Below are 55,103 nucleotides of genomic sequence, written 5' to 3'. Positions count from 1 at the left end.
GCGACCTCGCTCGCGGGGGCGCCGGTGCGCTCGCTCTCGGCCCAGACCTGCTCGAGCCGGCTGGGGATGCGCCCGATCCGCGCGCGGACCTCCGCCTCGTCGCCCGCGCCCAGATATTCGAGCCCGACATTGATGATCCCGCCCGCGTTGATGACGTAATCGGGCGCATAGAGGATCCCCGCCTCGTGGAGCCGCCGCCCGTCTTCGCGCTCGGCGAGCTGGTTGTTCGCGCCGCCGGCGATCACCTTCGTCCGCAGCGCCGAGATTGACGCCGGCGTCAGCACCGCGCCCAGGGCGTTGGGACTGACGATGTCCGCCTGTGTCGCCAAGATCGTCTCGGCCGGGACGGCGACGCCGCCCAGCTCCGACGCGAGGGCCTCGGCGCGCGCCGCGTCGACGTCGGCGAGCGTCAGCCGCGCGCCGTCCTTCGCCAGCAGCCGCGCGAGCCCGCCGCCGACCGAGCCGACGCCCTGGATGGCGACGTGGACACCCTTCATATCGGTCGCCCCCAGCGCACGCTGCGCCGCAGCCTTTACGCCGAGATAGATCCCGAGCGCGGTGTACGGCCCCGGGTCGCCTCCGGCGGCTCCGCTCGCGACCGGCAGCCCGGAGACGTATTTCGTCTCCTCCGCGATCGTCTTCATCCGTGCCTCGGACATGCCGACGTCCTCCGCGGTGACGTAACGGCCGCCGAGCGACTCGACTGCGCGGCCGAACGCGCGCAGCTGCGCTTCGGTGATCGTCGCGCCCGCTTCCGGCGCGAGCACCACGCCCTTGCCGCCGCCCAGCTCAAGCCCGGCCATCGCGTTCTTGAAGCTCATCCCGCGCGACAGACGCAGCGCATCGGTCACGGCGCGCTGGCTGTCGGCATAGCGCCAGAAGCGGACGCCGCCCGCCGCCGGCCCCAACGTCGTCGAGTGGACCGCGATCACCGCACGCAGGCCGCTCGCGGGATCGGCGAACAGATGAACGCCCTCGTGCGCGTCGAAATCGGGAAGGTCCCAGACGGCCGCCATCGCCGCTCTCCTGCTAGTCAGATTATAACGAGCGCGCGCAATAATCTTCTAGGTCGCGCAACGCCAGCGGAAAGCGTGGAAAAACGGAAGGGATGGGGCGACCGACGGGACTTGAACCCGCAACTTCCGGCATCACAAGCCGGCGCTCTAACCAATTGAACTACGGTCGCCGTGAAGGACGCGCCCGTAGCGAGCAGGAGCGCCGCACGTCAAGCGTCAGAACCGTCCCTCGATCGCCAGCCGCCAGCCGGTCGCGTCCTGGATGAACCCCGCCGCCTGCAACTTCGCCGCGTTCGCCGGATCGCCCGGCGGCAGCGTCAACTCGGCACGGTAGCGCCCGTCCTGCCAGAGTCTGACATTCGCGCCCTCGCCCGGCGCACCGGTCATCGGCAGGAGCAGCGCCTCGCCGTCGCACCGCACCGGACCCGCCATCGCCGAGGGCGTCGGCAGCGCCGAGCCGGTCAGCGTCGCCCGAACTCGCCCTTCCGCCCGGTCGCACGCGCGGTCGACGAAGCGGACGGAGACGTCGGTCAGGTCGAGCGCCGAGATCGGCAGCGGCGCGAGCGCGCGCCCGACCGGGATCGAGGCGTTGGCGCCGTCGAGCCCCGCCGAATGCCGCGACAGCGTCACCGCGCCGGTGAGGCTTGGAGCGCCGGGCGCGGCGCGGCTGGTGAGCCCGATGCGCGCCCGGCCGAGCAGCAGCGGCAGCGGGGCGACGCCCGCCGACATATCCCCCAGCGCGACGTCGCCGAACCGCGCCTCCAGGATCGACCCTTCCCAGAACGTCCCGCCGACCGAACGCGCGGTCAGCCCCTGCTCGGCGAGCCCCGCCCAGCCGAGGACGAGGCGGAGCGGGAGGAAGACGATCAGCGCGACGACCAGCATCGCCAGGAACAGCGCCGTCCGTCCGGTCCGCAATCGCACCCTCATCGACCGCGCCTTCCGAGCGTCAGCTGCGCGGCGACGGTCTGATCGGCGTTCGGCGTGATGGCCGAGGATTCGACGAGGATCCCCGCCTGTTCAAGCGTCGCCAGCCAGGCGAACAGCGCCGGCGCGCGCGCGGTCGCGATCGAGACCTTCACCCGGTCCGGCCCGTCGGCGTCGAGCGTCGCGAGCACAAAGCCCGCCTCCTCGGCCTTGACACGCACCGCATCGGGCAGCGGCGCCTCGACCAGGACGATCCCGGCTCGCTGCGCCTGCTTCACCGCGTCGACCGCGACCAGCGTCCGCCCGAGCCGCTCGACGGCGTCGCGGTGGCGCGATCGTGCGTCGGACAGGCCGTCCCGGACCGGGATCACGATCGCCGCCCAGACGAGCGTCACCGCGGCAAGCGCGAGCATGGCAAGGATCATCCGCTGTTCGCGCAGCGAGCGCGCGGCGTACCAGGCCCGCAGCGAGGTCATGGCGCGCGGACCGTCAGCTCGCCCGACAGCCGGTTGCCGCTGGCCTGGAAGGGCGTCGCCTCGACGGCGAAGCCCGCCGCCTGGATCCGATCCCTGACGGCGTTCGCCTGCGCCTCCCCGTCGGCGGCGATGCCGATCCGCAGGCTGCCGTCGGGATCGAAGGTGACCGCGGTCAGTTCGGTCCCGCCGGTATCGCGGACCGCCGCGAACACCGTCGCCAGCGTCCGGCTGAACCCCTGCCCCGGCCCGCGCAGCCGCGCCAGCCGCTCGCCGAGCAGCCGGTCGGGATCACCCTCCCCGCTCCCGCGGGGCAGGCCGGTCCGCGCGATCGCGTCCGCGCGCGACGCGGCGGCGCTGGCGCCCAAGTCATATTTGGCGATCTTGACCAGATCGATCAGCAGCGTGACCGCGAGCACCGCGCCGCCGAGCACCGCGAGCCGCCGCACCAGCGCCCAGTCGACGCCGCGACGTCGCCGGCGCGCGAAGGCCCCTTGCCGGAGGTCCAGCGAGGGCGCGACCGCCGCCGCGACGATCGCCTCCTCCAGCGCGGAGCGGTCCAGCGTCTCCGGCGTCGCACCGCCGGTGACGAGCGCGGTCAGCCGCACCTCGTCGGCGAACCCGCTGGTCGCGCCGCGCACCGCCGCGCCGTTGCCGAAGTCGGCGCGAACGAATCCCTCGCCCGGGCGCGGCAACAGCATCGGCGCCGGGACGATCGCAGCGGGATCGACACCGGCCTCGGCCAGCAGCGCCAGCCAGCGCGCCATCGCGGCGTTGGCGACGACCCCGACCGGGCGATCCGGCACATCGGGCTCGCGCCCGACCGCGACGTGAAGCTCGCTCGCGGGCGCCGCGCTGGCCTCCGCCACCAGCAGCCGCGCCGCGGCGACCGCCTGCGCGGGCGAGCGATCGGGCAGTTCGGCCCAATGGAGCGTCACCGCATCGGCAGGAGCGATGGCGGTAACCCGCTCGTCCGGCGCGATCGCGGGCAGCCCCTCCCCGCGCGCCGCCACTCCCGCCTCGCCGACGCGCAGCCAGCGCCACGGCTCGGCCTCGTCGCGGGGCAGGAACAGGAGGGTGGTCATGACGCATCCCCCCATTGCCGGGAAACGAGCTGCGCGGGAAGCTGCGAGGCGTCGACGAGCGCATGTTCCTCCAGCGTCGCGCCCCCCAGCCTTACGTCGATGCGCAGCGCGAACCACGCGCTCGTCACGGCCAGCCCGCCGGGCGCTCCGTCGGTCTCCCCCGCCGGCGAGGTCTGGGCGAGGAACGCCTGGGGACTGTCGTATCCCAACTCCGGGCGGCGGAGGATCGCGGCGCGGATCGCGCTCAAGCCGGCGCCTTGGGGCATCAGCATCGCCACCAGCGGCGCCTGCTCGGGCGAGAGCGTGTTGACGTTGATCGAGACGGCCTTCGCGGCGGGGAGCGCGCAGACCCATGGCCGAAGCGCCGCATAGACCTCCGGCGTCACTCTGGTCACCGCGCGCAACTCGCTCGCATCGGCCATCAGCGTGCCGGCGGTGCGATAGCCCTGGTAATTGGCGTCCTCCGCCCCACCGGGCAGCGGCGACTGGTCGGTGTCGATCCAGTCGGCCGCGGCGGCGGCGATCGCCTGCGGATCGCCGGGGGCACCGACCAGCCGGATCAGCTGCGCGAACTGCGTGAGCGCGGGGGTATAGGCCGTCCAGTCGCTGTCGCCGGTCCGCACCACCAGGCTATTGAGGTTGAAGCAATTTCCGCCGTCGGTGATCCGCGCGGTCGCGAACCCGCCCGGGACGGGCAGCGCATAGGGCCTGTCGTACCAGCCGCCGACCAGCGCCACCCGGTCGGCGCTGCGCGACAGGAGCGAAGTGATCCGGGTGGTCGCCAGCGTCTCGGCGGCGAAGGCGAGCCCGCGCGCCTGATCGAGCGTGGCGGCGTTCCCCGCCAGTCGGGTCGACACCCGCAACCGCTCGAGCGCGGTTGCGGCGAGGACGGCGATGATCGCCACCAGCAAGAGGACGGTCAGCAGCGCCGCGCCGCGTTCACTGCGCACCGGCGGCCTCGGAGCGATAGCCCTCGCCGACGTAGAAGAGCAGGCGGAACCGGACCCCGTCGTCGCGCACGAGGGTGAACTCGACGGCCTGCGGCAACGGCACGTCCGCGCTCCCCTGCCAGGCGTCGGTCCACGTGCCCGCGACCCGATAGCGGAAGCCGATTGTGCGGACGTGATCGACGATCCCGGCGGGGTCGAGCGGGGCTGCGCCGTCGAGCATCGGCCAACCCTGCCGGACGACAGCACCGTTCTCCAGCCGCCACTGCGCCTTCTGGACGCTCGCTCTCGCCGCGCCGTCGAAATTGGCCCAGCCGCCGCGCACCAGCGTCATCGCCTGCGGCTCGCCGACGAAGGCCGGGCGCAACGTCCCTCGCTCGTCGCGCGCTGGCCGGTCCTGCGCCTGCGCGAGATCGGCCGCGAGCGCGGCGTTCAGACGGGCGATCGCGGAGACCTGATCGAGCTTGGCGTCGGTCGCCCCCTGCGCGCGGACGCTGAACGAGAGGATCGCCACGCCCGCCGCGGCGATCATCCCGAAGATCATCAGCGCGATCATCACTTCGATCAGCGTGAAGCCGCGTTCGGTCGAATGGGTCATGTTGGTGACGGCGTGGGCGCCGGCGTCGGTGCCGGGCGTGGCGGCGGGCGGACCATCGTCAGCTTGCCGAGGACACGCCCGTCCTGAGCGGCCACCGCGACATCGATCCGGAGCACCTGCCCGTCACCGATCGCGCGCACCTCCCGCGTCCAGCGCCAGCTCCGGCCGCCATTCTCCTCGACGCCCTCGACACGACCTGCGGCGGGCGGGCGCGCGTCGGTCATCGCCTCGACCGCGACGTTGCGCGCGACGACCTGCGCCAGCGTCGCCGAGTCGACGAAGCCGACCCCGCGCAGCGTCGCGCCCTCCAGCCGCACCAGCGCCAGCGCGGCGAGCGCGAAGACGGCGAGCGCGACCATGATCTCGATGAGGGTGAAGCCCGTCCGTTCGTGCCGAACGAAGTCGAGGCACCGTGGCGACGCGGACCTGTCCCTCGACGTCGCTCGGGACGAACGGACGCTATTCGACATGCGCGCGCCCATCCGCCTCGACGGTTGCAGTCGCGCTCGCCCGGTCGCGGGTCAGCGTCACCGTCAGCGGGCGATCGGCGAGTCCGGTCGGATCGAACACGATCCGCTGGCGGAGGCCGCCGATTGCGGCGCGTGTGCCGTCGCGCCAGCGCTCGAGGCGGAACGGCTTGTCGGAAAGCGGCGTCCAGACGCCGCCGGTGCGCCGGTCGAAGCCGTAGCCGCCCGCGGTGACCCACAGGCTGACCGGCGCACCTTCCACGACGGCAACGTCGCGCACGGCCTTGGCGCGGGTGGCGAACTTCGCCGCCTCGTCGAACACGCGGCCCTTGGGATCGGGCATCGCCAGCACCGCGGCTGCCGACGCGAGCGCGATGACGGTGATGACGACCATCAGCTCGACCAAGGTGAAGCCGTGTTCGGCGGAACGCCTCACAAAGGGGGTGAAGCCGTGTTCGGCGGAACGCCTCACAAAGGGGGTGAAGCCGTGTTCGGCGGAACGCCTCACAAAGGGGGTGAAGCCGTGTTCGGCGGAACGCCTCACCAGGGGCGTGAAGCCCTTACTGCCAGGAGCCGATGTCGGCATCGACCCCCTCGCCCCCGTCCTTGCCGTCGCGGCCGAGCGTCCAGATGTCCGCCTCGCCGTGGCGGCCCGGCGCGGCGTAGAGGTAGGGCCGGTTCCACGGATCGTCGGGCAGTTTCTTGATGTAGCCGCCACGCTGATATTGGGCGGCGTTGACGCCCGGCGGCGCGCTGACCAGCGCGTTCAGCCCCTGCGTGGTCGTCGGGTAGGTGCCGAACTGAAGCTTGTACATCTCCAGCCCGCTTTCGATCGTGGCGATATCGGCCTTCGCCTTCTGAATGCGCGCGGTGTCGCCGCTCGGCAGGACGTTGAGCGCGACGATCGTGGCGAGCAGGCCGATGATGACGATCACCACCATCAGCTCCACGAGCGTGAAGCCGTTCCGGCGCTTCTTCTGTACCTTACGCATAGAACCTCATTGCCCCGCCAGCGTGTTGAGCTGGAGGATGGGAAGCAGGATCGATAGCACGATCGTCGCCACGACGCCGCCCATGACGACGATGATCGCGGGTTCGAGCAGCGACAGCGCGGTCGCCGTGAATCGGTCGAACTCGCGCTCCAGGTAATCGGCGGCGCGTTCGAGCATCTCGTCGAGCCGCCCCGCCGTCTCGCCGCTCGCGGTCAGATACGTCAGCAGCGGCGGGAACACGCCCGCGCGGCGCATCGCGGCGGAAAGCGATCCGCCGCCGCGCACCGCATCGACGATCTCGTCGGAGGCGAGGCGGAGGCGGCGGTTGTGGATCGTACCCGCCGTCAGGCTCAGCCCTTCGAGCAAGGGCAGTCGGCTCGCGACCATCGTCGACAGCGTGCGCGCCATCCGGGCGGCGTGGAGATCGCGGAGCAAACGGCCGAGCAAGGGTACGCGGAGCAGCCACGAGTCGAACGACAGGCGGATCGGCGGCTGGCGCAGCGCAGCCCAGAAGCCGACGCCGATGAGCGCGACGCCCAGGATCAGCGCCCACCAATAGCCGACGAGGAAGGCCGACACCCCCATCACCAGCCGCGTCAGGAACGGCAGCTGCTGCCCGACCGTGTCGAACTGCTCGACGACCTGCGGCACGACGAAGGTCATCAGCGCCAGCACCACGCCTAACGCGACGACCGCAAGGATCGTGGGGTAAGCGAGCGCCGTCAGCAGCTTGCCGCGGATTTCCGCCTGACGTTCGAGGAGGACGGACAGCCGATCGAGGATCGTCGGCAGCGAGCCGGAGCTCTCGCCCGCCGCCACCATCGCGCGGAACAGCGGCGGGAAACTCTTCGGCTCGCGCGCCATCGCGTCGGCGAGACGGCGGCCCTCGACCACGCCCGCGTGGACCGCCGCAACGATCTCGCGGACGCTTTCCTGCTCGGTCTGGCGGGTGATGGTGCGAAGCGACTCCTCGAGCGGCGAGACGCTGTTGAGGGTGGCGAGCTGGCGGGTGAAGAGCGTCAGCTGCTTGCCCGACATCTTCGCGCGGCCGAGCTGGAGCGAGAACAGCGGTCTGGCGCGCTGCTCCGGCGCGGACCCCGCCTCGATCCGGACGACGTAGAGGCGACGACGGTCGAGCGCGCTGCGAGCGGCTTCGAGCGAGGCGGCGGCGACGTGCCCGCGCGTTTCCTGCCCGCGGGTGTCGATGGCGAGATAGTCGAAGTCAGGCATCGCTCGCTTCGAGCGGGACGATCTCGGCGGTATCCGCCCGCGACACCCGCACCGCCTCCTCGGCGGTGGTCACCCCCTGATCGACCAGCCGCCGCGCCGCCTGCGCGAGCCGATCGCCGCGCTGGAAGGCATAGTCGGCGATGGCGTCCTCGTCCGCGCCCTCGTTGATCATCCGGCGGACGCGGTCATCGACGCGGATCGCCTCGAACACGCCGACGCGGCCCTTGAAGCCGGTGCGCGAACACTCCTCGCAGCCCACCGCCTCGTACACCGTCGCGTCGGGCGACACGCCGAGCAACGTCGCCACCGTCCCCTCGGCGCGGACCGGGCGGCGGCAGGTCGGGCACAGCCGCCGGACCAGCCGCTGGGCGATCACCGCGCGCAGCGTCGAGGCGAGCAGGAACGGCTCGACCTTCATGTCGCGCATCCGGGTGATCGCGCCCGCGGCGTCGTTGGTGTGGACGGTCGAGAGAACGAGATGGCCGGTGAGCGACGCCTGGACCGCGATCTCGGCGGTCTCGCGGTCGCGGATCTCGCCCACCATCACGACATCGGGGTCCTGCCGCAGGATCGCACGCAAGCCGGCGGCGAAGGTCAACCCAACCTTGGGATTGACCTGCGTCTGCCCAATGCCGTCCACCGCATATTCCACCGGGTCCTCCACCGTGAGGACGTTACGGGTGCCGTCGTTCAAAAGACGCAGCGCGGCGTAGAGCGAGGTCGTCTTGCCGCTGCCGGTCGGGCCGGTGACGAGGACGATGCCGTTGGGCTCGGCGATCGCGCCCCTCAGCAGCGCGAACATCGCCGGGTCCATCCCCAGCGCGTCGAGGTCGATCCCGGCATTCTCCTTGTCGAGGATACGGAGCACCACCCGCTCGCCCGCGCGGCTCGGCAGGGTCGAGACGCGGACGTCGAGCAATTTGCCGCCGAGCGTCAGCCCCATCCGCCCGTCCTGCGGCACCCGCCGCTCGGCGATGTCGAGCCGCGCCATCACCTTGATGCGGCTGACCACGACCTGAGCGACATGCGGCGGCATCCTGAGCGTCTCGCGCAGCACGCCGTCGATCCGCATCCGCACGACGAGCCCGGTCTCATAGGGCTCGACGTGGATGTCGGAGACCCCGTTCCGCGCCGCGTCGGCGATGACGCCGTTGATGAGGCGGATGGCGGGCGCGTCGTCGGCGGTGTCGAGCAGGTCCTCGGCGGTGGGGATGCCGTCGGCGAGCAGGTCGAGCTCGCCCATCCCGACCGCGGCGAGCGCATTGGCCTGCCCGTCCATCGCATAGGCGTCGCCGAGCAGGCGGTCGAACGCGGGCGCGGCGACGACCTCGACGTCGAACGGGCGGCCGACGACACGCCGGACCTCGAGCAGCGCCTTGGGGTCCGCGCCCTCGCGGAGCGCGACGCGGAGTTCCGGGCCGCCTATGTCGAGGACGACGCCGAACCTGCGGGCGAAGGCGTAGGGGAGTGGCGCGGGGAGCGCCGCCGTCAGAACCCCCTCGTCATTCCCGCGCAGAGGCGGATCCATGCTGGCTGGCGTCTCGACTCCATGCGACGTCAGTGCCTCTCGAGCCCCGCCCTCGCGGGGATGACGGATGGGAAGCGGCGTCACCGCTTCTTGACCCTGACCGTCGACTGGGAGTTCCGCACGACCGGCACGTTCACCCTCGGGTCCTCGATGTTGCCCGGCACCGGCGCCGACGGGATCGGGGCGGCGGCGCCCAGATAATCGCGGACCAGCTCGTCGATCGACGGCTCGCGGGTCGGGTCCTGCAAACCCTGCTGAAGGCGGAGATAGCCGTAGCGCTGCTCGGTCACGCGCCTACTGTCCTCGGGCGTACGCAGGATCGTCGGGCGAATGAACACCATCAGGTTGGTCTTCGCGCGTGTCTTTGCCTTGGAGCGGAACAGCTGGCCGAGCGCGGGGATGTCGCCCAGCAGCGGGATTTTCTCGATCGTCCGCCGCTCGTTGTCGTCGAGCAGGCCGCCGATCACCGCGATCTGGCCGTCGTCGACGGTCAGCGTCGTCTCGACCTCGCGCTTGTTGAGGATCAGATCCGAATTGTCGTTCGACACCGGCCCCGCGATGGAGCTGACCTGCTGGTGGAGGAACAGCTTGATCGCGCCGCTCGAATTGACCTGCGGGCGCACCTCCAGCTCGATCCCGACATTCTCGCGCTGGACCGTCCGGAACGCATTGTCGAAATTCTGGCTGAGTGCCTGGCCCGTCGTGATCGGGATTTCCTGACCGACGAGGATGCGCGCGACCTGATTGTCGAGCGTGATGACGTGCGGGGCCTGGAGCAGGTTCGAATTGGTGTCGCTCTTCACCGCGTTGATGATGCCGCCGAAGATCGTCGACCCGCTCTGCCCGCCCGCGCCGAAGATGCCGCCGCCTGCACCCAGGATCGAGTTCGCGGCCTGCTGCGCGAGGCTGTCCGACAGCGTCGAATTGGTGCTGGTGGTGACGGTGGAGCCGTTGATCGTCGTCGTCGTCGCGTTGAGCTGACGCGCGGCGATCGCGCCGGCGATCGTCAGCAGATTGGGCGCGGAGTTGGTGAAGCTGGTCGCGCCGAACGCCCCGCCCGAAAGATCGCCGAGCAGGAACTGGAAGCCGAGCCGGTCGACCGTCGTATCGGAGACCTCGGCGACGATCGCCTCGACGAGCACCTGCGCGCGGCGGGTGTCGAGCTGGCGGACGACTTCCGACAATTGCCGCTGGATGTCGGCGGGGGCGGCGATGATGATCGCGTTCGCCCCGGCGAAGCGCGTGACGACCGCGGCGGTGCGTCCGCCCTGCGTGGTCAGCGCCGCCTGGGTCGGCGCGCCGCCGGGGGCCGCGGCCTGCTGCTGCTGCTGGCCGGCGGTCGACGCCGACACGCTCGGCTGCGGCGTCGATCCGCCGCTCGCGGACGACCCCGAGTTGGGGAAGCCGGAGGTCGACAGCGTCGACTGCGGCACCTGGTCCGGCGTTTGGCCGACGAGCTGCTGGAGCACGGGGAGCAGCTGCGCCGCGTCGGCGTTCTCGAGGAACACGACCTTGATCTCGGTCCCGCTCTTGGCCTTCTGGTCGAGGTCGAGCGCGATCGCGGCGAGGCGTGAGACGGTCGCGGCGTCGCCGCGGATCGCGATGGCGTTGGCCGAATCGATCGCCACCACGGTCGCGGTCGGACCGCCGCCGGCGCCGCCCTGCCCCGGCTGTCCGCCGCCGCCGCCGATCAGCGCCTGGAGCGCGGTCGCGATCTCCTTGGCGCTGGCGTTCTTCAGACTGATGACGCGCGCCGAGGCGGTGTCGCTGTCGATCCGGCGCAGCACCTCACGTATGCGGCGGATGTTGTCGGCGAAGTCGACCACCACCAGACTGTTGCCGCCGCGATTGGCGGTGACCGAGCCGGTCGCGCTGACCAAAGGCCGCACCGTGTCGACCGCGGAGGCGGCGTCGATCGAGCGGAGCCGCACGATCTCGGTCACCAGGCTGTTGCGGTTCGCGCCCGCAGAGCCGATCCGGCTCGGCGCCTGTGCGGCATTCTCGATCGGCTGGACGCGCAGCACGCCGTTGGTGCTGGGCACCGCCACCAGACCGTTGGCACGCAGCGTCGAGAGGAACACCTCGAAATATTCGGAGCGGCTGAGCGGCCGGTCGGTGACGACCGTCACCTTGCCCTGCACCCGGCTGTCGATAATGAAGGTGCGGCCGGTGACCTTGGCGGCGTCGGCGATAAAGGCGCGGATGTCGGCGTCGCGGACGTTGAGCGTGGTCTGGCCGGCGGCGGGAGCCGATGCGGCGAGCGCCAGCGCGAGGGCCAGGCGCTTCACGGACGCGCTCCCGGCGGGGCGAGCTGGACCGAAAGCGGCAGCGTTTCCTGCCCCCGTTCGACCGTCAGCGGCACCGAACCGCCGCGCGGGAAATCGCGGGCGATCCGCTGGAGGTCGCCCTGGCCCGTGACCGGCCGCCCGGAGAGCGAGATGACGACGTCGCCGTCGCGCAGCCCGGCGGCGCGAAACGCCTCGCCCGAGCCTTGCGGGCGAACGGCAAGCCCGCTGATCCGGCCGCCGTCGATCCGAGGGACGACGCCGATCTGGGTCGCGAACTGCTCGGCCGTGATGCCGCCCGGCCCGGTTGGGGTCGCTGCCGCCGCGCCGAGGATCGGCGCCGACGGCGTGCGGTCCGACTGGGAAACGAACAGGTCCTCGGGGATGCCGCCGCGCGTGATCGTGACATGATCGAAGGCGACCGCGGTCAGCGCGACGCCGGGCGCGATCTCCTCCCCGACCGAGACGCTCTTCTGCACCCCGTCGGCCCCCGCGAGGATCGCGGAGCCGCGCCCGGAGGCCTCGTCCACCCGGACGCCGAACAGCTTGACGTTGAGCGAGGTCACAGCGCGCGGGGCCTGATCGCCGCTGATTCGGAAGAAGGCATCGAAATCGCGCAGCACCGCCGCCGGATCGGCAGGGATCGCGGGCTCGGCCGCGCGCCAGTCGCCGAGCGGAGCGACCGGGGTCGCGATCGTCCACGTCAGCCGCGCGCATTGCACCGCCAGCAACGCCAGAAGCAGGAGTTCGGCGGTCGAATAGACGTTCACGACCGGCAGCCGCCGAAGGATCGCCCGCGTGCGGGCGTCGAGGTTCAATCGCATCCGGTCCTTGCCCGCACTCGTCTAGCGCGCCGTCCTACACCCGGATGCCGCGGCAGAGGAAGCGATTGTGCTGCTCCGTACGCCAACTGGCACGCAGCCGCATTCGGTGGCAGGTTCGCGGCATGACCGACACGCTCGCTCTGCTGGGCTCCGGCCTCGACGCCGCCCCGATCGCCGCACGCCTGTCCGCCCAGCCCGGCGTCCAGCGAGTGCCGAGCCCCAAGCTGACGTTGTTCCTCAAGCGCGGATTCCTGTCGCCCGAACTCTGCGCCGAACTGGTCGAGCAGATCGACGCGCAGCGGCGGCCGTCGACGGTGTCGGACTTCAACGGCGACGCCGGCTACCGGACCAGCGAGACCTGCGACCTCGACCGCGCGCTCCCTGCGGTGCTCGAGGTCGAGCGCCGGATCGCCGACGCCACCGGGCTGTCACCCGAGTTCGGCGAGCCGATCCAAGGGCAGCGCTATGCCGTCGGACAGGAGTTCAAGCAGCACACCGACTATTTCGAACCGAACGGCGTCGACTATCAGCGCTATTGCGGCGTCGCGGGCAATCGTACCTGGACCGCGATGATCTACCTCAACGAGCCGGAGGCCGGCGGGGCGACACGGTTCAAGGCGATCGACAAGATCGTCCAGCCGGAAACGGGCAAGCTCGTCTGCTGGAGCAATCGGCGCGCCGACGGCTCGCTCAATCCCGCGACGCTCCATGCCGGAATGCCGGTGAGGAAGGGCGTGAAATACGTCGTCACCAAGTGGTTCCGGGAGAAGCCATGGGGGTGATTGCCGCCGAGTCGCGCATGATTTACAACACGGTAACCATCACACGGCGGGGGTAATGCCGGTCGAACCCTGGTTCATCGTCGCGGTCGGCGCGAGTTTGCTCGGCTATGTGATCTACCTCGCCGGGCTCAAGGAACGGCTGGTCGAGCCCAACCGCGCGTCCTGGCTGATCTGGGGCAGCGCGACCGGGATCGAGGCGGTGACCTATGCCGCGGTCAACCCCGGCACGCCGCAGGCGATCGTCTTCCTGCTGTCCGCCGCCGCCAGTCTCGTGGTGGCGCTGGCGTTGTGGCGGCGTTCGCGCTGGAGCCGGCCCGATGCGACCGAGGCGCTGTGCATGGCGGCGAGCCTTGCCGCGATCGTGCTGTGGCTCGCCTTTCGCGAGGCGTTCTGGGCGCATATGCTGGTGGTCGCCGCGGTGCCCGTCAGCTTCTGGCCGACATGGCGCAGCGTCGTCGCCGACCGCGCGCGCGAACGCTCGCCGGCCTGGGGGCTGTGGAGCGTCGGCGATCTCGCGACGCTGCTGGTGGCGACGCGCACCGGATCGCAGGACGTCGGCGAATACGCCTATGTCGTGGTCGAGCTGCTGTGCCACGCCAGCGTCTGGTTTCTGATCGGGCTGCCGACGATCAACCCGCTGCGCTCGTTCGGCGTCCGTGACGGGCGACTTCGCGTGCTCGACGCTTATGCCCCCGCCAACCCGTTCGCGGTCGGCGAGACCCACCTTGGGCGGGCGGTGTTCGCGGTGGCGGGATTTGCGGAAGGCGAGGTGATCCTGCGCTTCGCAGGCCCGCGGATCGCCGCTGCGAAGCTGCCGCGCAAGGTGCTGGGCCGGGCTGACCGCTATCTCCAGGTCGCGCGCGACGCCTATCTCGGGCCGTCGGGCGGGGTCGACGACCTCATCAATCACAGTTGCGCGCCCAATGCGGGAGTGCGCTTCCTCACCGACGACGTGTTCCTGATCGCGCTCAGGGGCATCGCGCCGGGCGAGGAGATCGCCTGGGACTATTCGACGACGCTCGCCGACCCGAGCTGGGCGATGGGCTGTGCGTGCGGCGCCGCGGAGTGCCGAGGCACGGTGCGGGCGTTCGCGACGCTGCCCGCGGAGCGGCGCGACTGGTACCTCGCGAGGAACCTGGTCGCGCCATATCTGCGCGAAGGGCTCAGCCTGGCCGAACCGGTCGTGCGTGCAGTGGAGCGTTAGTCTCCGCCGCCGCGCCGCCTCAAAGCATGCCGAGCGCCTGCATATAGGTCTCGAGGATGCTCTCCTCCTCCTGATATTCTTCCTTCTTCTTCTTTCGGATGGCCATGATCTTCTTCATCGCCTTGGGATCGTAGCCCCGGCCCTTGGCTTCGGCGAAGACGTCCTTGATGTCGTCCATCAACCCCTTCTTCTCCTCCTCAAGCCGCTCGGCGCGCTCGATCAGGAGCCGGAGCTCGTCCGCTGCGACGTGCCCGCCGCCCATGCCTTCGCCACGTTCTTCAGCCATCGTCCATCCCCATCGAATGCGCCGCCCGCTCCCGCGCGCACGTCGCGCGGGAGGGGGCGAAGGTTAACCCTGTCGGGTGCGGCGGACGCCTCTATGGGACGCGCCGCCCGCGAGCAATCCTATTCGCCGGGCGGCGTCGCCACCACGCCGCGGTGCATGACGAACGCGACATGCTCCAGCCGGGTCACGTCCTGGAGCGGCGATCCGTCGACCGCGATGATGTCCGCGGTCTTGCCCGGCGCGAGCGTGCCGATGTCGTCGCGGCCCAACAGGTCGGCGGCGGCGACGGTCGCGGTGCGGATCGCCTGGGCCGGCGTCATGCCGAGGTCGACGAGGTACGGGAACTCGGTCGCATTGTCGCCGTGCTTGGAGACACCGGTGTCGGTCCCGAACGCGAACTTCACGCCGGCGCGATACGCGCGCCGGTGCGACTCGTGCATCGCGGCGGCGGCGGCCTCGGCCTTGGGAATCGTCGCCGGCGGCAGCGCGCCCGAACGCGCCTGCGCGAGCGCCGCGACGGGCGCGATCTCGGTCGGAACCAGATAGGCGCCGTGGACCTTGAACAGCCGGATCGCCTCGTCGTCGAGGTAGCTGCCGTGTTCGATCGAATCGACGCCCGCCTCCAGCGCCGCCTTGGTGCCGTCGGCGGCGTGGCTGTGCGCGGCGACCTTGCGGCCGAGCGCGTGGGCGGTGTCGACGATCGCCTTCATCTCTTCCGGCGTCATCGCCCGGCCGAGCCCGCCCGACACGTTGGAGAGCACGCCCCCGGTCGCGGCGAACTTGATGACCTTCGCGCCCAGTCCGACTTCGGCGCGGACCGCGCGGCGGCAGTCGTCGGGGCCGTCGCAGACGTTGAGCTGGGTCGTGACCGCATCGACCCACGGCTCGCCCACCCCGTTACGTCCGTCGCCGTGGCCACCCGTCACCGACAGCATCTCGCCGGCGTTCGTGATCGTCGGTCCTTCGACCTGCCCCGCGTCGATCGCGTCGCGCAGCGCCCGGATGCCGCGCGGGTCGCCGCCGAGATCGCGGACCGAGGTGAAGCCGGCGCGCAGCGTCGCCTTGGCGTTGGCGACCGCGGTCATCATGTCGTCCATCCGGTCGCGCTCGAGCGCCTCCAGCCGCGCGCGCATCGGATCGCCGCCGATGCCCCAAAGGTGGACGTGCATGTCGACGAGGCCGGGCAGGACGAACTTGTCCTTCAGGTCGATCAGCCGCGCCCCGGCCTCGGCCGGGACGAAGCCGTCGCGGATCTCGGCGATCTTGCCGTCGCGGACGATGATCGTGCTCTGGCCGCGGGGCGGCTTGTCGGGATCGGCGAGGAGCTGGCCCGCGTGGATGTAGGTAATGGCCGGCTTGGCGGGGGAGGTTTGAGCGACCGCCGGCATCGCGGCGGCGAGCAAGAGTGCGGCGAGTGTGGTCTTCATGGCGTGTCCCCTAGATACTTGGGAACACAGTATCTGCTCAGGAAGGGAGCGCCACTCCCTTCGTCGTCCCGGCCTCGAGCCGGGGTCCAGGATGCCGCGAGCGGATCGGCTCGAACCCTTCGCCAAGAAGCGCTTCGTTCGTTGGACCCCGGCGCAAGGCCCGGATGAGGAGGACGCTAAGCTGCGTTCTTCGCGACGCTCTCGTCCATGCGAGCGAGCTGCTCGGGGGTCGCCTCGGTCTGATGCCGCGCCTTCCACTCGGCGTAGGGCATCCCGTAAACCGCCTCGCGCCCCTCCGCCTTGTCGATCCCGCTCGCGTCCGCAACCCAGTCGCCCAGGCAGTTGCGGCAGAAACCCGCCAGCCCCATCAGGTCGACGTTCTGCGCGTCGCTGCGGTGGCGCAGGTGTCTCACCAGGCGGCGGAAGGCGGCGGCGGCGGTCGCGTCGTCGATCGCGTCGATCGGGTCCATTCGGGGCAAGCTCCACGGTTGATCCGCCGGAGATAGGCGTTAGGGGGGCCGCGAGCCAGCCGAAGGAACGCCGTCATGACCAGGGCCTTCAGCCCCCGCGCGCGCAAGGTGCGCGTGCTCGCGACGCTGGGTCCCGCCAGCCACTCGCCCGAAATGATCAAATTGCTGTTCGAGGCGGGGGCCGATGCGTTCCGCATCAACATGAGCCACGGCGACCAGGCCTCCAAGGTCCCCGTGATCGCCGCGATCCGGGCGATGGAGAAGCGGTTCGGGCGCGCGACGACGATCCTTGCCGACCTTCAGGGGCCCAAGCTGCGCGTGGGCCGATTCGCTGTGGGCAAGGTCATGCTGGAGAATGGCGCGCGGTTCATCCTCGACCGCGACGACACGCCCGGCGATGCCACCCGCGTCCGCCTGCCCCACCGCGAGATCTTCGAGGCGATCGAGCCCGGTGCCCGGCTGCTGCTCGACGACGGCAAGCTGGTCTTGCGGGTGAGCGATCATGACGCGGACCGGATCGAGACGCTCGTCGAGGTCGGCGGGGCGCTCAGCGACAACAAGGGGCTCAACGTTCCCGACGTGGTCGTCCCGGTCCCGGCGATGACCGACAAGGACCGCAGCGATCTCGCCTTTGCCTGCGAGCAGGAGGTCGATTGGATCGCGCTCTCCTTCGTCCAGCGGCCCGAGGACCTGTGGGACGCCCGCAAGCTGATCGAGGGGCGTGCGGCGCTGCTCGCCAAGATCGAGAAGCCCGCCGCGATCGAGCGGCTGGAGGAGATCGTCGAGGCGTGCGACGGCGTCATGGTCGCGCGCGGCGACCTGGGCGTCGAGTTGCCGCCGCAGTCGGTGCCGCCGCTTCAGAAGCGGATCGTCGAGGTGTCGCGGCGGATGGGCCGCCCGGTCGTGGTCGCGACCCAGATGCTCGAATCGATGATCAAGAGCCCCTCGCCCACTCGCGCCGAGGTCTCCGACGTCGCCACCGCGATCTACGACGGCGCGGATGCGATCATGCTGTCGGCGGAAAGCGCCGCGGGCGACTTCCCCGTCGAATCGGTCGCGATGATGAACGCGATCGGCGAGGCGGTGGAGCGCGATCCCGGCCACGGCGACCGTATCCACTTCACCATAACGCGCCCCGATCCCACCACCGCCGACGCGCTGTCGGAAGCGGCGAAGAACATCGCGCGGACGATCGGCGCGGCGGCGATCATCTGCTTCACGACCAGCGGCTCGACCGCGCGGAGGATCGCGCGCGAGCGGCCGTCGGTGCCGCTGCTCGTCCTGACGCCCAAGCTCGAGACCGCGCGCCGGCTCGGCCTGTTGTGGGGCGCACTCGCGGTCCATACGCGCGACGTCGCCTCGTTCGAGGAGATGGTGGCGAAATCGAAGCGGATGGCGCTGCGCCACGGGCTCGCCAAGGCCGGCGACAGCGTGATCATCACCGCGGGCGTCCCGTTCAAGACGCCGGGTTCGACCAACGTCCTCCACGTCGTCCGCATCACCGGCGACGAACTGAAGGGCTATGGCTCAGAGGCTTAGCAGGCCCAGCCGCAGGAGGTCCTGGCGGAGCGCGGCCGCGCCCGCGAAGTGGAGGCCGATCATCCCGACCGCGGCGGCCCCGGCGACGTTCTCCGTCCGGTCGTCGACGAACACCGTGCGCTCAGCTTCGAGATCGTAGCGGTCGAGGAGCAGCCGGTAGATCGCCGCATCGGGCTTCACGAGGCGCTCGTCCCCCGACACCACGATCCCGCGAAAGCGGTCGAACAGCGCGGCTTCCTGCGCGCGGAAGGACGCGAAGAACTCTCCGGAGAAATTGGTGAGCGCGTAGAGCGGGACGCCCGCTGCATCGAGTTCGGCGACAAGCTCGGGCATGCCGGGAATCGGCCCCGGGATCTGCTCGGAGAAGCGCGGCCCCCATTGCGCGATCAACGGCGCGTGCTCGGGAAAGCGCGCGATCAACTCGGCCGAGGTTTCGGCGAAGGGCCGGCCGCGATCGTGCTGGAAATGCCATTCGCGCGTGCAGACGTCACGCAGGAACGCATCGAGCGCCTCACCCTCGGGGATGAGACGCTCGTAGAGGACCCGCGGGTCCCAGTCGTAGAGGACGTGCCCGACGTCGAAGACGATCGACGTCGGCGGCACGGCCGACCTCAGCCCTGGCGGGCCTTGAAGCGGCGCTGGGTCTTGTTGATGACGTAGGTGCGGCCGCGACGGCGGATCACGCGATTGTCGCGGTGGCGGTCCTTGAGGGACTTCAGGCTGTTGCGGATCTTCATGGGATTCGTCTTTTCGCGGGAATGGCTGTGAAGGGCGGGCGCGTACCGAGGGAGGGCGCGCGCGTCAAGGTGATCGGCGGTGCGGATACGCCGCGGGTTCCAGGCGTTCCGCCCGCGCAACAATGATGAAGGCGTCTGGCATGACGAGGTCGGCGATGAGGGGCAGGATCGGCGCAGCGGCGCTGCTGGCGACAGGACTGGCGGGATGCGCGACGGGCCCGACGACCTTCCCGGTCGAGGTCTCGCGCTTCCACTACGATCCGGTCGCGTCGCGCGGGACGGTGACGGTCGAGCCGATGCCGGAAGCGCGGAACGGTCCCGAGTTTGCCGATTATGCCGCGGCGGTCACGACCGAGCTGACGCGGCTTGGCTACACCCCCGCCGCGCCGGGGATCAAACCCGACAATGTCGTCAACGTCGGTTTCACGCGGGCCACTCGCCCGCTGCCGCCACGCCGCTCGCCGGTGACGATCGGGATCGGCGGCGGCGGCTATTCGGGCGGATACAGCGGCGGCGCGGGGGTCGGCGGCGGCGTGAGCTTCCCGGTCGGCGGGCGCGGCGCGCGCGAAGGCATCGCGACCGAGCTGGTGGTGCGCATCCGGCGCGGACCGGACGCGACGTGGGAAGGCCGCGCGCGGACGATGACCGACCTGTCCCGTCCCGACGCGACCAGCGCGGCGGTGGCGCAGCGGCTGGCGACTGCGCTGTTCGCGGGCTTCCCCGGAGAGTCGGGACGCACTACCGTCGTCCCATGACCCTTTCGATCAACTCCGCCTTCGACGGCGGCAACATCCGCGTCGTCCGGATCGACGGCGACCGTGCCGAGCTGGAGATCGTCAAGGATCACCAGTCGGACTTCTACCAGTGGTTTTCCTTTCGCGTCGCGGGCGCGCGTGGACGCCGCGCCGAGTTCCGGATCGCCAACGCCGGCGGCTCGGCCTATCCGTTCGGCTGGCCCGGCTACAAGATCCGCGCTTCGACCGATCGCGTGAACTGGCGGATGATCGACACGACCTACGTGAACGGCATCCTCTCGTTCGCATGGGAAGGCGAGACCGATCTCGTCTGGTTCGCCTACTTCGCGCCCTATACGATGGAGATGCACGAGGCGCTGGTCGCGCGCACCGCGCTCCAGCCCGGCTTCTCCCACCGTGAGCTGGGAACCACGCTCGACGGGCAGGCGATCGACTATTTCCGCGTGGGCACGGGCACCAAGCCGGTGTGGCTCTACGCGCGCCAGCATCCGGGCGAATCGATGTGCGAATGGTGGATGGAGGGCGCGCTCGACTGGCTCGCGACGCCCTCCGCCGCGCCGCTACTCGCGGCGGCGACGCTCCACATCGTCCCCAACATGAATCCCGATGGCACGAGGCGCGGCCACCTGCGCACCAACGCGGCGGGGGTGAACCTCAATCGCGAATGGCATGCGCCGACGCCCGAGCGCTCGCCCGAGGTGCTGTGCGTCCGGAACGAGATGGACAAGACCGGCTGCGTCTTCGCGATGGACGTCCACGGGGACGAGGCGATCGCCGCCAATTTCATCGCGGGGTATGAAGGCATCCCCTCGTGGACCGACGCGCACGGCGCGAAGTTCACCGAGTTCGGCCGGCGGCTGGCGGCGCACACCCCCGATTTCCAGACCGAGCTCGGCTACGAGAAGTCGGCGCCGGGCAAGGCGAACCTGTCCATGTCGACCAACCAGCTCGCCGAGCGGTTCGGTGCGGTGTCGGTGACGCTGGAGATGCCCTTCAAGGACCATGCGCCCAATCCGGATCCCAAGTTCGGCTGGTCGCCCGAGCGATCGAAGCGGCTCGCGGTTGCGTGTCTGGAGACGCTGGCCGGGATGATCGGCGAGCTGTGATGCGGCTCCGAGAAGGCGTGTTCGACGGCGCGGTGCGCGACCTCCTGGCGCTCCACGCCGCCGGGATGCTGGCGAACTCGCCCGTCGACAAGACGCACTTCCTCGACCTGAGCGGGTTGCAGGGCGCGGGCGTACGCTTCTTCACGCTCTGGGACGGCGAGGCGCTGGTGGGCATGGGCGCGCTGCGCGATCACGGCGACGGACTCGGCGAGATCAAGTCGATGCGGACCGCGCCTGCGCATCTCGGACAGGGGCACGGGCGTGCGATGCTGGCGCACATCGTCGGCGAGGCGAAGGCGATGGGGCTGACCTGCCTCTCGCTCGAGACCGGCTCGGGAGACGCATTCGAGCCGGCGCTGGCGCTCTACCGCTCGCACGGCTTCGTCGCGACCGTGCCGTTCGCGGACTATGTCGCCACCGACTTCAACCAGTTCCTGACGCTCGACCTCGAAGGAGCCTGAATGCCCACCCTCGTGCTGATCCGTCACGGCCAGTCCGCCTGGAACCTAGAGAACCGCTTCACCGGCTGGTGGGACGTCGACGTGACCGACAAGGGCGCCGCCGAGGCCCGCGCGGCGGGCGAGCTGATGGCCGCGAAGGGCTTCGACTTCGACCTGACTTTCACCTCGCTCCAGACCCGCGCGATCAAGACCTTGAACCTGGCGCTTGAGGCGATGGGGCGGTTGTGGCTGCCGACCGAGAAGCATTGGCGGCTGAACGAGCGCCATTACGGCGGGCTGACGGGTCTCGACAAGGCGGAGACCGCGGCGAAGCACGGCGACGCACAGGTCCATGTCTGGCGGCGAAGCTTCGACATCCCGCCGCCCGCCATGGAGCCCGGCGGGCCGTTCGATCTGGCTAACGACCGCCGCTACGCCGGCGTCCCCGTCCCCGCGACCGAGAGCCTGAAGGACACGATCGCGCGCGTCCTTCCTTATTGGGACGAGCGGATCGCGCCGGCGCTGAAGGGCGGGCAGCGGGTGCTGATCTCCGCCCACGGCAATTCGCTCCGCGCGCTGGTCAAGCACCTGTCGAACATCCCCGACGACGAGATCACCGGGCTGGAGATCCCGACCGGGCAGCCGATCGTCTACGAGCTGGACGACACCTTGAACGCGGTCGAGCGCTACTATCTGAAGGATCGATGATGAAGCGACTGGTCCTGATTTCCGCGCTGACGCTGCTCGTCGCCGCGACCGCCCCGCCGCGCTACACCGACGATTGCGCGAAGCCCGGCGGCGACCGCGTGCTGGCGGAAGGATGCGCCGCGCTCGACCGCTTCATGACCGCTTTCAACGCCCGCGATGTGACCGCCTGGTCGCACACGCTGCACTATCCGCATGTCCGGCTGGCGGGCGGGACGGTGAAGGTCTGGCCGACCGCCGAGGACTACGCCCGCGACAACGGGCTGACCGAACTGGCGCAGGCGGGCTGGAGCAAGTCGCGCTGGGATTATCGCCACCTCGTCCAGCGTTCCGACGACAAGCTCCATTTCGTCGTCAGCTTCACCCGCTTCCGCGCGGATGGATCGAAGATCGGCAGCTATGCGTCGCTGTACATCCTCACCAGGCAGGCCGACGGCTGGGGCACCCAGGCGCGGTCGAGCTATGCGGGCGTCGCGGCGCCGGGAAAGGCGTATTGAGCCTGCGGGTCAGCGGCGCATCGGCCTGAACCCGGCGCGAAGCTCCTCCACGAACAGCGCGGGCTGCTCCCAGGCCGCGAAATGGCCGCCCTTCTCCAACTCGTTCCAGTGGACCAGATTGGGGAAGCGTCGCTCGGCCCAGCGGCGGGACGCGCGGAAGATCTCTTTCGGGAAGACGCTGCACGCGGTCGGCACGGTCACCTGATCCATCGGAAAGGCGCGAAAGCTCTCGTGATAGAGCCGCGCCGAGGACGCCGCGGTCCCGGGCAGCCAGTAGAGCATGATATCGTCCAGCATCGCGTCGCGCGACAGCACCGTTTCCGGGGTGCCACCCGAGTCGGTCCATTCGACAAACTTCTCGTAGATCCACGCCGCCTGTCCCGCGGGCGAGTCCGTCAGCGCGTAGCCGATCGTCTGCGGCCGCGTCATCTGCTCGACCGCATAGCCGTTGCCGTCGGTCATGTAGCGCTGGAGATCGGCGAGCGCGGCCTGTTCGGTCGGCGTCAGGTCCGCCATGTCCGCCTCGGTCGGGCGGACGGTGACCATGTTGAGGTGGATGCCCGCGACCGCCGGATCGCCCGACAGCCCGATCGCCGTGGTGACCGCCGAGCCCCAGTCGCCGCCCTGCGCGACGAAACGATCGTAGCCGAGCCGCTTCATCAGCGCGATCCAGGCCGCGCCGATCCGCGGCACCGGCCAGCGATCCTTGGGCCGATCGGAGAAGCCGTAGCCGGGCAGCGAGGGAATCACGAGGTGGAAGGCGTCCGCCCGATCGCCGCCATGCGCGCGCGGACCGGTGAGCGGCGCGATGACATCCATGAACTCGATCACCGATCCGGGCCAGCCGTGGGTCAGCACCAGCGGCAGCGCGTCGGGCTCGGGCGAGCGGACATGGAGGAAGTGGATGCCGCAGCCGTCGATCTCGGTGCGGAACTGGCCGAGCGCGTTGAGCCGGGCCTCGCAGCGCCGCCAGTCGTAGTCGGTGCGCCAATAGTCGACGAGCGCGCGGGCCGCGTCGAGCGGCACACCCTGCGCCCAGCCCTCCTCCGTCGCCGGCTCGGGCCAGCGGGTGCGGGCGAGGCGCTCGCGGAGGTCGACGAGGGCGGCCTCAGGAATGTCGAGGTGGAACGGGATGACGGCGTCGCTCATGGCGGGGCTCCTCTCCTTTCGACCTCCGTTCGTCCCGATCGAAGTCGAGTGATCGGTCCCTCGACTTCGCTCGGCACGAACGCAGGGGGTTTTCCGTGCGGTGGTTGCGGCAGGGGAGCCGGCTTGTCCACGCTTGTTCGCGCCGTCGATCGGTGCGAGGCGGCAGGCCGATGAGCCGAGCCGCGCTGCCCCACGACTTCGTCCGAATCGCCGCCGAAGGCGGCCGCGAAGCGGTGCCGCGCGAGGTGGCGGCGGAGGCGCCCGTCGCGATCGAGGTCAACGGCCTCGGCTATGCGGTGCTGATGGCGACGCCTGCCGATCTGGTTGACCTCGCTTATGGCTTCGCGCGCGCCGAGCGGCTGATCGAGCGAGCCGACGAGGTGATCGACGTCGACCTTCACGAGGGCGAAGGCGGCACGATCGTGCGGCTCACCCTTACCGAAGCGGGCGCGACGCGCGCGCTCGACCGCGTCCGCCACCGGGTCTCCGAATCGTCGTGCGGGCTGTGCGGAATCGAGAATCTCGAGCAGGCGTTGCGCCCCCTCCCCCGCCTGCCCGCGTCGGCCCCGCCCGCCGACGCCGCGCTGTTCGCCGCGCTGGCCGCGATCCGCGAGCACCAGCCGCTGGCGCGTACGACCGGCGCGGTCCATGCCGCGGCCATGTGTGAGGCGGACGGAACGATCGGATTGGTTCGCGAGGATGTCGGGCGGCACAACGCCTTCGACAAATTGATCGGAGCGGCCATGCGCGCCGACGAACGCTGGACGGATCGGTTCGCACTGCTGACCTCGCGCTGCTCCTACGAACTCGTCGAGAAAGCGGTGCTGGCCGGCTGCCCGACGCTGGTCACCATCTCCGCGCCGACCACGCTCGCGCTCGACCGGGCGCAGGCGTCGGGGCTGCGGCTGATCGTGCTCGCGCGCGCCGATTCGATGCTGGCGGCATGAGGCTCGGGGCGGTGCTGGCGGGCGGGGCCGCAAGCCGGTTCGGACGCGACAAGGCGCTCGCCGTCTATCGCGATGCCCCGATGCTCGATCACGCGATCACGCTGCTTCGCGGCTTCGCCGATGAGGTGGTGATCGTCGGCGGCGAGCGGGAGGGTTATGCCGCGATCCCCGACCTGCCCGCACCGGGCCTCGGCCCGCTCGGCGGCGTCTGCGGCGCGCTCGCGCATGCGCGACGGGGCGGCTTCGAGACGGTGCTGACCGTGCCCTGCGACACGCCCGACCTGCCCGCCGAGGCGCTCGCCGCGCTGATCGCCGCGGGCGCGCCGAGCGTCCTCGACGCGCTGCCGGTGGCGGGGCTCTGGCTTGCGCGCGACATCGGCGCGCTCGCCTCGCACCTCACCTCGGGAGGGGACCGCTCGATGCGCTGGTGGACGCGCGCCTGCGACGCGACGGCGGTTGCGTTCGAGGAGACGTGGGTGAACGTGAATAGGCCCGAGGACCTCGAACAGTCGGGCTAGGCGTCGATCGCCTCGTCCTCCAGCCGCGCCGCATTCTCCTGGATGAAGGCGAAGCGGTGCGCGGGATTGGTCCCCATCAGCCGGTCGACCAGATCCCTCACCCCCGCACGGTCTTCATAGTCCTGCGGCAGGGTGATGCGGATCAGCTGGCGCGTCGCCTTGTCCATCGTCGTCTCGCGCAGCTGGATCGGGTTCATCTCGCCCAGCCCCTTGAAGCGGGCGACGTCGACCTTCTTGCCCTTGAACGGCCCCGCCTCGATCCGCGCGCGATCGGCGTCGTCCATCGCGTAGAGCGACTTGGCGCCGACCGTCAGCCGGTAGAGCGGCGGCTGGGCGAGGTAGAGGTGCCCGCGGCGGACCAGCTCGGGCATCTCCTGGAAGAAGAAGGTCATCAAGAGCGTCGCGATATGGGCGCCGTCGACGTCGGCGTCGGTCATGATCACGACCCGCTCGTAGCGCAGGTTATCGGGCAGGCAGTCCTTGCGGGTGCCGCAGCCGAGCGCCTGGATCAGATCGGCGATCTCAGAATTGGCGCCGATCTTGGCCGCGGTCGCCGAGGCGACGTTGAGGATCTTGCCGCGGATCGGCAGGATCGCCTGGGTCTTGCGGTCGCGCGCCTGCTTGGCAGAACCCCCCGCCGAATCGCCCTCGACGATGAACAGCTCGGTCCCCTCGTTGCCGTCGTTCGAGCAGTCGGTGAGCTTGCCGGGGAGGCGCAGCTTGCGGCCGGAGGTCGCGGTCTTGCGCTTGACCTCGCGCTCCTGCTTGCGACGGAGCCGATCGTCCATCCGCTCGAGCACATAGCCGAGCAACGCCTTGCCGCGGTCCATGTTGCCGCTGAGGAAATGATCGAAATGGTCGCGCACCGCGCGCTCGACCAGCCCGGCCGCCTCGGGCGAGGTCAGCCGGTCCTTGGTCTGCGACTGGAACTGCGGCTCGCGGATGAAGACCGAGAGCATCAGCTCGGCCCCGACCATCACGTCGTCCGCGGTTAGTTCCTTCGCGCGCTTGTTGCCGACGAGATCGGCGAAGGTGCGCAGCGAGCGGACCAGGGCCTGGCGTAGCCCCTGCTCGTGCGTGCCGCCGTCGGGGGTCGGGATCGTGTTGCAATACCAGGAGAAGCTGCCGTCGGACCATAAGGGCCAGGCGACCGCCCATTCGACCCGCCCCTGCCCGTCCGGGAAATCCTGCCGCCCGGCGAAGAAGTCGGTGGTCGCGCATTCGCGCGCCCCCACCTGCTCGCGCAGGTGATCGGCAAGGCCACCGGGAAACTGGAACACCGCTTCCGCCGGGGTCTCATCCACGATCAGTTCGGGCGCGCATTTCCAGCGGATCTCGACGCCGGCGAACAGATATGCCTTCGACCGCGCCAGCCGATGCAGCCGCGCGGGCTTGAAGTGCAGCTCGGGTCCGAAGATCTCGGTGTCGGGGACGAACGACACGGTCGTTCCCCGGCGGTTCGGGGTCGGCCCGACATGGTCGAGCGGCTCAAGGGTCTGCCCGCGCGAGAACCGCTGGCGGTACAATTGGCGGTCGCGCGCCACCTCGACGACGGTCTCCGACGAGAGCGCGTTGACCACCGAGACGCCGACGCCGTGGAGCCCGCCGCTGGTCGCATAGGCTTTCCCCGAGAACTTGCCGCCCGAATGGAGCATCGAGAGGATCACCTCGAGCGCGCTCTTGTCCGGAAACTTCGGGTGCGGATCGATCGGCATGCCGCGGCCGTTGTCGGCGATCGTGATGCGGTCGCCCGCCTCCAGCGTCACTTCGATCCGGGTCGCGTGGCCCGCCACCGCCTCGTCCATCGCATTGTCGAGCACCTCGGCGGCGAGGTGATGGAGGGCGCGCTCGTCGGTGCCGCCGACGTACATGCCCGGACGACGGCGGACCGGCTCCAGCCCTTCGAGCACCTCGATCGAGGAGGCATCGTAGACGTTCGGGATGGGCTGCGCGGAGGTGAACAGATCGTCTGCCATGCCCGACCTTAACCGGCACGAAGCGCGAACGCGACTGTTGCCGCAGAGCCACAGGCCGGACATGGATACATTTTGTTGCGCAACCTTGCACTGCGGCATGTGTTGGCACTGCGAACGAAATCAGGAGACTTCCCAGTGCGTAACATCCTCACCCTGGTGGGGGCGTCGGCCTTCGCCCTCGCCGCACCCGCCTTCGCGCAGGACGCGACCATGCCCGCCGACGCCGCGGTCACTCAGGAGTCCGCTCCGCAGGCCGTGCCGGCGGACCTGGATGACGCGGAGCCGTTTACCGGCGTCTATGTCGGCGCGGCCGGCGGCTATGACGTCCAGGCGCACGAGACCTACTCGCACCTGATCTTCGACCGGAACCTCGACGGCCGGTTCGGCGACGTCGTGACGACCGCGGCCGGCGCGAATGCGTTCGGGCTGCCCTCGTGCGGCGGCAAGGCGCGCGGCAACGTCCCGGGTCTCGGCTGCGACAGCGACAAGGACGGCTGGGCCTATTACGGCCGGGTCGGCGCGGACAAGCAGTTCGGCTCGATCGTGGTCGGCGTCGTCGGCGAGTTCGGCAAGACCGAGATCACCGATTCGGTCAGCTCGTTCTCGACCACGCCGGCGTCGTACACGCTGACCCGCAAGATCGACTGGGAGGGCGCGGTGCGCGGCCGCGTCGGCTACGCACGCCGCACCACGCTGTTCTATGCGACCGGTGGCGGCGGGTATGCGCGGATCAGCCGCAGCTTCACCACGACGAACACGGCGAACGACTTCGACATCCGCGGCGACCGCGAGAAGTTCGGATGGCAGGCCGGCGGCGGCATCGAGCAGAAGGTCGGCCGCAACATCTCCGTCGGCCTGGAGTATCTGTTCCACCGCTACAAGGACGACGACACCCGCGTCCGCGTGACCCAGGGGAGCGCTCCGGCGACCAACCCGTTCGTGCTGGCGCCGAACACGACCGGCACCGACATCGCCCGCAACGACGACAAGTTCGGCTGGAACAGCATCCGCGGAGTCGTGAACTTCCGCTTCTAAGCCGCCCCGATCGACATCCGAGACGCCGGTCCCCTCGCGGGGACCGGCGTTTTCGCGTTGCGGCGGCGACCGGCGTCGTCATCCGCGCTCGTCGGTCCGGATCAGCGCGCGCGCGGTCCCCCGAACGGCAACGGCGGCGCACGGCGATCGCGGCGCGGCAGCTGCGCCTGATAGGCGTGGCCGCAGTGCGCGACGCAATAGGGGAAGCCCGGGTTCACCTTGTCGCCGCAGAAGTGGAAGTCGGGCTCCCCGGGATGGCCCATCGGCCATTTGCAGATCTTGTCGTTCAGATCGAGCAGACCGGTCTTGCCCGCGATCTCGGGCGAAGGCTTGGCCGGGACGAGCCGGCGCGGCGGTGCCGGGGCGATCGGCGGCTGCTGCTCCCCCGGCGCCTGACGCACGAAGCCACCGGGTCCGACCGAACGGAGCACCGGCTCGCCGCTGCGTAACGCCAGCGGATCGGGCGTCGGCGGCAGCGGCCGCGCCGCCTCGACGGGCGGCGGCGGTGGGGGAGGCGGCGGTGGAGGGGGTGGCGGCGGAAGCGGCGCGGCGACCTCGACCTCCTTCGGAACGACCGGCGACGGTCGCGCCTGCAAGCCCAGCCGGTGCGCCTTGCCGATCACGGCATTGCGGCTGATCCCGCCCAGCGCCTCGGCGATCTGGCTGGCGGTCTGGCCCGCCTCCCACATGGTCTTGAGCGTCTCGATCCGCTCATCGGTCCACGACATTCCTGGTGCAATCCTTGTGTGAAGCAAGCCGGTTGCGGGCGCGGAACCGAACGCCTACGCCCCCGCGCGATGTCCAGCCAGCTTCCGATCGGCGAGAATACCTCGGCCATCCGATCCGCCCCCGGCGTCCCGACGATCCGGTCGGTGAACTGGGGCGGTTTGAAGACCCTCTATATCAAGGAGGTGCGCCGGTTCTTCAAGGTCCACCTGCAGACGGTGTGGGCACCGGCGATCACGACGCTCCTTTTCCTGGTCGTGTTCACCATCGCGACGGGGGCGAAGCGGCCGGTCCATGTCGGCGGCATCGACATTCCGTTCGCCGACTTCATCGCGCCGGGGCTGATCATCAGCCAGGGGATGATGGGCCCCGCCTTCGCCAACGCCAGCTTCTCGCTGCTGGTCGGCAAGATCCAGGGGACGATCGTCGACTATCTTCAGCCCCCGCTCTCGACCGCCGAACTGCTCTCCGCGCTGGTCGGCGGAGCGATGACCCGCGCGTTCATCGTCGGCGCGATCTGCTGGCTGGCGATGGCGCTCTACCCCGATGTCCACGTCACCCCTTCGCACCCCTGGGCGGTGCTGTGGTTCGGGTTCCTGGGCGCGGCGTTCCTGTCGTTCCTGGGCGTGCTGACCTCGATCTGGGCGGAGAAGTTCGACCATGCCGCCGCGGTCACCAACTTCGTGATCGCGCCGCTGTCGCTGTTGTCGGGCACCTTCTATTCGGTCGACCGCCTGGCGCCCGCGTTCCGCGCGTTCAGCCACCTGAACCCGTTCTTCTACATCATATCGGGGTTTCGTTTCGGCTTCCTCGGCACCGCCGACTCGCCGGTGCTGGTCGGCAGCGTGGTGATCCTTGCGCTCGACGTTGCGCTGGCAGCGCTGTGCTACACGCTACTGCGCACCGGCTGGAAGCTGAAGAACTAGACGCCGGCCACCCGTTTCGCCGCGCCATAATCGGCCTTCCCGTTGGGCGCGCGGAGCGACTCCGCCGTCGCGACGATCCGCTTGGGCTGCTTGTACCCCGCGAGCTTGCCGCGCAGCACGTCGCGGACGCATCCCTCGTCATAGTCGCCAGCGACCCGCACCACCGCCATCACCGCCTGACCCCACTTCGGATCGGGCGCGCCGAACACGAGCGCGTCCGCGACGCCCGGGCAGAGCTTCAGCGCCTCCTCGACCTCCTCGGGAAAGACCTTCTCGCCGGCGGTGTTGATGCATGCCGAGCCGCGGCCGAGCAGGGTGATCGCGCCGTCGGCCTCGACCCGCGCGAAGTCGCCCGAGACGACGAAGCGCCCAGCCCCGATCGTCCGAAAGGTGCGCGCGCTCTTCTCCGGATCCTTGTGGTATTCGATCGGCGCCGGCGCGGCGAGGACGACCTTGCCGGTCTCGCCCGAACCCGGCACGACGTCCCGGTCGTCGTCGTCGAGCACCCGGCAGCGCGGGCTGACGACGAACTTCGCGGTCTCGACCGTCCCCGCTGCCGAGGTGACCGCCGATCCCATGCCGATCGCCTCGGACGAGGAGAAATTGTCCTGGCAAACGGCAAGCGGCATGTGGCGGATCAGCCCGTCCTTGACCGCTTGCGTCCACATCACGCCAGACGAGGAGATCAGCCGGACGCTCGACACGTCCCAGCGCTCCGGCTCGGCGTCGAGCGCCTCCAGGATCGGCCGCGCGAAGGCGTCGCCGACGACGATCACGCGGTTCGCCCGCCAGCGGTCGACGGCGTCCAGCAGTTCGATCGCGCTGAAATGCGCCGAGGTCAGCGTCGCCACCATCCCGCCGCCGAGCAGCGAGCCGTAGGAGGAGAGGAGCCCGGTGCCGTGCATCAGCGGCGGGCCGCACACGGTGCGCGGATGGTCCGGGTTCGCCGCGACCATCGCCGCGAATTCGCCGATGCTGGCCGGGACCGGCAGCCCGGCCTGCTCCGCGGCGATGACGAGGGTGATCCGATTGAGGTCGGCGTGGGTCCAGACCACGCCCTTCGGCATCCCCGTGGTGCCGCCGGTGTAGATGAAGAAGCGGTCCTCGGCCGACCGTTCGATCCCGAGCGGCTCGCCGTTGCCGCGGTCCGCCAGATCGTCGAACCGCTCGGCGAAGGCAGGCGCGTCGTCGCCGCCGATCTCGATCCAGCTGCGGACGTGGGGCGCGCGGTCGACCACCGCCGAGACGGGGCCGCGCAGGTCCGCGCCGTAGACCAGCACGGTCGCGTCGGAATCGTTCAGGATGTAGGCGAGCTCGTCCGCGACGTAGCGATAGTTGACGTTGACGTGGGTCGCGCGCGCCTTCCAGCACGCCATCAGCGCGACCAGGTAATCGGCGGAATTGTGAGCGTAGAAGGCGAAGCGGTCGCCCGGTTCGAGCCCGCGATCGATCAATGCGCGGGCGAGGTTGTTCGATCGGCGCTTCAGCCCCGCCCAGTCGATCACCTGCGCGCCGTGCGCCAACGCCACGCGATCGGGCGGGACCGCCGCCTCGACCGCCTCGATCAGATCGCCGAAGTTCCAGGGCATCTCCGCCCCCTACGCTGCGGTGACGGGCGCTTTGCCCCAATATTCGTCGCGCAGCAGCCGCTTGTAGAGTTTGCCCGTCTCGTGCCGCGGCAGTTCGTCGCGGAAATCGATCCGGCGCGGCGCCTTGACGTGGCTGAGGTGCGCGCGCGCGTACTGGTTGAGTTCGTCGGCCAGCGCCTCGCGGTCGGCGAGCGGGTCCCTCGGCTGGACGATCGCCACCACCTCCTCACCCATCTCCTCGTGGGGCGCGCCGATCACCGCGACGTCGGCGACCTCGGGATGGGTGACGAGCAGGTTCTCGATCTCGGCGGGGTAGATGTTCACCCCGCCCGAGATGATCATGAAGCTCTTGCGGTCGGTCAGGTAGAGATATCCCTCCTCGTCCATCCAACCCACGTCGCCCAGCGTCGTCCAGCCGTGCGCGCTGGTCGATTCGCGGGTCTTGTCGGGGTCGTTATGGTAGCTGAACGGGGCCGCCCCGGTCGGGTTGGCGTCGGTCCGGGGCGCCTCGAACCAGACCGTACCCTCCGACCGCGGCGGCACCTCGTTGCCGTCCTCGTCGCAGATGTGGGTGACGGTGGTCAGGTTGCGTCCGACCGAGCCCTTGTGCGTCAGCCACTCGGGCGAGAGGATGTTGTGGAAGCCGTTCCCTTCGGTCCCCGCATAATATTCGCCGATGATCGGACCCCACCAGTCGATCATCGCCTGCTTGACGGGGACTGGACACGGCGCCGCGGCATGCCACACCGCCTTGAGCGAGGAGACGTCGTACCTGGCACGCACCTCTTCGGGCAGCTTGAGCATGCGGATGAAGTGCGTCGGCACCCATTGCGCGTGCGTCACCGTGTAGCGCTCGATATAGTCGAGCGCCTTCTCCGGATCGAACCGCTCCATCACCACGACGGTCCCGCCGAGCTGCTGGACCGCCATCGACCAGCGCAGCGGTGCCGCGTGATAGAGCGGCGCGGGACTGAGATAGACCATGTCGGGATGGAAGCCGTAGAGCCCCATGCCCAGCATCACGAGCGGGCTGACGTTCTCGCCGTACGCCTCGACCGGCAGCGGGAAGCGGACGCCCTTGGGCTTGCCGGTCGTCCCCGACGAATAGAGCATGATCTGCCCCGGCGAGGGGTCACCGAGCGCGGCTTCGGGTTGCGCATCGCGCGCGTCCTCGTAGCTCTCATATCCCGGCGCGGTCCCGTCGACCATGAAGCGGTGGAGGTCGCCGACCAGCGGCAGCAACGCCTCGGCGCATTTTTCCGCGCCCTTCGACATGATCAACACGCGGCACTCGCCATCGCGGATGATGTATTCGGCCTCGGCGGCGGTCAGCTTGGACGAGATGCACGTGGTGTAGATCCCGCAGCGTTCGGCCGCCCACATCACCTCGAAATACCGCGGGGAGTTGTCCATCATCACCGCGATGGCGTCGCCGCGCGCGAGACCGAGCGAACGCAGCAGCCGCGCCCCCTGGTTGGCGCGCCGTTCGAGTTCGCCGAAGGTGACCGTCTCGGCCGATCCCGCCATGATATAGGCGGGCTTGTCGGGGGTGGCGGCGGCGTGTTTGTAGGGGTGCATCGAAAGCCTCTCCGCCGGCGGCCGCCTCTCTCTCGGGCGGCTCGCCGGATGTGTTCTTGGGTTACGCCGCGAGCCGTTCGACGATGATGGCCGGGGCCATGCCGCCCGCGGCGCACATCGTGACCAGCCCGTAGCGCTTCTCCTGGCGCTCGAGCTCGTCGACGATCGTGCCGATCAGGATCGCGCCCGTCGCGCCGATCGGGTGGCCGAGCGCGATCGAGCCGCCGTTGACGTTCACCTTCTCGCGCGGGAGATCGAGGTCGCGGATGAACTTCTCGGAGACGACCGCGAAAGCCTCGTTGATCTCGAACAGGTCGATATCGTCCACCGTCAGCCCGGCCTTCGCCAGCACCTTCTTCGCCGCCGGCACCGGCGCATTGAGCATCAGCGTCGGGTCGTCGCCGACGTTCGCCATCGCGACGATCCGCGCGCGCGGCGTCCAGCCCTTCTTCTCGGCATAGTCCTTCGAGCACAGCAGCACCGCCGCCGCCCCGTCGACCACTCCGCTCGAATTGCCGGCATGGTGGAAGTGCTGGATCTCCAGATCGGGATATTTGCGGTTGATCTGCTTGCGGAAGGTGTCGCCGCTCTTGTTGTACGGCATGTCGGCGATGGCGGTGAAGCTGGGCTTGAGCGCCGCTAGGCCCTCCGCCGTGGTCTGGGGACGCGGATATTCGTCATGGTCGAGGACGACGTTGCCGTCGTCGTCCAGGACGGGCACGATCGAGCGGTTGAACCGACCCTCGGCGATCGCCTTCGCCGCCTTCTGCTGGCTTTCCAGCCCCGCCGCATCGAGCTGCTCGCGGGTGATCCCCTCCATGCTCGCGATGGCGTCGCCGCAGACGCCCTGATGCGACTGCGGGTGCGACAGATTGAGACGCGCATTGCCCGAGCCCATGCCGAGCGGGGCCTTGCCGCTCTCCATCTCCTCCTGCGCCATCGCGCTCGTGAGGCTCATCATCTCGGTGCCGCCGGCGATGACCAGATCCTCCATCCCGGACATGATCTGCGCCGCCGCGAAGTTCACGGCCGTGATCCCGCCGCCGCAGAAACGGTCGAGCGTCGTGCCCGACGCCTTGACGTCGTAGCCCGCGTCGAGCGCCGCCATGCGGCCGAGGTCGCCGCCCTGCTTGCCGCGCTGCGACGAGGTCGACCAGATGATGTCGTCGACCTCGGCGGTGTCGAGGTCGTTGCGATCCTTCAACGCCTTGAGCACGGTCGCGGCGAGATGCTGAGGGTGCATGTCGGCGAGCGCGCCCTTCCCCTGCTTGCCGATCCCGCGCGGAGTGCGAACGGCGTCGATGATGTAAGCGTCGGACATGTCAGGCCTCTCCGAATGTTCGGTGCGGCAGCGCGCTTTACGTCGCCGCATTTCCGGCATAACCTTCGTTATGGTGCCTCGGATGTCAAGCGTTCAGCCTCTTCCCCTCACGCCGCAGCGCGCGCCGGACCTGACGCCCATCGACTGGCTGGAGGCAGGTCAGTCGCTGCTCCGCCGCGGCGGGTTGAAGGGCTTGAAGCTCCGCCCGCTGGCGGACGAACTCCGCGTGTCGACCGGCAGCTTCTATCATCATTTCAGCGACTTCGACGACTATCAGGGAAAGCTCGCCAGCTATTTCGCCGAGCCGGCGCTGACCGGGATGATCGAATCGCTCAAACGCGCGACGCCCGATCCGGTCGACCGCATCCGGCTGCTCGGCCAGGTCGTTCGGCGGCGCGGGCTGTCGCGGCTGGGGATCGCGATGCGGGCCTGGGCGGAGAGCGACCCACGCGCGCGGGTCGCGGTCGAACGGCACGACGACGAGCTGCTGCGCTTCATCGGCGACTGCCTGGAGGAGACCGGCTTCACCCGGCACGAGGCCGATGTCCGGGCCTATGCGCTGATGATGCTCGGTCACGGCAAGATCCACGCGCCGCACCTCGACATGGAGTTGCTGTTCGAGGAGCTTCTCCGGATTCTGGCGACGCGCCCGTGAAGGCGCTCCAGGTCACCGCCTTGTCGAACGACCTGTCCGGCACGGGACTGGTCGACCTGCCCGAGCCGGACGCGACCGCCGGCCGGGTTCTGGTCCGGGTGAAGGCCGCCGCGCTCAACTTCCCCGACCTGTTGATGACCAAGGGCGAATATCAGCTCAAGCCGCCCCTCCCCTTCGTCCCCGGCATGGAGATTGCGGGTGAGGTGATCGCGGGAGAGGGGTTCGCGCCCGGCGAGCGGGTGGTCGCCGGAACGCGGGTCGGCGGCTTCGCGGAGATCGTCTCGGTCCCGGTCGAGGCGGCACGACGCATCCCCGAGCATCTGTCGTTCGCCGAGGCCGCGGGCGTCGGGGCGGCGTATCTGACCGCCTATGTCGCCCTCGTGCGGCTGGCGCAGGTGCAGCCGGGCGAGTGGGTGCTGGTCCACGGCGCGACCGGCGGCGTGGGGCTTGCGGCGGTCGATCTCGCCAGGGCGCTCGGCTGCCGCGTCATCGCCACCTCGCGATCCGAGGAGAAGCTGCGTGTCGTCGCCCAGGCCTACGGTGTCGATGCCACCCTTCCGGCATCCGGCTTTCGTGACGCGGTCAAGGACCTGACCGGCGGCGGCGCGGACGTCATTTTCGATCCGGTCGGCGGCGACGTGTTCGACGAATCGGTGCGCGCGATCGCGTTCGGCGGGCGACTGCTGGTGGTCGGCTTCACCAGCGGGCGGATCGCGACCGTCTCGACCAACATGCCGCTGATCAAGGGCTTCTCGGTCGTCGGCGTCCGCGCCGGCGAATACGGACGCCAGTTTCCCGAACGCGGGCGCGAGAACCAGGACGCGATCTGGCGGCTCGCCGCGGAGGGCAGGATCAGGCCGCGGGTCGATCGCGAGTATCCGCTCGCGGACTGGCGCGAGGCGTTCGAGGCGATGCGCGACAGCCGGATGGTGGGAAAGCTCGTGCTGGTGCCATAGGAGACGTGCTCCCGCTTTGGCGGGAGGAAGACGGCTCGGAGGCTCCGAGAAGGGCCAGAAGCGGAGAGAGAGATGCCAGGCTACGATTACGTGATCATCGGCGGTGGCTCGGCCGGCTGCACGCTCGCCGCGCGGCTGTCGGAAGATCCCGCCGCCAGCGTCTGTCTGCTCGAGGCGGGCGGCCCCAATACCGAGATGCTGGTGCGGATGCCGGCGGGGGTCGGCACGCTCCTCAAGCAGAAGTCCAAGCACAATTGGGGCTTCTGGACCGAAGCCGAGCCGCACCTCGACAACCGCAAGCTTTGGTGGCCACGCGGCCGCGGGCTGGGCGGATCGTCGGCGATCAACGGCATGGTCTATACCCGCGGGCATCCGCAGGATTACGACGAATGGCGGCAGATGGGGCTCTCCGGTTGGAGCTTCGACGACGTCCTCCCTTATTTCCGTCGGCTCGAACGTCATCACCGGCGCCACGATCTTCATGGTAGCGAGGGTCCTCTCCACATCTCCCGAGGCGAGAGCGACAGCCCGTTCCACGACGCCCTGATCGAGGCTGGACGGCAGGCGGGTTATCCGATCACCCCCGATTTTAACGGCGAGGAGCAGGAGGGGTTCGGCCGCTACGACCTGACGATCAGCGACGGCAAGCGCTGGTCGACCGCGGCCGCCTACCTGCGACCCGCGCTCGAGCGGAGCAACCTCACCGTGATCACCGGCGCGCGCACCACGCGCGTCATCGTCGAGCGCGGGCGCGTCGTCGCGGTGGAATATGCGGTCGGCAAGCAGCGCCAGCGGGTCGATGTGGCGGGCGAGGCGCTGCTCTCGGCGGGGGCGGTCCAGTCGCCGCACATCCTCCAGCTCTCGGGCATCGGCGCGCCCGATCGGCTGCGCAAGGCCGGGGTCACGCCGGTCCACGACCTGCCCGGCGTCGGCGAGAACCTCCAGGACCACCTCGACATCATCATGTCGTGGCGCTGTCAGGGGCTCACCACCGCCTATTCGGCGACCAAGGGGCTTCGCCAGATCAAGGTCGGTCTCCAATATCTCTTCAAGGGCACCGGCATGGGCCGGCAGCAATTCCTAGAGTCCGGCGCGTTCGTCCGATCGCGCGAGGGGCTGTCGCGCCCCGACGTGCAGATCCACGGCGTCCTCGCGATCATGAAGGATCACGGCAAGGAGCGCGTGAAGGAGGACGGCTTCTCCTTCCACCTCTGCCAGCTCCGGCCGGAGAGCCGCGGCCGGATCGGGCTCAAGTCCGCCGATCCGTTCGCCGACCCCGCGATCTTCGCCAATTACCTGGCGAGCGAAGTCGATCGGCGGGTCCTGCGCGAGTGCGTGAAGATCGGGCGCGACGTCGCCTCGCAGGCAGCGCTCGATCCGTATCGCGGCGACGAATATTTCCCTGGCAAGGAGGTGCAGACCGACGCCGAGATCGACGCCTGGGTCCGCCGCACCGCCGAGACGATCTACCATCCGGTCGGCACGTGCAAGATGGGGACCGCGGGCGACGCCATGGCCGTGGTCGACGAACGGCTGCGGGTCCGCGGTCTCGCCGGGCTGCGCGTGATCGACGCCTCGGTGATGCCGACCCTCGTCGGCTCGAACACCAACGCGCCCACCATCATGATCGCGGAGAAGGCGGCGGACCTGATCCGCGAGACGGTGGCGGTGGCGGCTTGATCTCGCCGTCACCCCCGCTAACGTGGGGGTGACGGCGGCGCTTCCCCCCGGCCTCCAACCTGCTAAACGCCGCTCACTCGTATGGCGTTGTCCCTCCCCAACCTCCGCCCGCTCCTCCGCGCACGCTGGGTCAAGGTGCTCGGCATCCTCGCCGGCCTGGGGATGCTCGCGCTCGGCGGACTGTACCTGTTCGTCGCGCGCGACCTGCCCTCGGTCGACCAGCTGCGCACGTACGAGCCGCCGCTGCCGACCAACATCCGTGGCGGCGACGGCAATCCGATCGGCTCCTACGCGCGCGAGCGGCGGGTCGAGCTGAGCTACGCCGAATACCCGCCGCTCCTGGTCCGGGCGTTCCTGGCGGCGGAGGACAAGACCTTCTTCGAGCATCACGGCGTCGACTTCCCCGGCCTGGCCGGCGCGGTCGTGGACTATGCGTCGAAGCTCGGGACCGGCCGGCGCGCCAAGGGCGGGTCGACCATCACGCAACAGGTCGCCAAGAACCTGCTGATCGGCAACGAATATTCGCCGACCCGCAAGATGAAGGAGGCGATCCTCGCCTATAAGATCGAGGATGCGCTGACGAAGCCGCAGATTCTGGAACTCTACCTCAACCAGATCTTCCTCGGCCGCAACGCCTATGGGGTCGAGGCGGCGGGGCACGCCTATTTCGACAAGGAGCTTGATCAGCTCAGCCTCGCCCAAATGGCCTATCTGGCGATCCTGCCCAAGGGCCCGGCCAATTACGATCCGTTCCGCGCGACCGACCGCGCGCTCGAGCGGCGCAACTGGGTGCTGGGGGAAATGCTGCGGAACGGCTTCATCACCGCCGCCCAGCATAGCGAGGCGGTGGCGGAGCCGCTCGGCGCGATCGGGCGCCGTCCGCCCAAGTTCCAGCCGGTCGGCGGCTATTTCGTCGAGGAGGTCCGCCGCCAGCTGATCGGCAAGTTCGGCGAGAGCGCGCGCGACGGGCCGTACAGCGTCTATTCGGGCGGCCTCTGGGTCCGCACCTCGCTGGATCCGCGCATCCAGGACTATGCGCAGACCGCGCTCCGGCAGGGCCTGCTCCGCTTCGACGGCGGTCGCAGCTGGTCCGGGCCGCTGCGCCACCTCGAGGTCGCGGGCGACGGATGGCAGGGGGCGCTGATCGGCACGAACATCAACCTCGACTATCTCGACTGGCGCGCCGCGGTGGCGATCGCACGTGACGGCAACAGCTGGCGGATCGGCTTCGCCAACGGCCAGACCGGCGAGCTGCCGAGCTGGGCAGCGCAGATGCCCGCGCGCGGCACCGCCACCCCCGCCTATGCGGCGATCAAGCCCGGCGACGTCCTCGCGGTCGCTCCGTCCGGCGGGCAGTGGGCGCTCCGCTCGATCCCGCGCATCTCGGGCGGGTTCGTCGTCGAGGAGCCGGAGACGGGCCGCGTGCTGGCGATGCAGGGCGGCTTCGATGCGACCGTCCAGTCGTTCAACCGCGCCACCCAGGCCGAGCGCCAGCCCGGATCGACGATCAAGCCCATCGTCTATTCGGCGGCTCTCGAGCACGGGATGACTCCGGCGTCGATCATCGTCGACGGCCCGTTCTGCGTCTATCAGGGCGCGCGGCTCGGCCAGAAGTGCTTCCGCAACTTCGGCAATTCGCGCGGCGCCGGCCTGCACACGATGCGCTGGGGGATCGAGCAGTCGCGCAACCTGATGACGGTCCGCGCTGCCGCCCAGACGGGCATGGTCAACGTCGTCAAGCTGATGAAGGCGATGCAGGTCGGCGACTATGCGCCCTATCTCGCCTATGCGCTCGGCGCCGGCGAGACGACGGTCGCGAAGATGGTCAACGCCTATTCTGTCCTGGCCAACCAGGGCCGGTGGCACGATCCCAGCCTGATCGACTTCGTTCAGGATCGTCACGGCAAGGTGATCTGGCCCGAGAACTGGCGCGCGTGCGACGGGTGCAACGCGAAGGACTGGACCGGCGGCGCGATGCCGCGCCCGGCGATCCGCGGCAAGCAGGTGGTCGACGCGATGACCGCGTTCCAGATGGTCCACATCACCGAAGGCGTGATCCAGCGCGGTACCGCGACGGTGCTGCGCGACCTGGGCCGGCCGATGTTCGGCAAGACCGGCACCAATTCCGGCCCGACCGACGTGTGGTTCATCGGCGGCACCCCGCAGATGGTCGGCGGGCTCTACATGGGGCACGACAGTCCGAAGAGCCTGGGCGGCGCGGCGCAGGGCGGCACCCTGGCGGCGCCGATCTTCAAGACCTTCGCGGTCAAGGCGTACGAAGGTCTCGAGCCCCTGCCCTTCCGTGCGCCGGCAGGCATCCGCATGGTCCGCATCGATCGCGCCAGCGGGCGCCCGGTTTTCGGGGCCTGGCCCACCGGTGACGATCCCAAGCCGGCGGTGATCTGGGAGGCGTTCAAGCCCGAGACCGAGGCGCGCCGCGGGCGTCGCCTGCCCCAGCCCACGCCCAGCGCGACCGCGTCCGCCAAGCCGAAGGCGGCAGCGCCCGTCGACAGCGACTTCTTGCAGAGGCAGGGCGGCATCTACTAAGTCCCTGCGCCACGCACTTTCCCGTCATCCCCGCGGACCGGGGATCCATTCCCCCAACGGCAGCGAGAATGGATCCCCGCGGTTCGTGGGGACGGCGACGACCCTGGAGTAAGTATCATGCGCGCCGAAGCGCAGGCTCATGTCGACGAGATCAACGAGGCCTTGGCGCTGCTCCGCCGCTTCCTCGACTGGGACCGCGCGCTCCGCCGGCTCGACGAGCTCAACGCGCGCGTCGAGGACCAGGCGCTGTGGAACGATCCCAAAGCGGCGCAAGAGGTGATGCGCGAGCGCCGCCGCCTCGACGAGGCGATCACCGCTACGCGCGCGATCGAGCGCGAGCTGTCCGACACGGTCGAGCTGATCGAGATGGCCGAGGCCGAGGGCGACGCCGAGATGGAGACCGAAGCGGTCGCCAGCCTCGCCGAGCTGTCCAGGCGTGCGCAGCAGGACAAGGTCAAGGCGCTGCTCGCGGGTGAGGCCGACGCCAACGACACCTATATCGAGGTGAATGCCGGCGCGGGCGGCACCGAGAGCCAGGACTGGGCCGGGATGCTCAGCCGGATGTATTCGCGCTGGGCGGAGCGCCACGGGCTCAAGGTCGAGCTGATCGACCAGCATTCGGGCGAGCAGGCCGGGATCAAGTCCGCGACGCTCCTGCTCAAGGGCGAGAACGCCTATGGCTACGCCAAGACCGAGAGCGGCGTTCACCGCCTCGTCCGGATCAGCCCCTACGACAGCGCCGCGCGGCGGCACACGTCGTTCGCCAGCGTCTGGGTCTATCCGGTCGTCGACGAGAATATCGACGTCAGCTACAACGAGAGCGACCTGCGCATCGACACCTACCGCGCATCGGGCGCGGGCGGGCAGCACATCAACACGACCGATTCGGCGGTGCGCATCACCCATCTGCCGACCGGCATCGTCGTCCAGTGCCAGAACCAGCGCTCGCAGCACAAGAACAAGGCCGAGGCGTACAACCAGCTTCGCGCCCGCCTCTACGAGCGCGAACTGTCGATCCGCGAGCAGGCGGCGAACGCCGAGAACGCGACCAAGACCGACATCGGCTGGGGTCACCAGATCCGCAGCTACGTCCTCCAGCCGTACCAACTGGTGAAGGACCTGCGCACCGGCGTCACCTCGACCGCGCCCGGCGACGTGCTCGACGGCGACCTCGACGCCTTCATGGCGGCCGCGTTGTCGCAGCGGGTGACCGGCGAGGCGGTCGAGGTGGAGGACGTGGATTGACGCCTCGCCTCGCCCTGGTTCCGCTCGGCGCGCTTCTGCTCGGCGCGTGCGACGGGTCCAAGCCCCTGCTTAAGCCGCAGACCGAGACGCCGGGTCCCTTCCCCGCCCCCGATCGCCCGGTCGCCCGGATCGTGTCGTCGCGCTGGTCGAACGAGGAAGCGCGCGACCGCATGAACGAGGCAGGGACCGTGATGGCGCGGGCGAGGATCGCCAAGGGCATGACCGTCGCCGACATCGGCGCGGGCGAGGGCTATTATACGATCCGCCTCGCGCAGAAGGTGGGCGACAAGGGGCGGGTCCTGGCCGAGGATATCGTCCCCGGGGTCCGCGACGCGCTCGCTGACCGGGTGGCGCGGCAGCGGTTGGCGAACGTCAGCGTCAAGCTCGGAACGCCGGCCGACCCCAGCCTTCCGCCCGCGAGCTTCGACCGCGTCCTGATGGTCCACATGTATCACGAGATCGCGCAGCCATACGAATTCCTCTGGAACCTGCGTCCCGCGCTCAAGCCGGACGGGCTGGTGGTGGTGGTCGACGCCGACCGCGCGACCCGCGACCACGGCACCCCGCCCGCGCTGCTCCGCTGCGAGTTCGCAGCCGTCGGCTATGTCGAGGTCGATCGACAGGACATGCCCTCGGCCGGCGGCTATCTCGCGACGTTCCGCGCGCAGGGGCCGCGGCCCAAACCGGCGGCGATCAAGGGATGCGCGATCCGGGCCGGCTAGGCGCAAGCAGCGCCGCTCGCGCAAGGTCCTTCGGCCGCCCGAAGCAGCGGAGCAGCGCCGCCAGTTCCTCGCGCGATGGAACTGGTACACCCGCAATCCACTCGCGCGTCGCGAGCCGGATCGCCCGACCGCGAACGGTCAAACCCGCCATGACTTCGACCGGCAGCGCCGTCCCGCCCGCCCGCCCGAACACCGCCGAGCGGAACACTGGGTCGGCGCCCGCGCACGGCCGCTCGCCGTCGAGCGCCTTGAGCGCCGCTCGCGCATCCGCCTCGTCGGCGCAAAGCACGTCAACGTCCGCCATCGACGTCTGCGCGCCGTGGAGCACCACGGCGGCCGAGCCGATGATCCACCACGGCCCCCGCGCCGGCCTCATCACCGCGCCGAGTTCGTGCAGCGTTGCGGCCAATCGTTCGGGCACATCGGTCATCGCGGGACGTAGCGGACCCAGAGCACCCAGGCGATCTTCGCCGCCTTGGGTCCGGCTTGCCCACGATCGTGACGGCGGCATCACGCTAGATCGTCCGGATTCCACCGCCGGTTCGACCCGCCAGCGCGCGGAGGAACCGATCGGACGGCCATCCCTGCCGACGCGCAGGGATGGCCGTCCGCCTGTTCGTTACACCAGAACGCCGTGCACCGCCTGCAGGTGCAGATGCTCGGGCGCATGAGCCAGCCCGACCACCGCCGCATCCGCGCCGAACGCCGATGCGGTCGGCGCGCTCGTCACCACATCCGTCGCGTCGAGGACGGTCGTGGTATTGACGTTGAGCACACCGTCGATCCGGCCGTTCCCATCGGTGTCGAACTGCAGGACATTGAGGGTGTCCGAGACGACCTGGACGCGCACCTCGGCCGCTCCCGTCGCGCCGAACGCCGCTTCGCCGATGAAGGCGATCGTCTGCTGACCTTCGGTCTTCACGCTCGCATCGAAGCCGGACAGGTCGATTTTGTCGCCGTCCTTGTGGCTGAAGTCCGTGATGAGTTCCTGTCCGCCGAAGATGTCGTGGCGCTCGCGATAGACGAAGGTGTCCGAACCGAAACCGCCGGTCAGCGTGTCGGTGCCGAAACCGCCGACGAGAACGTCGTAGCCAACACCGCCGATCAGGACGTCGTCGCCGCCGCGCCCATAGAGCGTGTCGGCGCCGGCCTGGCCGTTGAGCGTGTCATTGTTCGCACTGCCGAGAAGCAGGTCGTCACCAACGAAGATGCGCGCCACCAGGCTCTCGGGCGTGTATTCGGAGAGGTCACGCCCCGCCAGCCATGTCGCAATGCCCTGGTCGCCGATCGGGCCGGTGATCTGCCCTTCCGCCACGAAGCCGTAGTCGCCGTTGGCGAGCAAGGTCGTGTGCCCGAAGTACAGCGTGTTGCCACGGTAGCTGTACAAAGTCGCGCTCGCGAGGTCGGAACTGGTGTAGAAATCGTCACCGTTCGACTCGATGCGGGTCGTCACATCGGCATAGTTCGACAGATCGAAGCCCGACGTGGTGTCGGAAACCTTCAGCATAACCATCGCGCAATCTCCCCATGCGCCGTCGGCGCACCCCTTGCACCGACTCGCGCATTCGTCGGATCGCTAGCGCATCGTCACGCGCTGCGCCAGCGGAGATGCCGAAAATGGAGAGATGCGGATCGGACTAGCGCATCGCCAGCCGCTGCGCCATCCGGCGCGCGAAGAAGACATCGACGGCGCGGCTGACGCTCTGCGCGATCCGGCTTCGACCATCGCGGCTGTCCAGGAAGGTCGCGTCCCGCGGGTTCGAGATATAGCCGGTCTCGAACAGCACGCTCGGCATGTCGGGGGCTTTCAGCACCATCAGCGATGCCATGCGATGGAAGTTCGTCTTCGTCGGCATCAGCGACGGCGCCTCGCGCCCGAGCAGTCGGGCAAAGCCCGCCGATTGATTCATCGTCTCGCGCTGGGTGAGGTCGATCAGGATGGAGGACACGTCCGCCGCCTCGTCCAGGTTCACTCCCGCGATCACGTCCGCCTTGTTCTCGCGCGCCGCGAGCCGGGCGGACTCCTTGTCGGAGGCGACTTCGGAGAGCGTGTACACCGATGCCCCCGTCGCGTCCTCCGACCCCACGCTGTCGCAGTGGATCGAGATGAACAGGTCGCCGCGCAGCCGCCGCGCCACGCCGAACCGCTCGCGCAGCACCAGATACCGGTCGTCGTCGCGGGTCAGCGCGACCCGCACCTTGCCGCCGGCGAGCAGGGTGTCGCGGATCGCCTTGGCGATCCTGAGCGTCACGTCCTTCTCGCGCAGTCCCGTCTCCGGATTGATCGCGCCCGGATCGACCCCGCCGTGCCCGGCGTCGATCACCACCAGCGGTCGGTCGGCGTCGCCCTGCACCCGCGGCAGCGACACGCGCTTCGCTGCCGGAACGGGGATCGAGAGCGCGTATCGCGCGCGCGGCTGGGTCAGCCCCACCGTCGTCGCGAACCCCGGCGAAGCGGGAATGAGCGCGATCAGCAGGGCGGCCAGCAGCGACACCCCTCGCCCCTGCCGCGCCTTCGCGCCGCGCGTCCAGTCAAAAGCCATATACGCGAGCCCTGTACCGTCTGCCCGGCGGCTTAGCCGCGGCGCCTTGAACGGCGGTTGGCGAATCCGGTTAACGCCGCATTGGGCGCGTTTTTGCCGGGACGGCGGCAAAACACCGCCGGTTGCTGACGGGCCTGGGCGGTGCTACCTCATGCCGTTGACCGCATCCGGCGCGAGGGGGCTCGCACCGTTCGCGGGCCATTCCGTCCTTCCGGCCCGCCGGTCGGGCGATCACCAGGTTGACGTCCGCAATGCCGTTTTCTCTCCTTCCCTCGACTCCGACGGCCGCAGCCGCAGGGTTCGCGGGCGAGACTGCCGAGGGCGGACCGCCCCGGCGCGGCGTGCGGACGAAGGCACTTTCGCAAACACCGCGCAGCGCTGGAGCCGAGGCTCCGCTGCGCCCCCATCGCCGCGCGCGGACGACGCCTTCGGGCACCCCGCGCGCGTGGAGACATATCAATGACCACGCGCATGCTGATCGACGCACGCCACCGGGAGGAGACCCGGGTCGCCGTCGTCAAGGGTAACCGGATCGAGGAATTCGACTTCGAGAGCGCCGAGCGCAAGCAGCTCAAGGGCAACATCTACCTCGCCAAGGTGACGCGGGTCGAACCGTCGCTCCAGGCGGCGTTCGTCGATTACGGCGGCAACCGCCACGGCTTCCTCGCCTTCTCGGAAATCCATCCGGACTATTATCAGATTCCGAAGGAGGATCGCGAGGCGCTGCTCCGCGAGGAGGCCGAGCACGCCGCCGAGGAAGCGGCGCTGCGCGCCCAGCAGGACGACGAGGACGATCTCGACGGCGCCGACGACGACGAGGAGGCGATCGAGCGCTTCGAGGACGAGGGCGGCGAGAACCCGGACGTCGAGCGCGACCGGGAAGGGCACGGCGACGATGAGGACGACGACCACGCCGGCGACGAGGAGCGCCCGCGCGCGGGCAAATCGACCGTCAACAGCGACGAGGTCGAGGCACTCCGCCAGCGCCGGATGAACCTGCGCCGCCGTTACAAGATCCAGGACGTGATCCGCAGGCGCCAGGTGCTGCTGGTCCAGGTCGTCAAGGAGGAGCGCGGCAACAAGGGCGCGGCGCTGACCACCTATCTGTCGCTCGCGGGCCGCTACTGCGTGCTGATGCCCAACACCTCGCACGGCGGCGGCATCTCGCGGAAGATCAGCAATGCGGGCGATCGCAAGCGGCTGAAGTCGATCATGGCGGAGCTCCAGCTGCCGCCGTCGATGGGGTGCATCGTCCGCACCGCCGGGCTTCAGCGGACCAAGACCGAGATCAAGAGGGACTTCGACTATCTCGCCCGGCTGTGGGACGGGATCCGGGACAACACGCTCACCTCCTCCGCGCCCGCGCTGATCTACGCCGACAGCGACCTCATGAAGCGCGCGATCCGCGACATCTACAACAAGGACATCGACGAGGTGATCGTCGAGGGCGAGGACGGGTACCGGCAGGCCAAGGACTTCATGCGCCTGCTGATGCCCAGCCACGCGAAGAAGGTCCGGCACTATTCGGATCCGATCCCGCTCTATCAGCGCGCCGGCGTCGAGGAACAGCTGTCGGCGATGTACCATCCGGTCGTCCAGCTGAAGTCGGGCGGCTATCTGGTCATTAACCCGACCGAGGCCCTCGTCTCGATCGACATCAACTCCGGCCGCTCCACCCGCGAACACAATATTGAGCAGACCGCGACCGCGACCAACCTTGAGGCGGCCAAGGAGATCGCGCGCCAGCTCCGCCTGCGCGACATGGCGGGCCTCGTCGTCATCGACTTCATCGACATGGATCATTCGTCCAACGTCCGGAAGGTCGAGAAGGCGATGAAGGACGCGCTCAAGGACGATCGCGCGCGCATCCAGGTCGGCCGGATCAGCTCGTTCGGCCTCATGGAGATGAGCCGCCAGCGGCTGCGCACCGGAGTGCTCGAGGCCTCGACCCGCCAATGTCCGCATTGCGAGGGCACCGGTCTGGTCCGCACCGCCGCGTCTTCGGGCCTGTCGGCGCTGCGGATGATCGAGGACGAGGCAGCCCGTGGCCGCGGCTCGCTCCTCACGCTGCGGGCGTCGCAGGAAGCGGCCTTCTACGTGCTCAACCGCAAGCGCGCCGATATCGCCGAGATCGAAGACCGCTACGGCGTTCAGGTTGAGGTGCTGCCCGACGGCGAGAACGAGGGCGCACGGATGAGCGTCGAGGCATCGGGTCCGCCCCCCGCCTATGCGCCGAAGTTCGAGCCGATCGTCGAAGAGGTCGAGGACGACATCCCCGAGGAGATCGACGAGGAGGAGATCGAGGAAACCGTCGCCGAGGACGAGACCGAGGCGCAGCCCCGTGCGTCCGAGCCGCGCGAGGACGGCGCGCCCCGCAAGCGTCGCCGTCGCCGCGGTCGCCGCGGCCGCTCCGGCGATCGCGAGGAGCAGGCGACAGACGCCGAGTTCGAGGGTGAGGCTCAGACGGTCGGCAACGACGCCGACGACGCCGAGGCCGGACCTGCCGAGCCGGACGAAGCCGCTGCGGCCGAGCCGTCGGGCGGTGGCCGGCGACGCCGGAGCCGCCGCCGCCGTGGCGGTCGTCGCGACGAGGCTTCCCTTGCCGATCCGGCGGAGACGGACGGCGAATCCCATGTCGGGTCGATGAGCGAGGACGCTCCGCCGGCGGAAACGCCCGCGGGGATCGAGTTCGCCGGCGAGGCGCCGGTCGATCCGATCGATGCGGTCGCGGCCGAGCCCCAGGCGGGCGCGGAAGAGGCGCCGGCGCCGAAGCGCTCGCGGCGCAGGTCGACCAAGGCGACGGAGACCCCCGCCGCCGAGCCGACCGATGCCGCTTCGGCCGAGGTCGAGGCCGAAGCTCCGAAGCCGAAGCGCTCGCGCAGCCGCAAGGCTGCGGTCGAGCCCGACGCCGAGGGTGCGTCCGCTCCGGTCGCGGAAGCGCCGATGGTCGACACGCCGATCTCGGAAGAGGCCAAGCCCAAGCGGTCGCGCAGCCGCAAGAAGGCCGAGCCCGCCGCCGAGACGCCGGTCGAGCCGGCCCCGGCGGACCCGAGTGCGGAGACCGAAACCGTGGCGGCCGACCCCGCCCCGGCCGTCGAAGACGGAGAGCCGAGCGCGGCTCCCGAGGCGAGCAACGACACCGACCCCGGCGGCGCCTCGCCGCGCCGCGGTTGGTGGCAGCGGACCTTCGGCGCCTGACGGCGCGCGCCGGGCTTCACCCGCGGTTCACCCGAACCGCGCGAGAAGCCCGGCGGTGCGGCTGACGAAATGATGCGGATTGGCTCCAAACGGCCGTGGCGGACTGCGGTCGCGGCGATCGGCGCGCTGCTCGTCACGGCGCAGCCCGCTGCCGCGCAATCGATCCTGCGCGACGCCGAGACCGAAGCGCTCCTGAACGACATGTCGGCGCCGCTGATCGCCGCGGCGGGGCTGCGCCCGAAGGACGTCCAGATCGCGCTGATCAACGACGATTCGATCAACGCCTTCGTCGCCGGCGGGCAGACCGTCTACGTCAACTCCGGCACGCTTCAGGCCGCCAAGTCGGCGAACGAGGTCCAGGGTGTGATCGCGCACGAACTGGGACACATCAGCGGCGGTCACGTCGCGCTGGCGGGGCGCGGGTTCGAGCGGCCGATGGCGATCACGTTGCTGTCGCTCGTCGTCGGTGTCGCTGCGATGGCGGCCGGCGCGGGCGAGGCGGGCGCGGGCCTGCTCGGGCTCGGTCAGCAAGCGGCGACACTGGATTACCTGACCTTCTCGCGCCAGCAGGAATCCTCCGCCGATGCCGCGGGCGCGCGCTACCTCACCACCGCCGGGGTCACCGGCAAGGGGTATCTCACCTTCTTCAAAAGCATCCAGGCGCTCGAGTTCCGCTATGGGATCAAGCGCAAGGACGAGTTCATGCTCGATCACCCGGTGACGATCGAGCGCATCGCCAATCTGACCGAATCGCTGGAAGCCTCGCCCGCCTGGAACAAGCCGCTTGATCCCAAGCTGGAGGAGCGGTTCCGCCGCGCCAAGGCGAAGCTCGACGGCTATCTTCTCGATCCGCCGCAGGTGCTTCAGAAGTATCCGGAAAGCGATCAGACGGTCTATGCGCATTACGCGCGCGCCTATGCCTATCACCGCGGCGGCTATCCCGAAAAGGCGAACGCCGAGGCCGACGCGCTGGTCCGCGCCGACCCGGCCGATCCCTATTTCCATGAGATCAAGGGCCAGATCCTCCTGGAGGCGGGCAAGCCGAAGGAAGCGCTCGCGCCGCTCCGCCGCGCCGTCATCGATTCCGGCTACAACCCGCTGATCGCCACCACCTTCGGTCACGCCCTGCTCGCGACCGAGGACAAGGCGAACTATCCGGAGGCGATCAAGGTCCTGAAGGTCGCGGTCGCGCGCGACGACGAGAACCCCTTCGGCTGGCTCCAGCTCGGCACCGCCTATGAGATAACCGGGGACGAGGCGCATGCGATGCTCGCCACCGCCGAACGCGCCAGCATGACCGGCGACACCCGCACCGCCGTCCGCTCAGCGCGCTACGCGATGGCCGGGCTGCCGCAGAACAGCGCCGACTGGCTCCGCGCGCAGGATATCGCGATGACGGGCCAGAACGACATCGACGACAATCCGAAGAAGTACAAGAAGCGATGAGCCGGCTGCTGCTGGTCATACTGGTGCTGATCGGCGCGGTGTTCGGCGGCGGCGGCGTCTGGCTCGCCGAGCGCGTGGCCCCGGGCGAGCTCGCCCCGGCGGACGAGGCCCGGATCGGCCGCGCGGTGCGCGACTACATCCTCGCCAATCCCGAGGTGCTGCCCGAGGCGATGCAGCGGCTTCGCGACAAGGACACGGCGAAGCAGCTCGTCGGTCTGCGACGTGACATCGAGACGCCGGTGGGGAGCGCCTGGGCGGGCAACCCCAAGGGTGACGTCACCGTCGTCGAATATTACGATTACAATTGCGGGTATTGCCGCGCGATCCTGCCGACGGTCGACCAGCTGATCCGCGACGACCCGAACGTCCGTGTCGTCTATAGAGAGTATCCGGTTCTCGCAGAGACGAGCGCAAGCGCCGCGCGCGCCTCGCTCCGGGCGGCCGAGCAGGGCAACTTCGCGCGCTTCCACCAGGCGCTCTACGCCGGCGGGCCGGTCAGCGACGCCTCGATCGCCGCCGCCGCTAAGGCCGCGGACGTCGATCTCACCAGGCCGCTCCAGGCGACGAACGAGATCAACCGCAATCTGGCCGTCGGCCAGCAGCTCCAGATCGCCGGCACGCCCGGCTGGATCATCGGCGACCGCGTGCTGACCGGCGCGCTTCCGCTCGATCGGCTGAAAGAGGCCGTCGCGGCGGCGCGGGCGCGCTGATCCGGCCTTACGGCCGCACCATCACCTTGCACTCGCGCTCCGGATCGCCGAGCGCCTCGAAGGCGGCGGCGACGCCGTCCAGCGGCACCGTCGAGGTGACGAGCGGACGCACGTCGATCACCCCGCGCGCGATCCGGTCGAGCGTGCCGGCGAACTCCTCGGGCGTGTAGCCGAGCACGAACTGGAGATCGATCTGCTTGGTGATGCACAGGAACGGCTCGATCCGGTCGGTCGCCATGCAGACGCCCGCGACCAGGATCTGCGCGGCCAGCGGCACGGCCTCGATCAGCGATTGCAGCACGCCCGGCACGCCGACGCACTCGAACACGACCGCCCGCTTGCCGGTCTGCCCGGACATCTGAACCACCGCCTGCTCGGCGCGGCTGCGCGGCACGCCGAGGTCCGACCAGCGCGCGTGCGGCGACTCCTTCGTCGGATCGACAACGATGTCCGCTCCCACCCGCTCGGCAATGGCGCGGCGCGCGGGCGAGAAATCGGCGGCGATCACCGGCCCCAACCCGCGCGCCTTGAGCGCCGCGATCACGGCGAGGCCGACCGGGCCGCAGCCGACCACCAGATTGACGGTGTCCGCGGCGGCGCGGCTCATCGCGACCGCGTGCTCGCCGACCGCGAACGGCTCGGTCAGCGCCGCCTGCGCATCCGAGAGGTCGCCCGGCACCTCGAACAGCAAGGCTTCGGTCAGCACCATCGCCTCGCCGAAGCCACCCGGGAAACGGTTTGAGTAACCGATCGTCTCGAACCCCGCCGGGCCGGCCGCGACCGGCAGCGAGACGACGCGCGTCCCGGCCTTGAACCGGCGCGGCGTGTTCGGGCCGACATCGACCAGCTCGGCGACGAACTCGTGCCCGAAGACGATGTCCTGGGTCAGATCGACCGTCATCGGCTCGCCCGCGCGGCGCGACAGCTCGGCCATCGTCTCCATCGAATGGACCGCGTGGAGATCGGAACCGCAGATGCCGCAGCACAGCGTCCGCGCCAGCACCTGCCCCTCGCCCGGCGTCGGTTCGGCGACGCTGTCGAGCACCAGCGCCTTGTCGCGTCTCACCACCGCCCGCATCGGGTCCTCCTATCGCCAGTCGGGCGTGAAGCGGATGTTGTCCTTGGCGAGGCCCTCCGCGACGATGTCCAGCCCGCCCGCCTTCACCATCCATTCGAGGCGGTGATCGCGATACTCGCGCTTGAACAGCCCCTGTTCGAGCAGCGTCGCCACGTCGGCCATCCCGCCCTCGCGGGCGATCGCTGCGGCCTCTGCATTCGTGGCGGCGACGCTCGGCCGCGCATTGGCGCGCGCAAGCCAATCGCCGAGCGCGGATCCCGCCGCCGGCGCGAACCCATGGCCTGCCGACCCGTTCACGTAAGGAACCACGGAGAGGTCGGCCCAGCCGAAGCGATCGCCGCCGAACCATTCGGCCTTGCCCAGCTCGCGTTCGAGCCACGCATGGAAGCCCGCGATCTGCGCACCCGCGTCCGCGCGCATCGTGACGGCGCGCTCGCCGACCGCGCGACCGAACCACGTCAGTTCGGACAAGCCCCAGTTGACCGCTTCCAGATGGGTGTCGACCACCTCCTCGATCGTCCGCGCCCGCGCCCGCCCCGCGGGGTCGGATGGGAGCAGCGGCGGCTCGGGCCAGCGATCCTCGACATATTCTAGGATGATCGTGGAATCGAACACGGTCGTCGCGCCATCCACCAGCGCGGGAACCTCGGCGCGCGGGTTGGCGCGGACGAACTCGCCCGCCGCGCCGCCGACGCCGATCCCACCCGGCATCGCCGTCTCGAACGCCACGCCCTTCTCGCGCAGCGCGATCTTCACCTTCTGCGCATAGGGAGAGAGCGGGTGGTCCCAGACGAGCAACATGCTCACTCCGCCGCGTCCTTCGCCTTGTCGAGCCCCATCGCCGCCAGGATCTCGGGGCGGATGTCGTCCGTCCCCTTGTTGGCGATATGCTGCGCGACCCGCGCGCCGACCGCCGCCTGCGCCTGGCCGATGAAGATCTTGCGGTTGTCCGCCGCCCAGCGCAGGCTGGTCTCGCGGTTCACCGACAGGTCCTGGAAGTGCGGCATGACGTGGCGCGCGATCAGTTCATAGCTCTTCTGCTTGTGGTCCCACTCGGCCCAGTTCGCATCCATCACCAGGAAGGCGCCGAACCCGCCCGACTGCTCCTGAAGTCGCTCGATCTGGCGGATCGCGTCGTCGGGGGTGCCGATCACCGCCATGCCGCTGTCGACCAGCGCGTCGACGGGATCGCTGCCGTCGGTCGGCGCGAGCGGCAGCGCCGCGACCTCGCGGAAATAGTAGAGCCAGTCCTCCAGCCCGTAGCGGACCTGAGCGCGCGCCGCCTCGCGCGTCTCGGCGACGTGCATCGGCCCGACCAGCCGCCAGCCGTTGCGATCCATTGTGCCGCCGGCATCCGCCGCCGCGCCCTCGGCGATCGCCCAGTTCGACGCGAGCGCGTTGAACCCGCCGGCCTGCGTCGCGCCGATCGAGAGCAGCCCGACGCCGTGGCGGCCCGCCGCCAGCGCCCCGGTCGGCGACACCTGGCTCGCCACCGCGATCTCGACGGAGGGCCGAGTATAAGGCAGCATCTGTAGCCGAGCCTCGTTGCACTCGAACCAGTCTGTCGTCTTCGTCACCGTCTCGCCGCGCAGCAGCGGGACGATGACGTCGAGCGCCTCGTCCATCCGGTCGCGCTGCTTGGCGACCGGAATCCCCATCATGAAGGCGTCGGAGGGAAGCGCCCCGGGCCCGACCCCGAACATCACCCGCCCGCGGGTCATGTGATCGAGCTGGTTGATTCGATCGGCCAGCATGAAGGGATGGTGGTACGGCAGCGACGACACGCCCGTCCCCAGCCGGATGTGCCGCGTCCGCTGCGCGGCGGCGGCGATGAAGAGTTCGGGGCTGGCGATCAGCTCGTAGCCCGCCGAATGATGCTCGCCGATCCACGCCTCGTCATAGCCGAGCCGGTCCATGTGTTCGACGAGCAGCATGTCGCGCTCGATCGCCTCGGTCGGGTTTTCCTTGAGCGGGTGAAAAGGCGCGATGAACGCGCCGAACCTCAGCTTCCTCGCCATTCAACCCTCCACGGAGCCTGTCTAAGTCAGACTACTTAGATGCGCGGACTTGTCAAAGGCCCAGATGCCGGTGGTTGCGCGCCTTCGCTCCCCTCCCCACCTGCCCGCGCTATCCGAGGGGAATCCATGCCAGACCCGATCCTCGCCGTATCCGGCGTGTCCAAGACCTATGCCGGCGGCGTCACCGCGCTCCACGCCGTCGACCTCACCATCGAGCGCGGCGAGATCTTCGCGCTGCTCGGCCCCAACGGCGCAGGTAAATCGACGCTCATCAACATCGTCTGCGGGGTGGTGACGCCCTCGACCGGCACGATCACCGTGGCGGGGCACGACGCGCTTCGCGACTTCAAGGCGGCGCGGATGAAGGTCGGGCTCGTGCCGCAGGAGCTGAACGTCGACATGTTCGAGACCGTGCTCGCCACCGTCACCTTCAGCCGGCGCCTGTTCGGCCGCTCGGGCCACGCCGCCTATATCGAGGAGGTGCTGCGCGACCTGTCGCTGTGGGACAAGCGCCACGCCAAGATCATGGAATTGTCGGGCGGCATGAAGCGCCGGGTGCTGATCGCCAAGGCGCTGAGCCACGAGCCCGACCTCCTGTTCCTCGACGAGCCCACCGCCGGAGTCGACGTCGAGCTGCGCCGCGACATGTGGAAGCTGGTCCACAAGCTGCGCGACAAGGGCACCACCATCGTCCTCACCACCCATTATATCGAGGAGGCCGAGGAGATGGCCGATCGCGTCGGCGTCATCACCGGCGGTCGGCTGCTGCTCGTCGAGGAGAAGACGGCATTGATGCGCAAGCTCGGCAAGCGCGAGCTCGACCTGGCGCTGGTCGATCCGCTGGACGCGATCCCAGAGGGGCTGGAGGAGTGGCACGTCCAGCTCGCGAATGAAGGCAAGACGCTGCGCTATACCTTCGACGCCAACGAGGAACGCACCGGCATCCCGTCACTGCTGCGCAAGCTCGCCGACCTCGGCATCGCGTTCAAGGACCTCGAGACCTCGAAGTCGAGCCTGGAGGACATCTTCGTCGGCCTCATCGATGAAGGGAGGGCCGCAGCATGAACACCCACGGCGTCTGGGCGATCTATCGCTTCGAGATGGCGCGCGCGCTGCGCACCCTGTGGCAGAGCCTCGTCACCCCGGTGCTCACCACCAGCCTCTATTTCATCGTCTTCGGCGGCGCGATCGGCAGCAAGATGCAGACCGTCGGCGGGGTCGGCTACGGCAGCTTCATCGTGCCCGGCCTCATCATGCTGTCGCTGCTCACCCAGAGCATCGCCAACGCCTCGATCGGCATCTACTTCCCCAAGTTCACCGGCACGATCTACGAGCTGCTCTCGGCCCCGGTCAGCGCGATGGAGATGGTGCTCGGCTACGTCGGCGCGGCGGCGACCAAGTCGGTCGTGCTGGGCCTCATCATCCTCGCGACCTCCGCCTTGTTCGTCCCGCTCCGGGTCGATCACCCCGCCGCGATGATCGCGTTCCTGCTGCTGACGGCGGTGACGTTCAGCCTGTTCGGCTTCATCATCGGCGTGTGGGCGAAGGGATTCGAGCAGCTGAACTTCGTGCCCGCGCTGCTGATCACGCCACTCACCTTCCTCGGCGGCTGCTTCTACTCGATCGACATGCTGCCGCAGCCGTGGCGGACGGCGAGCCTGTTCAATCCGGTGGTCTACCTCGTCAGCGGCTTCCGCTGGAGCTTCTTCGGCCAGGGCGACGTCAGCATCGGAGTGAGCCTGGGCGTGACCTTCGCCTTCATGATCGCCTGCCTCGCGGTGATCGCATGGATCTTCAAGTCGGGTTGGCGACTGAAGAACTGAGGCGGCTGGCCCACAGCGCCCACCAGATCAACAGCGGCTGCGCAAGCAGCCGCGGCGCGTGGTAGGCGATGGGCAGCCCGGTCCCGCTCGACAGATCGAGGATCGCGTGCTGTACGTTCGCCGGCCATACGCACAGCGCATAGAGCGCGAGCATCCGGCCCGCGAGCCGCCGCCAGCGCGGCAGGCACAGCCCGGCCGCCCCGAACAGTTCGCAGACCCCGGTCGCCAGCACGACGGCGTGCGGATACGGCACCCACGCCGGCACGATCCGGACCATCGCCGCCGTGACGAGCAGATGCGCCATCCCCGCCACCGCATAGAAGGCGGCGAGCAGCGCGAGGCCGATCCGCTGTCCCGGACTCATGCTTGCCACCCTGCTGCGGCATCGCTAACCGCT

At 69.6% G+C, this 55,103-nt stretch carries 54 protein-coding genes and 1 tRNA gene (1 of these 55 cut by a window edge); 23 read left to right on the top strand and 32 right to left on the bottom strand.

Going from position 1 to position 55,103, the window contains the following annotated elements; all coding sequences use genetic code 11:
- The 14 genes from AC4GYY_RS02140 to AC4GYY_RS02075 all read right to left on the bottom strand — a co-directional run.
- On the bottom strand, positions 1-1,016 hold the 5' portion of the coding sequence (locus tag AC4GYY_RS02140; RefSeq protein WP_491118377.1) for a Leu/Phe/Val dehydrogenase. 37 nt of this gene lie to the left of the window's left edge; only the first 1,016 of its 1,053 coding nucleotides appear in the window; the start codon lies at positions 1,014-1,016; its stop codon lies beyond the left edge, outside the window.
- 93 nt (positions 1,017-1,109) lie between these two features.
- A tRNA-His gene (locus AC4GYY_RS02135) sits at positions 1,110-1,186 on the bottom strand.
- 46 nt (positions 1,187-1,232) lie between these two features.
- Positions 1,233-1,946 carry a type II secretion system protein N gene (gene gspN, locus AC4GYY_RS02130; RefSeq protein WP_491118375.1) on the bottom strand — a complete coding sequence of 238 codons (714 nt, stop codon included), beginning with the start codon at positions 1,944-1,946 and terminating at the stop codon, positions 1,233-1,235.
- On the bottom strand, positions 1,943-2,419 hold the full coding sequence (locus tag AC4GYY_RS02125; protein WP_491118373.1) for a type II secretion system protein M: 477 nt from the start codon (positions 2,417-2,419) through the stop codon (positions 1,943-1,945). Before AC4GYY_RS02125 ends, gspN begins: the two co-directional genes overlap by 4 nt.
- Positions 2,416-3,501 carry a type II secretion system protein GspL gene (gene gspL, locus AC4GYY_RS02120; protein ID WP_491118371.1) on the bottom strand — a complete coding sequence of 362 codons (1,086 nt, stop codon included), beginning with the start codon at positions 3,499-3,501 and terminating at the stop codon, positions 2,416-2,418. Before gspL ends, AC4GYY_RS02125 begins: the two co-directional genes overlap by 4 nt.
- Complete coding sequence (gspK, locus tag AC4GYY_RS02115) at positions 3,498-4,451, bottom strand: type II secretion system minor pseudopilin GspK (RefSeq protein ID WP_491118369.1); 954 nt, start codon at positions 4,449-4,451, stop codon at positions 3,498-3,500. The genes gspL and gspK overlap by 4 nt, the downstream gene beginning before the upstream one ends.
- Positions 4,441-5,046, bottom strand: a complete 606-nt coding sequence (gene gspJ, locus AC4GYY_RS02110; RefSeq protein ID WP_491118367.1) for a type II secretion system minor pseudopilin GspJ — start codon at positions 5,044-5,046, stop codon at positions 4,441-4,443. The genes gspK and gspJ overlap by 11 nt, the downstream gene beginning before the upstream one ends.
- Positions 5,043-5,516, bottom strand: coding sequence for a type II secretion system minor pseudopilin GspI (gene gspI, locus AC4GYY_RS02105; RefSeq protein WP_491118365.1), 474 nt, complete (start codon positions 5,514-5,516; stop codon positions 5,043-5,045). Before gspI ends, gspJ begins: the two co-directional genes overlap by 4 nt.
- A complete protein-coding gene (locus tag AC4GYY_RS02100) occupies positions 5,506-5,949 on the bottom strand; it encodes a GspH/FimT family pseudopilin (RefSeq protein WP_491118363.1) in 444 nt (147 codons plus the stop codon). Before AC4GYY_RS02100 ends, gspI begins: the two co-directional genes overlap by 11 nt.
- Positions 5,950-6,073: 124 nt before the next feature.
- Positions 6,074-6,505, bottom strand: coding sequence for a type II secretion system major pseudopilin GspG (gene gspG / locus AC4GYY_RS02095; RefSeq protein ID WP_491118361.1), 432 nt, complete (start codon positions 6,503-6,505; stop codon positions 6,074-6,076).
- A 6-nt stretch (positions 6,506-6,511) separates the two neighbouring features.
- Positions 6,512-7,735, bottom strand: coding sequence for a type II secretion system inner membrane protein GspF (gene gspF / locus AC4GYY_RS02090; RefSeq protein ID WP_491118359.1), 1,224 nt, complete (start codon positions 7,733-7,735; stop codon positions 6,512-6,514).
- Entirely contained in the window at positions 7,728-9,263 is a 1,536-nt protein-coding gene (locus AC4GYY_RS02085; protein ID WP_491118357.1) for a GspE/PulE family protein, read from the bottom strand. Before AC4GYY_RS02085 ends, gspF begins: the two co-directional genes overlap by 8 nt.
- 80 nt (positions 9,264-9,343) lie before the next feature.
- Positions 9,344-11,551: a type II secretion system secretin GspD gene (gspD, locus tag AC4GYY_RS02080; RefSeq protein WP_491118355.1), complete on the bottom strand. Its 2,208-nt coding sequence runs from the start codon at positions 11,549-11,551 to the stop codon at positions 9,344-9,346.
- The gene (locus AC4GYY_RS02075) at positions 11,548-12,372 is read right to left on the bottom strand and encodes a type II secretion system protein N (protein ID WP_491118353.1); all 825 of its coding nucleotides are present in this window, start codon (positions 12,370-12,372) and stop codon (positions 11,548-11,550) included. The genes gspD and AC4GYY_RS02075 overlap by 4 nt, the downstream gene beginning before the upstream one ends.
- 122 nt (positions 12,373-12,494) lie before the next feature.
- On the opposite strand from AC4GYY_RS02075, the gene AC4GYY_RS02070 reads away from it, so the two are divergent.
- Positions 12,495-13,154 (top strand): prolyl hydroxylase family protein, encoded by a 660-nt coding sequence (locus AC4GYY_RS02070; protein ID WP_491118351.1) that lies wholly within the window; start codon positions 12,495-12,497, stop codon positions 13,152-13,154.
- A 55-nt stretch (positions 13,155-13,209) separates the two neighbouring features.
- On the top strand, positions 13,210-14,358 hold the full coding sequence (locus AC4GYY_RS02065) for an SET domain-containing protein (protein ID WP_491118349.1): 1,149 nt from the start codon (positions 13,210-13,212) through the stop codon (positions 14,356-14,358).
- A gap of 19 nt (positions 14,359-14,377) precedes the next feature.
- On the opposite strand, the gene AC4GYY_RS02060 is transcribed toward AC4GYY_RS02065, so the two are convergent.
- From AC4GYY_RS02060 to AC4GYY_RS02050, 3 genes are all read right to left on the bottom strand, one after another.
- Entirely contained in the window at positions 14,378-14,644 is a 267-nt protein-coding gene (locus AC4GYY_RS02060) for a DUF2312 domain-containing protein (RefSeq protein WP_491118347.1), read from the bottom strand.
- A gap of 119 nt (positions 14,645-14,763) precedes the next feature.
- Positions 14,764-16,071, bottom strand: a complete 1,308-nt coding sequence (locus AC4GYY_RS02055) for a metal-dependent hydrolase family protein (protein ID WP_491118345.1) — start codon at positions 16,069-16,071, stop codon at positions 14,764-14,766.
- Positions 16,072-16,247: 176 nt separating this feature from the next.
- Positions 16,248-16,541 carry a DUF1244 domain-containing protein gene (locus AC4GYY_RS02050; protein WP_491118343.1) on the bottom strand — a complete coding sequence of 98 codons (294 nt, stop codon included), beginning with the start codon at positions 16,539-16,541 and terminating at the stop codon, positions 16,248-16,250.
- 75 nt (positions 16,542-16,616) lie between these two features.
- Here AC4GYY_RS02050 and pyk point away from each other — a divergent pair, with 75 nt between their 5' ends.
- Positions 16,617-18,080, top strand: a complete 1,464-nt coding sequence (gene pyk, locus AC4GYY_RS02045) for a pyruvate kinase (protein ID WP_491118341.1) — start codon at positions 16,617-16,619, stop codon at positions 18,078-18,080.
- Here pyk and AC4GYY_RS02040 read toward each other — a convergent pair.
- Both AC4GYY_RS02040 and ykgO read right to left on the bottom strand, forming a co-directional pair.
- Positions 18,069-18,683, bottom strand: coding sequence for an HAD family hydrolase (locus tag AC4GYY_RS02040; protein WP_491118339.1), 615 nt, complete (start codon positions 18,681-18,683; stop codon positions 18,069-18,071). The genes pyk and AC4GYY_RS02040 overlap by 12 nt on opposite strands.
- Before the next feature lie 8 nt (positions 18,684-18,691).
- On the bottom strand, positions 18,692-18,817 hold the full coding sequence (gene ykgO, locus AC4GYY_RS02035; RefSeq protein ID WP_008069451.1) for a type B 50S ribosomal protein L36: 126 nt from the start codon (positions 18,815-18,817) through the stop codon (positions 18,692-18,694).
- 155 nt (positions 18,818-18,972) lie between these two features.
- On the opposite strand from ykgO, the gene AC4GYY_RS02030 reads away from it, so the two are divergent.
- Genes AC4GYY_RS02030 through AC4GYY_RS02010 form a run of 5 tightly spaced genes read left to right on the top strand, consistent with a single transcriptional unit; the run spans position 18,973 to position 22,320 of the window.
- Complete coding sequence (locus tag AC4GYY_RS02030; protein ID WP_491118336.1) at positions 18,973-19,572, top strand: DUF4136 domain-containing protein; 600 nt, start codon at positions 18,973-18,975, stop codon at positions 19,570-19,572.
- Entirely contained in the window at positions 19,569-20,678 is a 1,110-nt protein-coding gene (locus tag AC4GYY_RS02025) for a M14 family metallopeptidase (RefSeq protein ID WP_491118335.1), read from the top strand. Before AC4GYY_RS02030 ends, AC4GYY_RS02025 begins: the two co-directional genes overlap by 4 nt.
- Positions 20,678-21,139 (top strand): GNAT family N-acetyltransferase, encoded by a 462-nt coding sequence (locus AC4GYY_RS02020; RefSeq protein WP_491118332.1) that lies wholly within the window; start codon positions 20,678-20,680, stop codon positions 21,137-21,139. Before AC4GYY_RS02025 ends, AC4GYY_RS02020 begins: the two co-directional genes overlap by 1 nt.
- Positions 21,140-21,826, top strand: a complete 687-nt coding sequence (gpmA, locus tag AC4GYY_RS02015) for a 2,3-diphosphoglycerate-dependent phosphoglycerate mutase (protein WP_491118330.1) — start codon at positions 21,140-21,142, stop codon at positions 21,824-21,826.
- Positions 21,826-22,320: a DUF6841 family protein gene (locus AC4GYY_RS02010; RefSeq protein WP_491118328.1), complete on the top strand. Its 495-nt coding sequence runs from the start codon at positions 21,826-21,828 to the stop codon at positions 22,318-22,320. Before gpmA ends, AC4GYY_RS02010 begins: the two co-directional genes overlap by 1 nt.
- Before the next feature lie 9 nt (positions 22,321-22,329).
- Here AC4GYY_RS02010 and AC4GYY_RS02005 read toward each other — a convergent pair whose 3' ends face one another.
- A complete protein-coding gene (locus AC4GYY_RS02005) occupies positions 22,330-23,469 on the bottom strand; it encodes an epoxide hydrolase family protein (protein WP_491118326.1) in 1,140 nt (379 codons plus the stop codon).
- 170 nt (positions 23,470-23,639) lie between these two features.
- Between AC4GYY_RS02005 and fdhD the strand changes: the two genes are divergently transcribed.
- Both fdhD and mobA read left to right on the top strand, forming a co-directional pair.
- The gene (fdhD, locus tag AC4GYY_RS02000) at positions 23,640-24,416 is read left to right on the top strand and encodes a formate dehydrogenase accessory sulfurtransferase FdhD (protein ID WP_491118324.1); all 777 of its coding nucleotides are present in this window, start codon (positions 23,640-23,642) and stop codon (positions 24,414-24,416) included.
- Positions 24,413-24,934 carry a molybdenum cofactor guanylyltransferase gene (gene mobA, locus AC4GYY_RS01995; RefSeq protein WP_491118322.1) on the top strand — a complete coding sequence of 174 codons (522 nt, stop codon included), beginning with the start codon at positions 24,413-24,415 and terminating at the stop codon, positions 24,932-24,934. Before fdhD ends, mobA begins: the two co-directional genes overlap by 4 nt.
- Here mobA and parE read toward each other — a convergent pair.
- On the bottom strand, positions 24,931-26,910 hold the full coding sequence (parE, locus tag AC4GYY_RS01990) for a DNA topoisomerase IV subunit B (protein WP_491118320.1): 1,980 nt from the start codon (positions 26,908-26,910) through the stop codon (positions 24,931-24,933). The two genes, mobA and parE, sit on opposite strands and share 4 nt — an antisense overlap.
- 135 nt (positions 26,911-27,045) lie before the next feature.
- Between parE and AC4GYY_RS01985 the strand changes: the two genes are divergently transcribed.
- Entirely contained in the window at positions 27,046-27,945 is a 900-nt protein-coding gene (locus tag AC4GYY_RS01985; protein ID WP_491118318.1) for an outer membrane protein, read from the top strand.
- 101 nt (positions 27,946-28,046) lie between these two features.
- On the opposite strand, the gene AC4GYY_RS01980 is transcribed toward AC4GYY_RS01985, so the two are convergent.
- A complete protein-coding gene (locus AC4GYY_RS01980) occupies positions 28,047-28,673 on the bottom strand; it encodes a GcrA family cell cycle regulator (RefSeq protein ID WP_491118316.1) in 627 nt (208 codons plus the stop codon).
- Positions 28,674-28,742: 69 nt separating this feature from the next.
- Here AC4GYY_RS01980 and AC4GYY_RS01975 point away from each other — a divergent pair, with 69 nt between their 5' ends.
- Positions 28,743-29,597, top strand: coding sequence for an ABC transporter permease (locus tag AC4GYY_RS01975; protein WP_491118314.1), 855 nt, complete (start codon positions 28,743-28,745; stop codon positions 29,595-29,597).
- On the opposite strand, the gene AC4GYY_RS01970 is transcribed toward AC4GYY_RS01975, so the two are convergent.
- The 3 genes from AC4GYY_RS01970 to AC4GYY_RS01960 all read right to left on the bottom strand — a co-directional run bounded on the left by AC4GYY_RS01970 (position 29,594) and on the right by AC4GYY_RS01960 (position 34,085).
- Positions 29,594-31,186 (bottom strand): AMP-binding protein, encoded by a 1,593-nt coding sequence (locus AC4GYY_RS01970; RefSeq protein WP_491118312.1) that lies wholly within the window; start codon positions 31,184-31,186, stop codon positions 29,594-29,596. The genes AC4GYY_RS01975 and AC4GYY_RS01970 overlap by 4 nt on opposite strands.
- A 9-nt stretch (positions 31,187-31,195) precedes the next feature.
- Complete coding sequence (locus tag AC4GYY_RS01965; RefSeq protein ID WP_491118310.1) at positions 31,196-32,764, bottom strand: acyl-CoA synthetase; 1,569 nt, start codon at positions 32,762-32,764, stop codon at positions 31,196-31,198.
- Between the two features lie 61 nt (positions 32,765-32,825).
- Entirely contained in the window at positions 32,826-34,085 is a 1,260-nt protein-coding gene (locus tag AC4GYY_RS01960; protein WP_491118308.1) for an acetyl-CoA C-acetyltransferase, read from the bottom strand.
- An 82-nt stretch (positions 34,086-34,167) separates the two neighbouring features.
- Here AC4GYY_RS01960 and AC4GYY_RS01955 point away from each other — a divergent pair, with 82 nt between their 5' ends.
- From AC4GYY_RS01955 to AC4GYY_RS01930, 6 genes are all read left to right on the top strand, one after another.
- The gene (locus tag AC4GYY_RS01955; RefSeq protein WP_491118306.1) at positions 34,168-34,740 is read left to right on the top strand and encodes a TetR/AcrR family transcriptional regulator; all 573 of its coding nucleotides are present in this window, start codon (positions 34,168-34,170) and stop codon (positions 34,738-34,740) included.
- Positions 34,737-35,696, top strand: coding sequence for an NADPH:quinone oxidoreductase family protein (locus AC4GYY_RS01950; protein ID WP_491118304.1), 960 nt, complete (start codon positions 34,737-34,739; stop codon positions 35,694-35,696). Before AC4GYY_RS01955 ends, AC4GYY_RS01950 begins: the two co-directional genes overlap by 4 nt.
- A gap of 72 nt (positions 35,697-35,768) precedes the next feature.
- Entirely contained in the window at positions 35,769-37,376 is a 1,608-nt protein-coding gene (locus AC4GYY_RS01945; protein WP_491118302.1) for a choline dehydrogenase, read from the top strand.
- Between the two features lie 81 nt (positions 37,377-37,457).
- Positions 37,458-39,923: a penicillin-binding protein 1A gene (locus tag AC4GYY_RS01940; RefSeq protein ID WP_491118300.1), complete on the top strand. Its 2,466-nt coding sequence runs from the start codon at positions 37,458-37,460 to the stop codon at positions 39,921-39,923.
- A gap of 117 nt (positions 39,924-40,040) precedes the next feature.
- Positions 40,041-41,168, top strand: a complete 1,128-nt coding sequence (prfB, locus tag AC4GYY_RS01935; protein ID WP_491118298.1) for a peptide chain release factor 2 — start codon at positions 40,041-40,043, stop codon at positions 41,166-41,168.
- The gene (locus AC4GYY_RS01930; protein ID WP_491118296.1) at positions 41,165-41,890 is read left to right on the top strand and encodes a class I SAM-dependent methyltransferase; all 726 of its coding nucleotides are present in this window, start codon (positions 41,165-41,167) and stop codon (positions 41,888-41,890) included. Before prfB ends, AC4GYY_RS01930 begins: the two co-directional genes overlap by 4 nt.
- On the opposite strand, the gene AC4GYY_RS01925 is transcribed toward AC4GYY_RS01930, so the two are convergent.
- From AC4GYY_RS01925 to AC4GYY_RS01915, 3 genes are all read right to left on the bottom strand, one after another.
- Positions 41,862-42,320 carry a hypothetical protein gene (locus AC4GYY_RS01925; protein WP_491118294.1) on the bottom strand — a complete coding sequence of 153 codons (459 nt, stop codon included), beginning with the start codon at positions 42,318-42,320 and terminating at the stop codon, positions 41,862-41,864. The two genes, AC4GYY_RS01930 and AC4GYY_RS01925, sit on opposite strands and share 29 nt — an antisense overlap.
- 189 nt (positions 42,321-42,509) lie before the next feature.
- On the bottom strand, positions 42,510-43,403 hold the full coding sequence (locus AC4GYY_RS01920) for a calcium-binding protein (RefSeq protein ID WP_491118292.1): 894 nt from the start codon (positions 43,401-43,403) through the stop codon (positions 42,510-42,512).
- Positions 43,404-43,527: 124 nt separating this feature from the next.
- Positions 43,528-44,433, bottom strand: a complete 906-nt coding sequence (locus AC4GYY_RS01915) for an N-acetylmuramoyl-L-alanine amidase family protein (protein ID WP_491118290.1) — start codon at positions 44,431-44,433, stop codon at positions 43,528-43,530.
- Between the two features lie 459 nt (positions 44,434-44,892).
- Here AC4GYY_RS01915 and AC4GYY_RS01910 point away from each other — a divergent pair, with 459 nt between their 5' ends.
- The 3 genes from AC4GYY_RS01910 (at position 44,893) to AC4GYY_RS01900 (ending at position 49,787) form a co-directional block, all read left to right on the top strand.
- Positions 44,893-47,631, top strand: a complete 2,739-nt coding sequence (locus AC4GYY_RS01910) for an Rne/Rng family ribonuclease (RefSeq protein ID WP_491118288.1) — start codon at positions 44,893-44,895, stop codon at positions 47,629-47,631.
- A gap of 69 nt (positions 47,632-47,700) precedes the next feature.
- Complete coding sequence (locus AC4GYY_RS01905; RefSeq protein ID WP_491118286.1) at positions 47,701-49,077, top strand: M48 family metalloprotease; 1,377 nt, start codon at positions 47,701-47,703, stop codon at positions 49,075-49,077.
- Positions 49,074-49,787, top strand: a complete 714-nt coding sequence (locus tag AC4GYY_RS01900; protein ID WP_491118284.1) for a DsbA family protein — start codon at positions 49,074-49,076, stop codon at positions 49,785-49,787. The genes AC4GYY_RS01905 and AC4GYY_RS01900 overlap by 4 nt, the downstream gene beginning before the upstream one ends.
- Positions 49,788-49,794: 7 nt before the next feature.
- Here the strand turns inward: AC4GYY_RS01900 and AC4GYY_RS01895 are convergent, their stop codons facing one another.
- The 3 genes from AC4GYY_RS01895 to AC4GYY_RS01885 are packed head-to-tail and all read right to left on the bottom strand — an operon-like array spanning position 49,795 to position 52,883.
- On the bottom strand, positions 49,795-50,865 hold the full coding sequence (locus AC4GYY_RS01895; protein WP_491118282.1) for a zinc-binding dehydrogenase: 1,071 nt from the start codon (positions 50,863-50,865) through the stop codon (positions 49,795-49,797).
- A 9-nt stretch (positions 50,866-50,874) separates the two neighbouring features.
- The gene (locus AC4GYY_RS01890; RefSeq protein ID WP_491119271.1) at positions 50,875-51,666 is read right to left on the bottom strand and encodes a glutathione S-transferase family protein; all 792 of its coding nucleotides are present in this window, start codon (positions 51,664-51,666) and stop codon (positions 50,875-50,877) included.
- 2 nt (positions 51,667-51,668) lie between these two features.
- Complete coding sequence (locus AC4GYY_RS01885) at positions 51,669-52,883, bottom strand: LLM class flavin-dependent oxidoreductase (RefSeq protein WP_491118280.1); 1,215 nt, start codon at positions 52,881-52,883, stop codon at positions 51,669-51,671.
- Between the two features lie 126 nt (positions 52,884-53,009).
- Between AC4GYY_RS01885 and AC4GYY_RS01880 the strand changes: the two genes are divergently transcribed.
- A complete protein-coding gene (locus AC4GYY_RS01880; RefSeq protein WP_491118278.1) occupies positions 53,010-53,948 on the top strand; it encodes an ABC transporter ATP-binding protein in 939 nt (312 codons plus the stop codon).
- A complete protein-coding gene (locus AC4GYY_RS01875) occupies positions 53,945-54,706 on the top strand; it encodes an ABC transporter permease (RefSeq protein WP_491118276.1) in 762 nt (253 codons plus the stop codon). Before AC4GYY_RS01880 ends, AC4GYY_RS01875 begins: the two co-directional genes overlap by 4 nt.
- Here the strand turns inward: AC4GYY_RS01875 and AC4GYY_RS01870 are convergent.
- On the bottom strand, positions 54,678-55,070 hold the full coding sequence (locus tag AC4GYY_RS01870) for a DoxX family protein (protein WP_491118274.1): 393 nt from the start codon (positions 55,068-55,070) through the stop codon (positions 54,678-54,680). The genes AC4GYY_RS01875 and AC4GYY_RS01870 overlap by 29 nt on opposite strands.
- Positions 55,071-55,103 lie beyond the last annotated feature (33 nt).

The sequence above is a fragment of the Sphingomonas sp. SP6 genome (assembly GCF_058313435.1).
The sequence above is the reverse complement of the archived record's forward strand: the minus strand, read 5'-3'. Positions and strand labels throughout refer to the sequence as shown.

Bases quoted from the DNA above. Each gene is read 5' to 3' on its own strand.
- gspN (WP_491118375.1), bottom strand. From the start codon at position 1,946: ATGAGGGTGCGATTGCGGACCGGACGGACGGCGCTGTTCCTGGCGATG.
- AC4GYY_RS02125 (WP_491118373.1), bottom strand. From the start codon at position 2,419: ATGACCTCGCTGCGGGCCTGGTACGCCGCGCGCTCGCTGCGCGAACAG.
- gspL (WP_491118371.1), bottom strand. From the start codon at position 3,501: ATGACCACCCTCCTGTTCCTGCCCCGCGACGAGGCCGAGCCGTGGCGC.
- gspJ (WP_491118367.1), bottom strand. From the start codon at position 5,046: ATGACCCATTCGACCGAACGCGGCTTCACGCTGATCGAAGTGATGATC.
- gspI (WP_491118365.1), bottom strand. From the start codon at position 5,516: ATGTCGAATAGCGTCCGTTCGTCCCGAGCGACGTCGAGGGACAGGTCC.
- gspG (WP_491118361.1), bottom strand. From the start codon at position 6,505: ATGCGTAAGGTACAGAAGAAGCGCCGGAACGGCTTCACGCTCGTGGAG.
- gspF (WP_491118359.1), bottom strand. From the start codon at position 7,735: ATGCCTGACTTCGACTATCTCGCCATCGACACCCGCGGGCAGGAAACG.
- AC4GYY_RS02085 (WP_491118357.1), bottom strand. From the start codon at position 9,263: ATGGATCCGCCTCTGCGCGGGAATGACGAGGGGGTTCTGACGGCGGCG.
- AC4GYY_RS02075 (WP_491118353.1), bottom strand. From the start codon at position 12,372: ATGCGATTGAACCTCGACGCCCGCACGCGGGCGATCCTTCGGCGGCTG.
- AC4GYY_RS02070 (WP_491118351.1), top strand. From the start codon at position 12,495: ATGACCGACACGCTCGCTCTGCTGGGCTCCGGCCTCGACGCCGCCCCG.
- AC4GYY_RS02065 (WP_491118349.1), top strand. From the start codon at position 13,210: ATGCCGGTCGAACCCTGGTTCATCGTCGCGGTCGGCGCGAGTTTGCTC.
- AC4GYY_RS02060 (WP_491118347.1), bottom strand. From the start codon at position 14,644: ATGGCTGAAGAACGTGGCGAAGGCATGGGCGGCGGGCACGTCGCAGCG.
- AC4GYY_RS02055 (WP_491118345.1), bottom strand. From the start codon at position 16,071: ATGAAGACCACACTCGCCGCACTCTTGCTCGCCGCCGCGATGCCGGCG.
- AC4GYY_RS02050 (WP_491118343.1), bottom strand. From the start codon at position 16,541: ATGGACCCGATCGACGCGATCGACGACGCGACCGCCGCCGCCGCCTTC.
- pyk (WP_491118341.1), top strand. From the start codon at position 16,617: ATGACCAGGGCCTTCAGCCCCCGCGCGCGCAAGGTGCGCGTGCTCGCG.
- ykgO (WP_008069451.1), bottom strand. From the start codon at position 18,817: ATGAAGATCCGCAACAGCCTGAAGTCCCTCAAGGACCGCCACCGCGAC.
- AC4GYY_RS02030 (WP_491118336.1), top strand. From the start codon at position 18,973: ATGAGGGGCAGGATCGGCGCAGCGGCGCTGCTGGCGACAGGACTGGCG.
- AC4GYY_RS02025 (WP_491118335.1), top strand. From the start codon at position 19,569: ATGACCCTTTCGATCAACTCCGCCTTCGACGGCGGCAACATCCGCGTC.
- AC4GYY_RS02020 (WP_491118332.1), top strand. From the start codon at position 20,678: ATGCGGCTCCGAGAAGGCGTGTTCGACGGCGCGGTGCGCGACCTCCTG.
- gpmA (WP_491118330.1), top strand. From the start codon at position 21,140: ATGCCCACCCTCGTGCTGATCCGTCACGGCCAGTCCGCCTGGAACCTA.
- AC4GYY_RS02010 (WP_491118328.1), top strand. From the start codon at position 21,826: ATGAAGCGACTGGTCCTGATTTCCGCGCTGACGCTGCTCGTCGCCGCG.
- AC4GYY_RS02005 (WP_491118326.1), bottom strand. From the start codon at position 23,469: ATGAGCGACGCCGTCATCCCGTTCCACCTCGACATTCCTGAGGCCGCC.
- fdhD (WP_491118324.1), top strand. From the start codon at position 23,640: ATGAGCCGAGCCGCGCTGCCCCACGACTTCGTCCGAATCGCCGCCGAA.
- mobA (WP_491118322.1), top strand. From the start codon at position 24,413: ATGAGGCTCGGGGCGGTGCTGGCGGGCGGGGCCGCAAGCCGGTTCGGA.
- parE (WP_491118320.1), bottom strand. From the start codon at position 26,910: ATGGCAGACGATCTGTTCACCTCCGCGCAGCCCATCCCGAACGTCTAC.
- AC4GYY_RS01980 (WP_491118316.1), bottom strand. From the start codon at position 28,673: ATGTCGTGGACCGATGAGCGGATCGAGACGCTCAAGACCATGTGGGAG.
- AC4GYY_RS01975 (WP_491118314.1), top strand. From the start codon at position 28,743: ATGTCCAGCCAGCTTCCGATCGGCGAGAATACCTCGGCCATCCGATCC.
- AC4GYY_RS01970 (WP_491118312.1), bottom strand. From the start codon at position 31,186: ATGCCCTGGAACTTCGGCGATCTGATCGAGGCGGTCGAGGCGGCGGTC.
- AC4GYY_RS01965 (WP_491118310.1), bottom strand. From the start codon at position 32,764: ATGCACCCCTACAAACACGCCGCCGCCACCCCCGACAAGCCCGCCTAT.
- AC4GYY_RS01960 (WP_491118308.1), bottom strand. From the start codon at position 34,085: ATGTCCGACGCTTACATCATCGACGCCGTTCGCACTCCGCGCGGGATC.
- AC4GYY_RS01955 (WP_491118306.1), top strand. From the start codon at position 34,168: ATGTCAAGCGTTCAGCCTCTTCCCCTCACGCCGCAGCGCGCGCCGGAC.
- AC4GYY_RS01945 (WP_491118302.1), top strand. From the start codon at position 35,769: ATGCCAGGCTACGATTACGTGATCATCGGCGGTGGCTCGGCCGGCTGC.
- AC4GYY_RS01940 (WP_491118300.1), top strand. From the start codon at position 37,458: ATGGCGTTGTCCCTCCCCAACCTCCGCCCGCTCCTCCGCGCACGCTGG.
- prfB (WP_491118298.1), top strand. From the start codon at position 40,041: ATGCGCGCCGAAGCGCAGGCTCATGTCGACGAGATCAACGAGGCCTTG.
- AC4GYY_RS01925 (WP_491118294.1), bottom strand. From the start codon at position 42,320: ATGACCGATGTGCCCGAACGATTGGCCGCAACGCTGCACGAACTCGGC.
- AC4GYY_RS01920 (WP_491118292.1), bottom strand. From the start codon at position 43,403: ATGGTTATGCTGAAGGTTTCCGACACCACGTCGGGCTTCGATCTGTCG.
- AC4GYY_RS01915 (WP_491118290.1), bottom strand. From the start codon at position 44,433: ATGGCTTTTGACTGGACGCGCGGCGCGAAGGCGCGGCAGGGGCGAGGG.
- AC4GYY_RS01910 (WP_491118288.1), top strand. From the start codon at position 44,893: ATGACCACGCGCATGCTGATCGACGCACGCCACCGGGAGGAGACCCGG.
- AC4GYY_RS01905 (WP_491118286.1), top strand. From the start codon at position 47,701: ATGATGCGGATTGGCTCCAAACGGCCGTGGCGGACTGCGGTCGCGGCG.
- AC4GYY_RS01900 (WP_491118284.1), top strand. From the start codon at position 49,074: ATGAGCCGGCTGCTGCTGGTCATACTGGTGCTGATCGGCGCGGTGTTC.
- AC4GYY_RS01895 (WP_491118282.1), bottom strand. From the start codon at position 50,865: ATGCGGGCGGTGGTGAGACGCGACAAGGCGCTGGTGCTCGACAGCGTC.
- AC4GYY_RS01890 (WP_491119271.1), bottom strand. From the start codon at position 51,666: ATGTTGCTCGTCTGGGACCACCCGCTCTCTCCCTATGCGCAGAAGGTG.
- AC4GYY_RS01885 (WP_491118280.1), bottom strand. From the start codon at position 52,883: ATGGCGAGGAAGCTGAGGTTCGGCGCGTTCATCGCGCCTTTTCACCCG.
- AC4GYY_RS01880 (WP_491118278.1), top strand. From the start codon at position 53,010: ATGCCAGACCCGATCCTCGCCGTATCCGGCGTGTCCAAGACCTATGCC.
- AC4GYY_RS01875 (WP_491118276.1), top strand. From the start codon at position 53,945: ATGAACACCCACGGCGTCTGGGCGATCTATCGCTTCGAGATGGCGCGC.
- AC4GYY_RS01870 (WP_491118274.1), bottom strand. From the start codon at position 55,070: ATGAGTCCGGGACAGCGGATCGGCCTCGCGCTGCTCGCCGCCTTCTAT.